Here is a 56160-nt window from a genome sequence, read left to right on the forward strand (position 1 = left end):
CTGATCACCATTCCGATGATCGCGCCGTCGCTGGCGGCGGGGGGCATGATGTCGTTCGCGTTGTCCCTGGATGATTTGGTGCTGGCGAGCTTCGTCTCGGGGCCAGGCTCCACGACCCTGCCGATGGAAGTGTTCTCGGCGGTGCGCCTGGGCGTGAAGCCCGAGATCAATGCCGTGGCCAGTCTGATTCTGCTGGCGGTGTCGCTGGTGACGTTCCTGGTCTGGTTCTTCAGCCGTCGAGCCGAAGAAATTCGCAAGCGTGCGATTCAGCAGGCCATCGAGGAAGCCGCCGCCGACTCCTGGAAGCAACCGGAAGTACGCCGGACGCAGGCGCCTGAAGCGGCTTAAACGCTGTGGATCAAAAGATCGCAGCCTGCGGCAGCTCCTACAGTGGAATGTGAATCCCGTAGGAGCTGCCGCAGGCTGCGATCTTTTGACTTTATGGCTCAGAATTTTGCAGCGAAAGCGTCAGCCTGACCGGCAAAAATCTACCGCGCCGGCAACAGTTTCAAGGTGCTGCGGGTATTGGCCGTCACTTCTTCGTCATTGAAGTTCGCCTGGTAGTAAACCCCTTCGATGAACGCCTCGGCCTGATCGTCATAGTGGCTGTCGAACGGTACGCCGCTCTGGCCGACCGGGTTGATGGTCAGGCTGTGGGCCGGGTCGGCGAAGTCGATCAGGCGCCGTGTCGACGGGCCGTAGGTCACGGGCCATGGCGCCGGGCCGATCTTGGCCGAGAGGTTATTCGGCACTTCGTGGGTGCCGGGCGCCGCGAACGGCCCGACGTTGAAGATCCGCTCCAGCGGCTTTTGCATCCCCAGCGGATGACCGTGGGTCAGGGTGTGCGCCTTGCCCCACTGCCATTGCGCAACGTCGGCGCCCAGGGTGGTCTTGAGGTGAGCCATGCTCGCTTGCCAGGCCACCTTGACCGTGTCGGCGCGGGTTTCCTTGCCCGGGGTGTTGCGGTTGTCCCACCAGGGTGAATCGGCGCAGGCCGCCAGGCGCGGCAGCGCGGCATCGATTACCCGGGTCGGGAGCAGCGTTTCGAAGAAGTCATTGCCCAGTTCATCGTGCAACGTCGCGTCGGCGAGGTTGAACAGGAACTGGTTGAACAGCGTGGCGCTGATGGAGTCCAGCGGGTAATCGCCGCTCCATTGCGCCAATTGCTCCACCCGTCTGAGCTCGGCCGGATCGCTCACCACTTCACGCAACACCGGCAACAACGGCGCGAGCAAACGCGGACCGTAAGCGGTAGTGGTGCCCAGTTGCAGTTTCTGGTTGGCCTCGTTGTCCCATTTCACATTCTTGTCGCTGAGCTGGCGATTGAGCTGCTGCCCGCGATCGGCGAGGTTGTAGTAACCGGGAATCTCCATGCCGGTGGGCGACACCGGTTGGAAGTTGGCCGAGACGATGTAGCCTCGCGCCGGGTTCTCTTCCTGCGGGTTGGCACTGAACGGGTAAAAACCTTCCTTGTCCGCCTGAGGGGTGCTGCCGTCGAGGATAAAACCGGGCTTCACCCCGGCCGGGCGTTTGGGCAACAGCGCCGAGGCCCACCAACCGATGTCGCCTTTGGCATTGGCGTAGACGATGTTCAGCCCCGGTGCCTGAACCTTGGCCGATGCGGCGCGGGCCTTGGTCAGGGTGTCGGCGCGGTTGAGCTGGTAGAAGCCGTCGAGGATCGGATTCGGGGTTTCGAGAAAGGCCCACCACATGGCCACCGGCGTCTTGCCGGCGGCGGTGCCGAGCGCATCGTTGACGATCGGGCCGTGGGGCGACTGGCGCAGGGTCAGCGTGACCGCTGACTGGCCTTTCACCGCGATCTGTTGTTCGGTGTTGATCATGTCGACCCATTTACCGCGATACCAGACCTGGTTCGGGTTGTCCGGATTGACCTTCTCGGCGATCAGGTCCAGATCGTCGTTCTGGAACATTGTCAGGCTCCAGCCGAAGTCCAGGTTGTGGCCGAGGAATGCAAACGGCACCAGCGCCTGATGGTAACCATAAAGCTCGAAGCCCGGCGCCGACAGGTGCGCTTCGTACCACACCGACGGCACCGAGAAGCGAATGTGCGGGTCACCGGCCAGCAGCGGCTTGCCGCTTTTGCTGTGGTTGCCGGAAATCACCCAGGCATTGCTGCCTTCGAATTGCGGCAGGCCATTGTCGGCCAGAGCCTGCTCGCTCAGGCGGGCGAGGGCGTTCAGGTCCTTCCAGTCATGGGTGGTGAGGGCGGGAGCAGGGTTGGCGCGCCCTTTGGCCAGTACGCCTTGGGGCTGCCAGTCGAGATCGAAGATAGTCAGGTACTCGGCGCCCAGCTGGTCACGCACATAAGTCAGCAAGGGTTCGGTGCGAAATGCCGCGGCGAAGCTGTAGGCCATGTAACCGGCGATGCTGATGCTATCTTCGGCGGTGAAAGGGCGCTTGGGGATCCCCAGCACGTCGAACTCTACCGGCGCAGCGTGGCTGCCCTGATATTGATTGATGCCGTCCAGATAGGCTTGCAGGGCCTTCCATGCAGGCGACTGACGATCCAGCGCGGCCACGTAGCTTTCGGCCCGTTCGCGAATGCGCAGGCTGCGAAACAGTTTGTCGGTGTCGAGCAGTTTCGGGCCGAGGACTTCGGCCAACTCGCCACGGGCCAGGCGCCGCATGGCTTCCATCTGGAACAGTCGGTCCTGGGCGTGCACGTAGCCGAGGGCGCGGTAGAGGTCGGTTTCGTTTTCGGCACGGATATGCGGCACGCCGCGCTCGTCGTAGCGCACGGTCACCGAGCCTTGCAGGTGCTGCAACGCCACCTGGCCCTGACGCGTCGGTTGCTTGCTGTACACATACCAGCCACCCCCGGCGACGAGCATGACGATCAGCAAGGCAAGTGCGGTCAGGACGCGTTTCATGGTGACTCCTTGTTCTTTCGGGATTGCCGCCCGTGTGGGCTGCAAACGTGTAGCACAGGCCTCCTGTGCCGGGCATCGCGGTCCTGGAAAAGTCAGTAATGGCCTTACTTCATCTGCGCCGGCCATGGGCAGTAGCAACCCACCGCCAGCGTGTGGGTGGCGTTCACCGCCCGGCCTTCGTTCAGCGCTTGCAGGATGGGCTCAATAAAACTGTTGCTCGAATTGCAGGTCAGGCCTTCGCTGTACGGACCGAAATACGCCAGCTTGCCAGTGCGGTCCCAGATCGCTACCGCCGGGCTGGCGGGGACCTGTTCGGAGCCAGGCAGGACAGTGATGGTTTTAAGGCGGCTCAAGGTGGCGGGCAGTTGGCCGTGGCTGCCGGGTTTTTGTACCGTATAGAACTCGACGCCCTGCGGTACATATTGCTCAACCAGTTCAGTCAGGTGTTGTTGGTTGCCGACGTTGCACGGGCAGGCCGGGTCCCAGAAGTGCACCAGGCGAATGGCGCCGGGGCCGGCGAGTTCGTCCGGCAGGCGCAACGGGTCGCCGGAGAACACGGCGGTGTGCGAGCTGAAGGCTCGCAGGTAGCGTCCCTGGAACCAGTCGTAAGCGGCCCACAGCACGCCGGCGCACACAAGGGCGAGCAGGCTGGCAAGCAGTGTGGTGCGGTAGGCCGGGCGCATGGGTTTCAATCCTCGAAGGTCGGCTAGCTTGCCATGCTTGCCGCGACAGATGAATATCGCAGGCCCATAAAGTCCGTTTCGCGCTCTGGAATGCCCCATGCCTGCCACTTTCGACCCCGATCATCTGCGTGCCAGCCTGCGGCCATTGGCCGAGTGGCAGCCGCTGTCGACGGAGGCCATGGCCTATCAGCGTTTTTATGGGCTGGATTTTCCACAACGGACCCTGCGCAGTGGTCTGGGGCGGTTCGAGGTCGATGGCTATGAAGTGGTCAGCCAGCTTTGGTGGTCCGAGCGGGCGAAGGCGACGCTGTTTTTATTTCACGGCTTCTACGATCACACCGGGCTCTACCGGCATGTGATCGAGTGGGCGCTGGACCAGGGTTTTGCGGTCATCGCCTGTGACCTGCCGGGGCATGGCCTGTCCAGCGGCGAACGGGCGAGCATCAAGGACTTCGCCGAGTACCAGAGCACGCTGCAAGGGCTGCTGGCCGAGGCACAGTCGTTGGGTCTTCCGCAACCCTGGCACTTGTGCGGGCAAAGCACCGGCGGGGCGATCGTGATCGACCATGTGCTTAATCAGGGCGCGAGCAGCCCGGCTCAGGGGCAGGTGATTCTGTTGTCGCCACTGGTGCGACCGCGAGCCTGGGGCTGGTCGCGGCTCAGTTATTACTTGCTCAAGCCATTCGTCAAAGGCATCGCCCGGCGCTTCAGCGAGAACTCCAACGATCCTGACTTCCTCGCATTCCTGCAGGCCGATCCGCTGCAACCGCTGCGCCTGCCGACAGCCTGGGTCGGTGCGCTGGGACGGTGGATCAAGCGTATCGAAGCCGCACCGAACAGCCCGCGACGGCCGCTGATCGTGCAGGGCCAGGCGGACATGACCGTGGATTGGCAGCATAACCTTGAGGTGTTGCGGGGCAAGTTCGATCGGCCCCAGGTGCTGATGCTGCCTGGGGCGCGGCATCATCTGGCGAATGAGTCATTGGGATTGCGGCAGGAGTATTTCGGGTTTTTGAGCAAACGGATCAAGGGGCGGAATTTTTAGCGGTAGCCAGGGCCCCATCGGGCTTGCCCCGCGATGGCGATCTGGCTGACGCCAACAATTACTGGGTCAGGCTCGACGTGCTTTGCCCCACCGCCAACCCCGCCCGAATCGCCGCCAGTGCCGCCTGGTAATAAGCCTTGCCCTCAGTGGACTCGGCGAACGTGGCGAACTCTTCCAGCTCTTCATCCGACAGGTCGCGATAAACATACAGCAGCGTGTTGTTCAGGTCGGCGCCGATCTGTTCCATCAAACGCTGGCGCTGACCGTTCAACATGCCTTGAGCCTGACCGCCGCCGAGCAGGCCGGGGATCATCGAACTCAGACTGTCGGCGGCCACGCCCGCGATCGCCAGGCTGACTTCAGCGCCGGCCTCGCGGGCGGGCAGGGCCTGGGCCAGGTGGCCGATGATCAGCTGACGGGTATCGCTGGCCTGCATTTTCGGCAAGCCCTTGGCGTTTTTCGCCAATTGATCGCGACGGGTCGCCAGCAGCTCGGCGGCGACGATTTTCTTGCCCAGCGGCGATTGAAAGAAGGTCAGTGCAGGTTTCGGGTCGGCGAGCTTCTTGCGCAGTTGCGCTTGGGCACGCTGGTCCATGGCCTTGGGGGCGAAACGCTGATTGCTGTTGTTGACCAAGGCCTGAAACACCGCTGGTGGCAGGCTATTCTGGTAACGCTGCTGAGCGGCCGAGAGTGCATCGTTGAAATGCGCGCGTTGTTCTGGCCAACCGGCGACCTTGTACAACTGGTCGTGGCCGTCCGCCCAGGCGGGCAAAACGCAGAACATCAACAGTGAGAAAAGCAAGCGACGCATAGGTACTCCTGTCAGCAGGCGACTATTCTCCGTGCGGCATTCGTACTTGTCGAGAATTCGTATCAGGTTGAGTGCCTTATCCGACCAATCCTCCGCTGCATGGCTCTGTCGGATTTGTGGGCACAGGAATACTATGCGCGCCATGCACATACCCTCTGATCACCCGCTGCTGTTACGTATCGTCGACGACCTGGCCGCACGCGGCTGGTCGCGGCAGAATATTTTCCTGCCTCTGGATCTGACCCGGGCACTGGCGGCCGAGTGCCGCAAACGTGCCGCCGAGGGTGAGCTCGCCCCGGCCGCCGTGGGGCGCGGGCCGTTTTCGGAAATCCGCGAGGGTATTCGCGGTGACCATATCCAGTGGCTTGAACCCGGTCAGGCCGAGGCCTGCGACCGCTACCTGGGGTTGATGGACAGCCTGCGCGAGGCGATGAATCGCGGTTTGTTCCTGGGCCTGGAAGACTTCGAAAGTCATTTCGCCCTGTATCCGCCCGGCGCTTTCTACCTCAAGCATGTTGACCGTTTCCGCGACGACGATCGGCGCATGGTTTCGGCGGTGATCTACCTCAATGACGCCTGGCTGCCCGAGCATGGCGGTCAGTTGCGCATGTACCTGGACGAAGGCGTCGAGCATGATGTGGTGCCTACCGGCGGATGCCTGGTGGTGTTCCTGTCGGGCGAGGTGCCCCACGAAGTCCTCCCCGCGACCCGAGAGCGCCTGTCGTTGACGGGCTGGTTCCGCCGTCGTGGCAACGAGCCGTTCTGATGATGCAAAAGATGCTGGTAAGCCGCTGTTTGCTGGGGCACAGGGTCCGTTACGACGGCGGGGCCAGCGGGCCGTTCGATCTGTTGGAGCAGTGGATTGCAGAAGGTCGGGTGGTGCCGTTGTGCCCGGAAGTCGCTGGCGGGTTGCCGACGCCAAGGGCAGCTGCGGAGATTCCTGGCGGGCAGGGCGGTGAGGTGCTTGATGGCCTTGCATCGGTCATCACCACCGAGGGCGAGGACGTCAGTGCCGAGTTTCTGTCGGGGGCTTGGCAGGCGCTGGAACTGGTGCGGCAGCACGGTATCCGGATTGCCGTACTCAAGGCCAACAGCCCGTCCTGCGGGAATCTGCTGACCTATGACGGGACGTTCGGTGGCGTGAAGGTCAGCGGCGAAGGTGTGACGGCGGCGTTGCTCAAGCGCCATGGCGTGCAAGTCTTCAGCGAGCTGGAGTTGCCGCAAGCGGCACAGGCTCTGACCATGCTCGACTAACAATCCACGACGAACCCTGTAGGAGCGGGCTTGCCCGCGAAGACGGCGGCACAGTCAGCATTGATGTCACCTGACACACCGCTTTCGCGAGCAAGCTCGCTCCTACAGGGTTGAATTTCACTCAGGATGTTTCAGCAGCTCACCCGTACCCGCCCCGAACCACTTCTGCTCCAGCGCCTCCAGCCGGCCATCGGCCTTGATCCGCTGCAAGGCGTTTTCCAGGCTGGCGTGAAACGCCGGGTTACCCTTCTGAAACGGTATCGCCAGGCTCACAGCCGGGGCGGCTTTCGGCTTTTCCTCCGTCAGTGACTGCACCAACAGGATGGAGCGCGGTTGCTCGTCTTTCTGCGCGAGCAATTGCGCTTGGGCGTGCATGTAAGGTTCGCTGAAGTCGAAACGATCCTTCAGGTCCGAAGTCAGTGCGATGTGATTGATGGCAACGTCGTATTTGCCGCTTTCGACGCCGGTCAACAGATCGCCGGAGTCGGTGACAACGAAGTCGGCCCGCACATCCAGCTCATTGGCCAGTAATTGACCCAACTCGACCTCGAACCCGGTCAGTTTGCCGTCATCCTTGAAATTGAAAGGCGGTGTATTAGCCTCAAGAGCAATGCGCAGTTCGCCGCGGTCGTTTACATCGTCAATCAGTTCGGCATGGGCCAAAGGGCTCAAAAGGGGTAGCAGGCAGATCAGGCCAGGCAAAAAGCGCATGGTCACTCCTTTGAATTCATTTTATCGCGACGCGCAGTTCAGGCTCGCTTTGCTATGGTTGTCGAGAGCCTTCGACAACGAATGGCCGTTAAGTTGTCACGGCCAAGCGAATTTTACGGAAAAACTGGAGAAGAGAATGAAAACCTTTATGTCACGAGCAGGATTGGTTGGGCTGTTGCTGAGCGCATCGATGCTGGCAACCGCTGCCACACCCGCTCCCAAAGGCGCCGAAGTGTTCATCGTATCTCCCGAGGATGGAGCCACAGTCGCGCAAACTTTCACTGTGAAATTCGGCGTCAAGGAAATCGCGCTGGCACCAGCGGGCGATGTCACCAAAAACACGGGGCATCATCACCTGCTGATCGATGTCGACAAACTGCCAGCAGCCGATGCGCCGATCCCGATGGATGCCAACCACATGCACTTCGGCAAAGCGCAGACCCAGGCTGAAATCAAACTGGCTCCGGGCAAGCACACCTTGCAGCTCGAACTGGGCGACAAAGGGCACATGCCGTTCGATCCGCCGATCGTTTCGAAGAAAATCACCGTGACAGTGGAATAAAAAACGGGAGCCCTTGGGGCTCCCGTTTTTTATTGCGGCAAGTTTCAAGCGGCAAGCTTCAAGTAGAAGCCAAAGCTGACTCAACTTGCCGCTTGTAGCTTGTCGCTCGAAGCTGCTGTTAAAACAACACGCGGCAACGAATGGTGCCGTTGATGTGCTGCAGCTTCTCTTGCGCCATTTCCGAGTATTCGGCATCGACGTCGATAACCACGTAGCCGACTTTCTCGTTGGTCTGCAGGAACTGACCGGAAATGTTGATGCCGCTTTCGGCGAAGACTTTGTTGATCTCGCTCATCACACCCGGAATGTTCTCGTGGATGTGCAGCAGGCGGTGCTTGCCAGGGTGAGCCGGCAGGGCCACTTCCGGGAAGTTCACGGACGATACCGACGTACCGTTGTCGCTGTACTTGACCAGTTTTTCCGCTACTTCCAGACCGATGTTGGCCTGGGCTTCAGCGGTGGAGCCACCGATGTGCGGGGTCAGGATCACGTTGTCCAGGCCACGCAGCGGGCTTTCGAACTCTTCGTCGTTGGAGCGCGGCTCCACCGGGAATACGTCGATGGCGGCGCCGATCAGGTGCTTGTCCTTGATCGCGTCCGCCAGTGCGTCCAGTTCGACCACGGTGCCGCGAGCGGCGTTGATCAGGATGCCGCCCTTCTTGATGGCGCGAATTTCCTTCTCGCCGATCATCCACTGGGTGGCAGCGGTTTCCGGAACGTGCAGGGTGACGATGTCGGACATGCCCAGCAGTTCGTGCAGGTTGCCGACCTGGGTGGCGTTACCCAGTGGCAGTTTGGTCACGGTGTCGTAGAAGTACACCTGCATGCCCAGGCCTTCAGCCAGGACCGACAATTGAGTGCCGATCGAGCCGTAACCGACGATGCCCAGCTTCTTGCCCCGGATTTCGAAGGAGTTGGCCGCGCTTTTGATCCAGCCGCCGCGGTGGCAGGAAGCGTTCTTCTCAGGGATGCCGCGCAGCAACAGAATCGCCTCGGCCAATACCAGCTCGGCCACGGAGCGGGTGTTGGAGTACGGTGCGTTGAATACCGCGATGCCGCGTTCACGAGCCGCGTTGAGATCAACCTGGTTGGTACCGATGCAGAAACAGCCGACAGCCACCAGTTTCTTCGCGTGATCGAAGATCTCTTCGGTCAGTTGAGTACGGGAGCGAATGCCGATGAAGTGAGCATCGGCGATCTTTTCCTTGAGCTGGGCTTCCGGCAGAGAACCTGTGAGGTACTCGATGCTGGTGTAGCCCGCCGCCTTGAGGACGTCGACAGCCGATTGGTGGACGCCTTCGAGAAGAAGGAACTTGATCTTGCTCTTGTCGAGAGATGTCTTGCTCATCTGCGTAAACCTGTATCCCGGAGAAAATTGGCAGGGAAGTAGCCAGCAGACGCTGACCCGAACGGCATGACAGCCGTCGCCGCGGAACAGGCGTTGGGCACTATTGCGCGGGGTCGGTATGCTAGCATACGTGCCCCGCTAACACTCATCCCTGCGACGTGAAGCGTACTCAGGATGACCATGAATTGTTCGAGAGTTCTGTCGATGACCAATCCTGCCCTGATTGATGAGCTGAAGACCCTGGTTGAGCCCGGCAAGGTACTGACCGACGCCGACTCCCTGAATGCTTATGGCAAGGATTGGACCAAGCATTTTGCCCCGGCCCCGACCGCCATTGTGTTCCCCAAGACCACCGAGCAGGTCCAGGCCATTGTCCGTTGGGCCAATGAGCACAAGGTTGCGCTGGTGCCGTCCGGCGGCCGTACCGGGCTTTCTGCTGCAGCGGTGGCGGCCAATGGCGAAGTGGTCGTGTCCTTCGACTACATGAACCAGATCCTCGACGTGAACCTCACCGACCGCACCGCTGTTTGTCAGCCGGGTGTGGTTACCGAGCAATTGCAGAACACGGCCGAAGAACACGGCTTGTACTATCCAGTGGACTTCGCGTCGGCAGGCTCAAGCCAGATTGGCGGCAATATCGGCACCAATGCCGGCGGGATCAAGGTGATTCGCTACGGCATGACCCGTAACTGGGTGGCCGGCATGAAAGTCGTCACCGGCAAGGGCGATCTGCTGGAACTGAACAAAGACCTGATCAAGAACGCCACCGGCTACGACCTGCGCCAGCTGTTCATCGGGGCTGAAGGCACCCTCGGTTTTGTGGTCGAGGCCACCATGCGCCTGGACCGTGCGCCGAAAAACCTCACCGCGATGGTGCTCGGTACCGCCGATTTCGATTCGATCATGCCGGTATTGCACGCGTTCCAGAGCAAACTTGACCTGACCGCGTTCGAATTTTTCTCCGATAAAGCCCTGGCCAAGGTCATGGCGCGTGGCGATGTGCCGGCGCCCTTCGAATCCGACTGCCCGTTCTATGCGTTGCTGGAATTCGAAGCGACCACCGAGGAAGTGGCCAACCACGCCCTGGAAACCTTCGAGCATTGCGTGGAGCAGGGCTGGGTGCTGGACGGCGTGATGAGCCAGAGCGAAACCCAGTTGCAGAATCTCTGGAAGCTGCGCGAGTACATCTCCGAAACCATCTCCCACTGGACACCGTACAAAAATGACATTTCGGTCACCGTGTCGAAAGTCCCGGGGTTCCTGAAGGAAATCGATGCGATCGTCGGTGAACATTACCCGGACTTCGAAATTGTCTGGTTCGGCCACATCGGCGACGGTAATCTGCACTTGAACATCCTCAAGCCGGATAACCTGAGCAAGGACGAGTTCTTCGCCAAATGTGCCACCGTCAACAAGTGGGTGTTCGAAACCGTCGAGAAGTACAACGGTTCGATTTCCGCCGAGCATGGCGTGGGCATGACCAAACGTGATTACTTGACCTACAGCCGCTCGCCGGTTGAGATCGAGTACATGAAAGCTGTAAAAGCGGTGTTCGACCCGAACGGAATCATGAACCCGGGCAAGATTTTTGCTGTTTGACTTTTGAATTTAAGCGCTACGAACCAGGAGTCGGTCCATGAGCTATCAGCACCAGTATGTCGATGGTACGCGTATCCACTTCCCGCTGGGGAAAGTGGTGTGCATCGGCCGCAACTACGCCGAACACGCCAAGGAACTGGACAATCCGGTGCCCACCGAGCCTCTGCTGTTCATCAAACCGGGCAGTTGTGTGGTGCCGCTGGAAGGCGGTTTCAGCATTCCCACCGAGCGTGGTTCGGTGCATTACGAAGCGGAAATCGCGGTGTTGATCGGCAAGCCGTTGTCGACCAAACCGAGTCGTGAAGAAGTGCTGGATGCCATCTCCGGTATCGCTCCAGCGCTGGATCTGACTCTGCGCGACAAACAGGCCGAGCTGAAAGCCAAGGGCCTGCCGTGGGAAATCGCCAAGTGCTTCGACGGTGCGGCAGTGATTGCGCCGTTCGTGGCTGACAGTACTTTCGCCGATCTGACCGACATCGGCATCCGCCTGACCATCAATGGCGAAGTCCGCCAGGATGGCAACAGCAAGGACATGCTCAATCCGATCGTGCCGATGATCCAGTACATGGCTGGTTGCTTCTCGCTGCAGGCCGGTGACGTGATCCTCACCGGCACGCCGGTGGGCGTTGGCCCGCTGAATGTCGGTGACGAACTGGTGCTTGAGTTGCCGGGCGTCAGCCGTTTTACCGGTAGCGTTCGCTAATTCAGCGCAAGGCGCTGGCTTTGTAGGAGCTGGCTTGCCAGCGAAGGCGATCTATTGCCAACATCATCGTTGAATGTGATGGCCTCTTCGCTGGCAAGCTCCTACAGGATTGTGTTCCTGTCCCAAAGAAGCAGGGCTTTCCAGCCATTTCCCGTTTTTTTCACATTATTTCCGGATAATTCCGGGGCTTCTGGCGTCTGAGCCAGTCCCAATGTGCTATTACCCATAGCCTGAATTTCTGGAACGCATCCCTGCATGGCCACCCAACCGCTGTCCAACCTGAAAACTGCCCGCCGTTCGCGCTTTGTCATGCGTTGGTATTCCTGGCTTTTGCTGGTGGCCGTCGCTGTGTATGGCCTCGTGCATGCGATGCATTGGGATGACCGTGGTGTGCTCTGGGTGAAGGAGCGCTTCGAAAGCCCGGCCGAACGTCAGGAGAGTATCTGGCTGCCGGATTACCGGGCGGTGATCGACGCCAAGCTGCTGCCGGGCATGGAGAAGGACGAAGCGTCGGACGTGTCTTACGACCCGCAGACCAAAACCCTGTTTGCGGTGATGGGCAAAAACCCGTTCCTGGTCGAGCTGACGTTGCAGGGCGATGTGTTGCGCAAGATGCCGCTGGTGGGTTGGAGCAACCCGGAAGGGGTGACGGTGATGGGCAACGGTTTACTGGCAATTACCGATGAGCGTGAACATCTGCTCTCTATCGTCAAGGTCGATGCCGATACTCGCGAGCTGAACATCGCCAATTTCCCGAAGTACGACCTCGGCCCGTCGAAAGACCAGAATAAAGCCTTCGAAGCCATCGTCTGGAATGCCCGCAACCAGCAACTGTTGCTGGGCGAAGAACGTCCACCGGCGCTGTTCAGCTGGAAAAGCGACGGCAGCCAAATCCTCAAGGGCGACAAGCAAAAACTGTCCAGCGACGAACTGGATATCCGCAACCTGTCAGCCCTGGCCATCGATCCGCGCACCGGCCACACGCTGGTGCTGTCCGCCGACTCCCACTTGTTGCTGGAGTTGGACGAGAAAGGCGAGCAGGTCAGTTTCATGACCTTGCTCGGTGGTTTCAACGGCCTGAAGAAAACCATTCCCCGTGCCGAAGGCGTGACCATGGACGAGGCCGGCACCCTGTACATGGTGAGCGAGCCGAACCTGTTCTACCGCTTTGAAAAACGGTAGGGTTCGGTAATTGTGAGAGAAGGCCACGGGCCATTAAGCTTGAATTCATGCAGCCGTGGTATTTCATCCGCCCGTCCTGTTTCCGAGCTTGCCTGAATGCGCCGACTTGTTCGCCCCAAACCCCTGCTGCTGATGCTGTCGGTCATTGCGCTGATCGTGCTGGTTGCCGTCGGCCAGTACCTGCGCCTGTTCGAGCGCACCTGGTTCAATGTACAGGCGCTATGGCAGCCGGTGAATGCCCAATCCATTGGTCTGGATCAGTATCAGGTCGCCATTGAAGCGCGAGTCATCGACGGTCTGGACGACGATGTTTCAGCGCTGACCTTCGATCCCGTGCGCAAAAGCCTGTTCACGGTCACCAATCAAAACGCCGAGCTGATCGAGCTGTCCCTGGAAGGCAAAGTCCTGCGGCGTGTGGCGCTGGTGGGGTTCGGCGACCCGGAGGCGGTGGAGTTCATCAGCGCCGACACTTATGTGATCACCGACGAGCGCGAGCAACGGCTGATCAAGATTCATCTGGAGACGGACACGATATTCCTTGATGCCGCGGACGCCGAACAGATGACCCTCGGTGTGCACATGAGCGGCAACAAGGGTTTCGAAGGGTTGGCCTATGACTCGGTGGGCAAGCGCTTGTTCGTCGCCAAGGAGCGCGATCCGATGCTGATCTACGAAGTGCAGGGCTTTCCCCATTACAACCCGGAGAAATCCTACGCGGTACACGTGGTGAACAACCCCAAGCGCGATGCCGGGATGTTCGTGCGAGACCTGTCGAGCCTGCAATACGACGAGCGCAGCGGCCATTTGCTGGCGCTGTCCGATGAGTCGCGACTGATTCTTGAGCTGGACGTGGATGGGCGACCGCTGAGCACCCTGTCACTGAGCAAGGGCCGTCAGGGGTTGCACAAGACGGTGCCGCAAGCGGAAGGCATTGCGATGGACGACGATGGCACCCTGTACCTCGTCAGCGAGCCGAACCTGTTCTACGTCTTCAAAAAACCGCCGCAACCCTGAAGCACAACGGGTTCCCCTGTGTAGGAGCTGGCTTGCCAGCGAAGAGGCCATGACATTCAACATCTATGTTGACTGTTATACCGCTTTCGCTGGCAAGCCAGCTCCTACACGGGTTTGCGTTTGGCTTACAGGCTGCGCAGGGTCTTCACGCCTTCGCTCGTGCCCAGCAGCAGCAAGTCGGCCGGGCGAGCCGCGAACAAACCGTTGGTGACCACACCGACGATGGCGTTGATCTGTGCTTCCAGCTCCACCGGGTTGGTGATCTGCATGTTGTGCACGTCGAGGATGATGTTGCCGTTGTCGGTCAGCACGCCTTCACGGTAAACCGGGTCGCCGCCGAGCTTCACCAGTTCGCGGGCCACGTGGCTGCGGGCCATCGGGATCACTTCCACTGGCAACGGGAACGCACCAAGGACTGGCACCAGTTTGCTGGCATCGGCGATGCAGATGAAGGTCTTGGCCACGGCTGCCACGATCTTCTCGCGGGTCAGGGCCGCGCCGCCGCCCTTGATCAGGTGCAGGTGCTCGTCGCTTTCATCGGCGCCGTCGACGTAGAACTCCAGATTGCTGACGGTATTGAGCTCGTACACCGCAATGCCGTGGCCCTTGAGGCGTGCAGCGGTGGCTTCGGAGCTGGCCACTGCGCCGTCAAATGCGCCTTTGTGCTTGGCCAGGGCGTCGATGAAGCAGTTGGCGGTGGAGCCGGTGCCGACCCCGACGATGCTCTTGTCGTCGAGTTTCGGGAGGATGAAGTCGACCGCGGCCTGAGCCACTGCCTGTTTGAGTTGATCCTGGGTCATGCGGGCTCCGAGGTGCCGAAGAGAGGGGACGAAAGGCCGGCATTATAGGCCCGGGGGCGAGCAAGGTCATTGCCCGATTGGCAGGTCAAAAGATCGCACCTGTAAGAGCTGCCGAAGGCTGCGATCTTTTCTGCTGGACTTAAAACCACCTGTTTAGTGTGGTCGCCCGCCCGAAAGCCGGGTTAGACTCCTTGGCCCTGCCCAACCCGCTCAGTGATGCTCCGATGCTCGAACAGTACGTCAAAAAGATCCTCACCTCGCGCGTTTATGACGTTGCCGTAGAAACCCCATTGCAGACTGCCCGTCAGCTCTCCGAGCGACTGGGCAATGACATCTGGCTCAAGCGTGAAGACTTGCAGCCGGTGTTCTCGTTCAAGATTCGCGGCGCTTACAACAAGCTGACGCAGCTGAGCGATGAAGAGCGCGCGCGCGGCGTGGTCACCGCTTCGGCGGGCAACCACGCGCAAGGCCTGGCCCTGGCGGCCAAGGTATTGGGCGTGAAAGCGACCATCGTGATGCCCAAGACCACCCCGGAGATCAAGGTCGAAGGCGTGCGCTCGCGCGGCGGCAAAGTGGTGCTGCACGGGGATTCGTTTCCGGAAGCCCTGGCCTACTCGCTGAAATTGGTCGACGAAAAAGGCTACGTCTACATTCACCCCTACGACGATCCCCACACCATTGCCGGGCAGGGCACGGTGGCCATGGAGATTCTGCGCCAGCACCCGGGGCGTCTGGATGCGATCTTCGTACCGGTGGGCGGTGGCGGGCTGATCGCCGGGATCGCGGCATACGTGAAATACCTGCGCCCGGACATCAAGATCATCGGCGTCGAACCGGATGACTCCAACTGCCTGCAAGCCGCCATGGCGGCCGGCGAGCGCGTGGTGTTACCGACCGTGGGCCTGTTTGCCGATGGCGTCGCGGTGGCGCAGATCGGTCAGCACACCTTCGATATCTGCAAAGACTACGTTGATGAAGTGATCACCGTCAGCACCGATGAAATCTGTGCGGCGATCAAGGATATCTACGACGATACCCGCTCGATCACCGAGCCTGCTGGCGCCTTGGGCGTGGCCGGGATCAAGAAGTACGTCGAGCAACGCGGTGTCACCGGCCATACGTTTGTGGCCATCGATTCCGGCGCCAACGTCAACTTCGACCGTCTGCGCCACGTCGCCGAGCGTGCCGAATTGGGCGAGGGCCGCGAAGCCATCATCGCCGTGACCATCCCCGAGAAACCGGGCAGCTTCAAGGCATTCTGCGAAGCCATCGGCAAACGCCAGATCACCGAATTCAACTACCGCTACAACAATGGCAGCGAAGCGCACATCTTTGTCGGGGTGCAGACGCATCCGGAAAACGACCCGCGCAGTGCGCTGCTCGCCAGCCTCTCGGAACAGGGTTTCCCGGTGCTCGACCTGACCGACAACGAACTGGCCAAGTTGCACATCCGCCACATGGTCGGCGGGCGCGCGGCGCATGTGGTCGATGAAGTGGTGCTGCGTTTCGAATTCCCGGAGCGTCCGGGTGCGTTGTTCAACTTCCTCAACAAGCTCGGCGGACGCTGGAACATTTCGATGTTCCACTACCGCAACCACGGCGCGGCGGATGGCCGTGTGGTCGCGGGCCTGCAAGTGCCCCACGACGAGCGTCATCTGGTACCGGCGGCGCTGGAAGAAATTGGCTACCCGTACTGGGACGAAAGCGACAACCCGGCTTATCAGCTGTTTCTCGGCTGAGCGGCTACGCTGACGAGCAGGCCATAAGGAAATCGAACAATGGAAACGTTAACCGCCCTCAAAATCGCCCACAGCGTGGCGACGGTGTTGCTGTTGATCAGCGCGCTGGGGTTGGCGATCTGGGTCTGGCGCGCGCGCCGTAATGGTGATGCGACGGCTCATGCGCGTACCTTGCAACGGCCGCAGGTGTTCATCTGGCTGTTGATGGGTTTGGCCCTGCTGAGCATGCCGTTCACCGGCTGGTGGATGGTGCATCTGGTGGGCTGGCCGTTGGGGCAGACCTGGCTGCTGGCTTCCAGTGTGCTCTACACCGTGGCGGCGCTGGGGTGGTTCTGGCTGCTGGTGCGGCTCAATCGGCTGCGCAAGGCGCCTGCGGGGGGTAATGGGAAGTTTACGTTTGCCTTGGCATTGTTCAGCTTTGTCTGCTTTATCGCCATTGCGGGGTTGATGGGCGCCAAGCCGGTATAGCGCGGAATCTGTAGCAGCGGCCGAGGTACGAGGCTGCGATGGGCTGCGAAGCGGCCCCAAAGGGCAGTCCTGTGGACCGCAACGCAGCCCCGTACCTCGGCAGCTGCTACAGGCTTAATCAATCGCGCAGACTAATCACCGGCCAACCCCGCTTCTGGGCCTCGGCGCGCAAGTTAGGATCCGGATCGACCGCGATCGGATTCGTCACCTGCTCCAACAGCGCCAGGTCGTTCATCGAGTCGCTGTAAAAATAGCTGTCATCCAGGCTGTGGCCGGTCTCCGCCAACCAACGATTCAACCGGGTCACCTTGCCCTCACGGAAGCATGGGACATCGGTGCTGCGCCCGCTGTACCGGCCGTCGATCATTTCGCATTCGGTGGCGATCAGGGTTTCGACGCCTAAACGTGCAGCAATCGGCCCGGTCACAAAGCGGTTGGTGGCGGTGATGATCACCAGCTTGTCGCCAGCATCACGGTGTTTGGCCAACAGTTCAATGCCCTTGGGCAGCACGATCGGTTCGATGCAGTCGCGCATGTAATCCAGGTGCCATTGATCCAGCGTGGCCATTTCGGTGCGGCCGAGGACTTCCAGGCAGAAGTTCAGGTACGCATCGTTATCCAGCTTGCCGGCCAGATAATCCTGATAGAACTCGTCGTTGCGTGCCTTGTAGGCAACAGCGTCGAGGAAACCGCGTTCGCACAGATAATCGCCCCAGGCGTGGTCACTGTCGCCGCCCAGAAGCGTGTTGTCCAAGTCGAATAAAGCCAGCCGCATTGCAGTTACTCGCTGAAAAAGTCTGTAGAAAGGTGTTCAGAATACGGACTTTTCACAAGAGTGCACATAAGGTAGGTCGGCTCGTTGCTGCTTTCACAACCTTTGTGGAACAATGCGGCGACATGCGTTTGCGAGGTTGTTGCCGTGATCGACCCCGATGGTTTCCGCCCCAATGTCGGGATCATTCTGACGAATGATGCTGGCCAGGTGCTATGGGCTCGCCGAATCAATCAAGATGCCTGGCAGTTTCCACAGGGAGGGATCAACCCCCAGGAGACGCCGGAAGACGCCTTGTACCGCGAGTTGAACGAAGAAGTGGGCCTGGAGCGCGAAGATGTTGAAATTCTCGCCTGCACCCGGGGCTGGTTGCGTTATCGTTTGCCGCAACGTCTGGTCAGGACCCACAGCCAACCGCTGTGCATCGGCCAGAAACAGAAATGGTTTCTCCTGCGCCTGATCTCCAACGAGCAGCGGGTGCGGATGGATTTGACCGGTAAACCGGAATTCGATGGCTGGCGCTGGGTCAGCTATTGGTATCCGTTGGGCCAGGTGGTGACATTCAAGCGCGAGGTGTATCGACGCGCTCTCAAAGAGCTTGCCCCGCGCCTTTTAGCGCGCGACTGACGACGGAGTTCGACCCCGAGCCATGCTCAATACGCTGCGCAAGATCGTCCAGGAAGTTAACTCCGCCAAGGATCTCAAGGCGGCGTTGGGGATTATTGTATTGCGTGTCAAAGAGGCCATGGGCAGCCAGGTCTGCTCGGTCTACCTGCTTGATCCAGAGACCAACCGCTTCGTGCTGATGGCCACCGAGGGCTTGAACAAGCGCTCGATTGGCAAAGTCAGCATGGCACCCAACGAAGGTCTGGTCGGCCTGGTCGGCACGCGTGAAGAACCCCTGAACCTCGAAAATGCCGCGGATCACCCGCGCTACCGTTACTTCGCCGAGACCGGTGAAGAACGCTACGCCTCATTCCTCGGGGCGCCGATCATTCACCACCGCCGCGTTGTCGGCGTGTTGGTCATTCAGCAAAAGGAACGCCGCCAGTTCGATGAAGGTGAAGAAGCCTTCCTCGTGACCATGAGCGCGCAGCTCGCCGGCGTTATCGCCCACGCCGAGGCCACCGGTTCGATCCGTGGCCTGGGGCGTCAGGGCAAAGGTATCCAGGAAGCAAAGTTCGTCGGCGTACCGGGTTCGCCGGGCGCGGCGGTCGGTACCGCGGTCGTCATGCTGCCACCGGCCGATCTGGATGTGGTGCCGGATAAAACCATCACCGACATCGATGCAGAACTTGGGCTGTTCAAGACGGCCATCGAAGGCGTGCGCGCCGACATGCGTGCCTTGTCCGCCAAGCTGGCGACCCAGCTGCGGCCTGAAGAGCGGGCGCTGTTCGACGTTTACCTGATGATGCTCGACGATGCCTCGCTCGGCAGCGAAATCACCACGGTGATCAAGACCGGTCAGTGGGCCCAGGGCGCGTTGCGTCAGGTGGTCACCGAACACGTCAACCGTTTCGAATTGATGGACGATGCCTACCTGCGTGAGCGTGCCTCGGACGTCAAAGACCTCGGCCGGCGCTTGCTGGCTTATCTGCAGGAAGAGCGGCAGCAGACGCTGGTCTACCCCGACAACACCATTCTGGTCAGCGAAGAACTGACGCCGGCGATGCTCGGCGAGGTGCCGGAAGGCAAGCTGGCCGGCCTGGTCTCGGTACTCGGCTCCGGCAACTCCCACGTGGCGATCCTGGCGCGCGCCATGGGTATTCCGACGGTGATGGGCCTGGTCGACCTGCCGTACTCCAAGGTCGACGGCATCCAGATGATCGTCGACGGCTACCACGGTGAGGTCTACACCAACCCCAGTGACGTGCTGCGCAAGCAGTTCGCCGATGTGGTCGAGGAAGAGAAGCAACTGGCCCTCGGGCTGGATGCATTGCGGGATCTGCCGTGCGTAACGGTCGATGGTCACCGCATGCCATTGTGGGTCAACACCGGCCTGCTGGCGGACGTGGCGCGGGCTCAAAAGCGCGGTGCCGAAGGTGTGGGGCTGTACCGCACCGAAGTGCCGTTCATGATCAACCAGCGCTTCCCCAGCGAAAAGGAACAACTGGCGATTTACCGCGAGCAACTCGCCGCGTTCCACCCGCAACCGGTGACCATGCGCACCCTGGACATCGGCGGTGACAAGGCGCTGTCGTATTTCCCGATCAAGGAAGACAACCCGTTCCTCGGCTGGCGCGGCATTCGTGTGACCCTCGACCACCCGGAAATCTTCCTGGTGCAGACCCGTGCCATGCTCAAGGCCAGCGAAGGCCTGAACAACCTGCGCATACTGCTGCCGATGATTTCCGGCACCCATGAACTGGAAGAAGCCTTGCACCTGATCCATCGGGCCTGGGGCGAAGTCCGCGACGAAGGCACCGACGTGCCGATGCCGCCGGTTGGCGTGATGATCGAGATTCCGGCGGCGGTGTACCAGACCAAGGAACTGGCGCGGCAAGTGGACTTCCTGTCGGTCGGCTCCAACGACCTGACCCAGTACCTGCTGGCCGTGGACCGTAACAACCCGCGGGTGGCCGATCTCTACGACTACCTGCACCCGGCGGTGCTGCAAGCCTTGCAGAGCGTGGTGCGCGATGCCCATGCCGAAGGCAAGCCCGTGAGTATCTGCGGCGAAATGGCCGGTGACCCGGCGGCGGCGGTGCTGTTGATGGCGATGGGCTTCGACAGCTTGTCGATGAACGCCACCAACTTGCCGAAAGTGAAGTGGATGCTGCGTCAGATCAACTTGAGCAAGGCCAGGGAGTTGCTGGCGGAACTGATGACCATCGACAACCCGCAAGTTATCCACAGCTCGCTGCAACTGGCGCTGAAAAACCTTGGGTTGGCGCGGATGATCAATCCGGCTTCGGTCAAAACCCTCTAAAACGCTGAGGGCCTCTTCGCGGGCAAGCCTCGCTCCTACAGGAAATCATCACCGTCCTGTAGGAGCGAGGCTTGCCCGCGAAGGCGTCCGCAAACACACCACATATCTAAATCCTGATCTCTACCTCCCCCAAATGCCCTCCATACGGTCCAAAACTCCGCTCGACCATATGCCGCCCCCCATCCGCCTGAACGATCAACGCCGTACTCGCCCGCGTCCCATAAGCCTGGCTCTTGATAAACACACTTGATAACAACGTCTCGGTGGCCTGCCCCACGCCGGTGTCCGGCAACTCGGCAAGCGGCGCCGTCTGCGGATCGTTGAGCAGGGCCAGTAGCGCCTGCGGCTGTGGATCGTCCAACACTTCCTTCAGCGCTGCCTTGGCCTTGAGCACTTTTGGCCATGGTGTATCCAGCCCCGCGTTCGATAACCCATAAATGCCCGGTTTGAGCATGACCGCCTCAGCCTCCCGGGCATTGAAGTGCCATAGCTCATTGGCATTGCCGACCAACAGATTAAAACCGGCATATTCAGGCGAACGCCCGATAACGTCGTTTAAATAGCCCTCAATCGGCATGTCCCCGCCGAGAAATTGCGCCACCAGTTCGCCTCGCGACCTGGCGGCCGGTGGCTGAAGGGGATCACGGATGTTGGTCAGCGCGGCGAAGCGCCCGTTGGCGCCGACACCGAGCCATGTACCGCCAGCCTCAAGGTCGCGACCGGCGTACACGTGCGGGGCTTGCGGCCATTGCGCCAGAGGCAGGCTGGGCCGGGCATAAAATTCGTCGCGGTTGGCCGCCACGATCAATGGCTGGGCATGACCCGGCCGCCAGGCAAAAACAATCAGGCACATCAGGTGGTCCTTGTGTGTTTTTTGTTCACTCTACGCAGACATCGCTCATCGATCCATCGCCATCCGCAGTGGAGCCCAAGGCCATGCATCCGTTACCATGCCGCTCCTGTTTTGGGATGACTAGGGATGCGGACATGGAGTTTCTGCTTTATCTGGCGCTGGGCGCCTGTGCGGGCGTGCTGGCCGGGCTGTTCGGGGTAGGCGGCGGGATCATTATCGTCCCGGTACTGGTATTCAGTTTCACCTTGCAGGGCTTTGATGCGTCGATCCTGACGCACCTGGCGGTCGGCACCTCCCTGGCGACGATCATTTTTACCTCGGTCAATGCGGTTCGCGAGCATCATCGCCGCGGCGCCGTGCGTTGGCCGATTTTTGCCTGGATGACCCTCGGCATTCTGATCGGTGCCGGTTTCGGCGCGCTGACCGCCGAAGCGATCTCCGGGCCGAATTTGCAGAAGATCATTGGCGTATTCGCGCTGATCATCGCTGTTCAACTCGCTTTGGACTTCAAACCCAAGGCCAGCCGAACGGTGCCCGGTAAAGTCGGTCTGACCGTGGCCGGCAGTGTGATTGGCTGGGCTTCGGCGATTTTCGGGATTGGCGGCGGCTCGTTGACCGTGCCGTTCCTGACCTGGCGCAGCGTACCGATGCAGCAAGCGGTGGCCACATCATCGGCCTGTGGCCTGCCCATCGCCTTGGCCAGTGCATTAAGTTTCATGATTCTGGGCTGGCACGATCCACTGTTGCCGGCCCATAGTCTCGGTTTTGTGTATTTGCCGGCGCTGCTGGGGATCGCCCTGACCAGCATGGTCTTTGCCCGCCTCGGTGCGCGACTGGCCCACAGGCTGTCGCCGCGCTTGCTGAAAAGACTGTTTGCCGCTTTGCTATTTTGCGTCGGCTTGAGCTTCTTGCTCTGACGCGTAACGCAATCCTGGCTTAATCCTGGCGTGACAGCGTCGCCCGGGAATTTTGAAAGTTTCAACTCTAACGAGGAGTCGCAATGCTGCCTTACCCGCAGATCGACCCGGTGGCCCTGGCCATCGGTCCGCTGAAAATCCACTGGTACGGCCTGATGTACCTGGTTGGCATCGGCGGCGCGTGGCTGCTGGCGTCCCGTCGGCTGAACCGCTTCGACCCGACCTGGACCAAGGAGAAACTCTCCGACATGGTGTTCTGGATGTCGATGGGTGTCATCGTCGGCGGCCGCTTGGGTTATGTGCTGTTCTACGATCTGCACGCCTATTTGGCCAACCCGACGCTGATCTTCGAAGTGTGGAAGGGTGGCATGTCGTTCCACGGCGGGTTTATCGGTGTGATGCTGGCGGCGTTGTGGTTCGGCAGAAAGAACGGCAAGTCGTTTTTCCAGCTGATGGACTTCGTCGCGCCGATGGTGCCGATCGGTCTGGGTGCCGGGCGCATCGGTAACTTCATCAACGCTGAATTGTGGGGCAAGGCGACCGACGTGCCGTGGGCGATGGTCTTCCCGCCGTTCAGCGATCCGGCGCAGTTGGCGCGTCACCCGTCGCAGCTGTATCAGTTCGCGCTGGAAGGCGTGGCGCTGTTCGTCATCCTCTGGTTGTTTTCGCGTAAGCCACGGCCGACCATGGCGGTATCTGGGATGTTCGCCCTGTGCTACGGGATCTTCCGCTTCATCGTTGAGTTCGTCCGTGTACCGGATGCGCAACTTGGATATTTGGCGTGGAACTGGCTGACCATGGGTCAGGTACTCTGCCTGCCGATGATCATCGGTGGCCTAGTATTGATCTGGCTAGCGTATCATCGCGCCCCGGCGGCTCCGGTTACCAAAGACGCCGCGCTATAAATTCGAATCGCGAGGCTCTAGCCTCGTGTTCAAGGATGCATGACTCATGAAGCAATATCTCGACTTGGTCGACCACGTCATAAAGAACGGCACCAAACAGGCCAATCGCACCGGCGTAAACACCATCAGCTTTCCGGGCGCGATGCTGCGCTTCGATTTGCTGGAAGGTTTCCCGGCGATCACCACCCGCAAGATGGCCTTCAAGTCGGCCATCGGCGAGATGTGCGGTTTTCTGCGTGGGGTGAACAACGCCGCTGAGTTCCGTGCGCTGGGTTGCAAGGTCTGGGATCAGAACGCCAACGAAAACGCCCAATGGCTGGCCAACCCGTTCCGTCAGGGCGAAGACGACCTCGGCGAGATCTACGGCGTGCAATGGCGCAAATGGCCAGCATACAAGCAGATCAATACCAGTAATGAACCCGCTATCGACTTGGCATTGAGTCAGGGTTACCGGAAGATTGCCGAAGGTTTCGAGGCTGGTCAGGCCTACGTGGTGCTGTACAAGGCGATCGATCAGATCCGCCAGTGCGTCGACACCATCATCAAGGACCCGGGCAGCCGCCGCATCCTGTTCCACGGCTGGAACGTCGCCCAGCTCGACGAAATGGCCCTGCCGCCGTGCCACTTGCTCTACCAGTTCCACCCGAACGTCGAGACCAAAGAGATCTCTTTGACCCTCTATATCCGCTCCAACGACCTGGGCCTGGGCACGCCGTTCAACCTCACCGAAGGCGCCGCGCTGCTGAGCCTGATCGGTCGCCTGACCGGTTACACGCCGCGCTGGTTCACCTATTTCATCGGTGACGCCCACGTCTACGAAAACCACCTGGACATGCTCAACGAACAGCTCAAGCGCGAGCCGTTCCCGATGCCAAAACTGGTGATTAGCGACCGGGTGCCGGAGTTTGCCAAGACCGGTGTTTATCAGCCGGAGTGGCTGGAGCAGATCGAACCGAGTGATTTCTCCCTCGAAGGCTATGAGCACCACGCGCCGATGACGGCGCCGATGGCGGTTTAAGATTTAGCGCAATCTGATCATTCCCACGCTCCGCGTGGGAATGCCGCCACGGACGCTCCGCGTCCACTGTGACGCAGAGCGTCACGGGATTCATTCCCACGCAGAGCATGGGAACGATCATGGGCTACTAATGCCCGTGACTTCTCCCGACATGGGAATGCTCGACCTCCGTCGCTACAACCCCGCCACTCACTTCCAATCGCTGCAAAATCCCGCACTGATCGATATCCGGCCCTTCGCTGCAGCGTTGGCGCAGGTCAAGCAGTTGCGTCTGCAATGCCATCAAACCGTCGATTCGAGCCTTTACGTGGAGGATGTGTTCGTCGATCAAAGCATTGACGTTTTCGCATTGATCCTGCGGGCTGTCGCGCAAGGCCAGCAGGCTGCGGATTTCCTCCAGGGTCATGTCCAGGGTGCGGCAATTGCGGATGAAGGTCAGGCGCTCGGCGTGAGCCTGGGTGTAGACGCGGTAGTTGCCGTTGCTGCGGGCCGGTTCCGGCAGCAGGTTTTCGCGCTCGTAATAGCGGATGGTCTCCACGGCGCAGTCGGTGAGTTTCGCCAGTTCTCCTATTTTCATCGCGTCCGTCTCCAAAAGGGTGCTTGACCCTATAGTGGCTACAGGGTCTTTACTTGGCAACAGGCACCTTCATGGACGCAACCGATGAGCGATTCTCTTCACATCCACAAACCCGATACTGATCACAGCCACAAGCTGCAGCCTGTGCAGAAACACCAGCATGGCAGCCACGGAGACTCCTGCTGTTCCTCCAAAGCCGCGGCGCCTTCGCTGATCAAGTTGAGCGAGACACCAACCGCCAGCGCACGGCTGAGCAATTTTCGTATCGAGGCCATGGACTGCCCGACCGAGCAGACGCTGATCCAGAACAAACTCGGCAAGCTTGCGGGTGTGCAGCAACTGGAATTCAACCTGATCAACCGGGTGTTGGGCGTAACCCATGACCTGCCGGGCACCGCGCCGATCATCGACGCGATCCAGTCACTCGGCATGCACGCCGAGCCGTTGGAACAAGGCGTCGAAGCGCCAACGCCTGTGCCAGAGAAAAAACCTTGGTGGCCGTTGGCGCTGTCCGGCGTTGGTGCGCTGGCGGCTGAAGTTATCCACTTCACTAACGCTGCGCCCAATGGGGTGGTGGCGGTTATTGCGCTGATCTCAATCCTCAGCGGTGGCCTCGGCACCTACAAAAAGGGCTGGATCGCCCTGAAAAACCTCAACCTGAACATCAATGCACTGATGAGCATCGCGGTGACCGGTGCGGTCCTGATCGGCCAATGGCCGGAAGCGGCGATGGTGATGTTCCTGTTCACCGTGGCCGAGCTGATCGAAGCCAGGTCCCTGGACCGGGCGCGCAACGCCATCGGCGGGCTGATGCAGATGACGCCCGAGCAGGCCACGGTGCTGCAGGCCGACGGCCGTTGGCTCGCACAACCGGTGAAAAACATCGAACTGGGTGCGCGGGTGCGAGTGCGTCCCGGCGAGCGGATTGGTCTGGACGGCGAAGTGGTGTCCGGCAGCTCGACCATCGATCAGGCGCCGATCACCGGTGAGAGCCTGCCGGTGGAGAAATCCATCGGCGACAAGGTGTTCGCCGGCACCATCAACCAGTCTGGATCACTGGAATACGTCGTGTCTGCCGCCGCCGATCACTCGACCCTGGCGCGGATCATCCACGCCGTCGAACAAGCCCAAGGGGCGCGCGCGCCGACCCAGCGTTTCGTCGACAGCTTCTCGAAAATCTACACACCGGCGGTGTTCATCCTGGCCCTGGCCGTGGCGGTGATCCCGCCGCTGTTCATGGGCGCACTGTGGTTCGACTGGATCTACCGGGCGTTGGTGTTGCTGGTGGTCGCCTGCCCATGCGCCTTGGTGATTTCCACCCCGGTGACCATCGTCAGCGGCCTCGCGGCAGCGGCGCGCAAAGGGATTTTGGTCAAGGGCGGCGTCTATCTGGAGCACGGCCACAAACTCGATTACCTGGCCCTCGACAAGACCGGCACCCTCACCCATGGCAAACCGGTGCAGACCGACTATTTGTCCCTGGACCCGACCGCCGATGAAACAGCCCCGGCCATTGCGGCCGCACTGGCCGGTCGCTCGGATCATCCGGTGTCGCTGGCCATCGCCAACGCAGCTGTGGATAAACCGTTGACGCCGCTGGCGGTGGATAACTTCGAAGCCCTGGCGGGTCGTGGTGTACGCGGCGAGATCAACGGTGAGCTCTACCACTTGGGTAACCACCGGCTGGTGGAAGACTTGGGCCTGTGTTCTCCAGCGCTGGAGGAGCAGCTGTTTGCCTTGGAGAAACAGGGCAAATCGGTGGTGCTGCTACTCGACAAATCGGGACCCTTGGCTCTATTCGCCGTGGCAGACATCGTGAAAGCCTCCAGTCGCGAAGCGATCCAGCAATTGCATGAGCTGGGCGTCAAAACCCTGATGCTGACTGGCGACAACGTTCACACCGCCCAGGTCATCGCCGCCCACGTGGGCATCGATCAGGCCCAGGGCGATCTGTTGCCGACCGAAAAGCTGCAAGCCATCGAAACGTTGTATGCCCAGGGCCATCGGGTGGGGATGGTCGGCGACGGGATCAACGATGCCCCGGCGCTGGCCCGGGCCGAGATCGGTTTCGCCATGGCCGCCGCCGGCACCGATACCGCCATCGAAACCGCCGATGTCGCCCTGATGGACGATGATCTGCGCAAGATCCCGGCCTTCATCAACCTGTCGCGACAGACCTCGAACATCCTCAAACAGAACATTGCCCTGGCATTGGTCATCAAAGCGATCTTTCTTGGGGTAACCTTCGCCGGGATCGCCACCATGTGGATGGCGGTGTTCGCCGACATGGGCGTGAGCCTGTTGGTGGTGTTCAACGGTTTGCGCCTGTTGCGCAAATAGACGATGAGGGACGGGTGTGCTGAGGCGTTTAACGATCAATCACCGTTTCAGCCAACACCTCAACCTGCTCCTGCCGCTGCGCCTGATTCAACTTCGAATGGGGATTGAGCGACGACCATTGCGGATGCGCCCGCGCCTTGTTCAGTGCTTCCGGCAGTTTGCCTTCGCGCCAGGATTTGTCCTGCGGGGTGGCGACCTGAATGCTGTCCATCGCCGCGTGCCCGCGCTGGTTCAGGGCTTGCAGCAGTTGTCGCTGACGCAAGGCTAATAGCCGCAGCACGTTGTCGTCGACGGTCAGTTCTCGCTGGCCTTTGATCTTGCCCAGCAGGCGGTTGCCGTAACTGCGGGCGGTTTGCAGGGCGCCGCCGGCAATCGCCCCGGCCAGTGCCGCCGCGCCGAGGGTCAGGCCACCCACCAGCAAGTCGACCCCGGCCCCAGCCGCTGCGCCAGCCGCGATGCCACCGCCGACCCGCACACCGAGCTGTTTCAGGGTTTCGGGGTTGAACAGGTCATCGCCCCAGCGGCCATCGAGCAACGGCAGGTCACTGGCCGACGCGTCCTGTGGGCGGAAAGCGTAGAGTTTGAGCAAGGCGTCGACGCAGCGTTGTTCGCGCTGACGCACCGCTTTGCGCAGTTCGTTGATCGCGTGCTGTTCCTGTTCCACCTCGCTGACCACCCCACGGCGGCAAGCGGCGCAATCGATCAATAAATCGGCAATCAGTTGCGCTGCGCTCTGCTGGCGGGCCAGGCGTTGGGCCTGCTGATCGGCGATCAGGCGCTCAAGCTGTGCGCGGGAATTTTCCAGCAGCAGCGCGAGGCTTTCATAGAGTCGACGTTCGCCATCTTCCGGCGGTGCAACGCTGTCGAACCGCACCAAGGCATGCAAGCCCAATCGCGCCAGGGCTTCACGCCAATCCGGTTCGCGATGCTGGGCGCTGCTGACGAAATTCAGCACCGGCAGCAGTGGTTTGCCGCAACTGGCCAGCACTTCCAGTTCGTCGCGGTACTTGGCCAGCACCGGCTCCCGGGCGTCGATCACATAGAGGCCGGCGTCCGAGACGAGCAGCTGGCGCAACACTTTGGCTTCCTGTTCGAAACGCTGCCGGGCTTCGCTGCCCTCAAGGAATCGTGCCAGCCGTGCCGGGCCGTCGAGACGTTCGCCGGGCCGTTCCAGGCGTTCGAGGTAGTCGAGCAGGGCGATGGCGTCTTCCAGGCCCGGCGTGTCGAACAGATCGAGCAGTGGCTCGCCGTCTACCGATAATCGCGCGCCTTCGACGTGGCGTGTGGTGCTGGGGCGATGGGACACTTCACCGAAGCCGGCATCCCGGGTCAGCGTTCGCAGCAATGAGGTTTTGCCAACGTTGGTGTGGCCGACCACGGCGAGCTTCAAGGGCTGTTTCCCGACATCAGTCATGGCCTGTCTCCAGCCAGTTCAATGGCGCGCAATCGGCGAATGGCAGGTCCAGTTGTTGTAGCGCCACATGCCAGTCGCCCAGGCGTTCGGCATCCAGTGCCTGGCCGGGTGGCGCTTGCAGCAACCACACGCGGGTGGCGCTGGCGCTGCGAGCCAGTTCGGCAATCAGCGCCAGGCTGCCACGGTCTGGCGAACGTCGGGGATCGCAGGCAATGGCCAGACGGGCCGGGGGAAAGCGACTCAGCTGTTCAAGCAATTTGTGCCGGGATTCACGGCTGTCGAGGACGCCGGCGTTGTTGACGCTTTTGGGCAGCTGCGGTGGCCAGGGGCGTTGATCGTCCAGCTCGATGGCCACCAACAGTGCGCCATCGCTTTGCAGATCGCTGGAGCCGTTTTCAACCCGATGAAGTTGCGCGGGCGCGGTATCGCTGATGCCCAGACGTTCGCTGGTGGGCATCAGGCGTTCGCGCAGTTGGGCGTAGCCGGGCAGGTTCAAATCCAGGTGCAGGGCCGCTTGCCCGGTTTTCCAGCGCCACAGGCAGAGCAATGCGAGCAACAGGCGCGGTAAAACGCCGTATACCAGCAGCACGCCCACCAGCCACCCCGCCCAGGCCTGGCGAGCGCTTTCGATGTTCAGCGCGGCATCGCCGCTGGCGCGGATCATCTCCACACTGGGCACGCTGAAACCGAGCAAGGCCGGCAGGGCGCCGAGGGCTTGGGTCATGACGACAAAGGTGTCACCGCCGAGGATGGTGGTCTCCCAGACGAAGCCGTAGCGCCGGGTCGCCATCAGCGTCAGCACCATCACCAGGGCGCTGAGCATCGCCAGCAACCACAACCCGTTGACCCGCACGCCCAGCGCCCAACGATTGAGTTTCTGCCGTTGCAGCAACAGCAGCAGGGCCGGCGCCAGTTGCGCGGCGTTGGCATCGCGGGCGAGTTTTTCACTCAGCCACAGCCACAAGCGCCCGAGGGCGGCACCCTGTTCGCCGGCGAACACCAGGCCCAGGGCCCAGCTCAGCAGCAGAATCAGGTTCAACCCGAGCAGGCTGCCCAACGCCCAGAACACATTGACCGGGGTCTGGCCGTCGCCCAACGCGGCAAACGCCAGGCCGGCGCCGCTGATGACCGCCAGCACGGCCAACACGATCAGCGCCAGACGCGCGCCTTGCAGCCAATGTTTGAGGGCATGTGTCTGTCCGTCACGCTCGGCCAGCCACCGGGCGCGGCATTGAATACGCGTCGGCAGATCGCCGCCGGCGCTACGGGCGATACGGTTGGCTTCCTGATCATCCAGGGGGCCGGCGTGTTCTTCGCGCAGGCGGATGGTTTCGCTCAGCCAGAGGTTTTGCAGGGGCGTCAGTTCAGTCACGCGGCATCCCGTCGCTTAATTGAACGGTGAGCATAACCGCTGTGACGCTTATCGGGGTAAGGGAGGCTCTGGTATCCTCGCCGGCATGACTAAATCACTCCCCCTCAGCCTGATCGCAGCCCTCGGTGAAAACCGTGTGATCGGCGTCGACAACAGCATGCCCTGGCACTTGCCGGGGGATTTCAAGTACTTCAAGGCCACCACCCTCGGCAAACCGATCATCATGGGTCGCAAGACCTGGGATTCCCTCGGTCGTCCGCTGCCGGGCCGGTTGAACATCGTGGTTAGCCGTCAGGCGGGTCTGCAACTGGAGGGCGCGGAAGTTTATCCGTCGCTGGAAGCCGCGGTGGTTCGCGCCGAAGAATGGGCGCGGGAACAAGGCGTCGATGAGGTGATGCTGATTGGTGGCGCGCAGTTGTATGCGCAAGGTCTGGAGCAGGCCGATCGGTTGTACCTGACCCGCGTAGCGCTGAGCCCGGAAGGGGATGCGTGGTTTCCGGAGTTTGACGTGAACCAGTGGAAGCTGGTGTCGAATGTTCCGAATCCGGCGGAGGGTGACAAGCCGGCGTATAGCTTCGAGGTGTGGGAGCGCACATAGATCGTTCCCACGCGGGAGCGTGGGAACGATCGGTACGGGTTAAGCCTGAGCCAACGCCCCATGCTCATCGGCATCCAGCAACGCTTTATCCGTCTGCTGCATGATCTGGCTGGTGATCGCCCCAGCGGTGATCGAGCCACTGACGTTCAGCGCCGTACGACCCATGTCGATCAGCGGTTCAACGGAAATCAGCAACGCCACCAGTGACACCGGCAAGCCCATGGCCGGCAGCACGATCAACGCGGCGAAGGTCGCTCCACCACCGACCCCGGCCACACCGGCCGAACTCAGCGTGACAATCGCCACCAGCGTCGCGATCCACAGCGGGTCCAGCGGGTTGATGCCCACGGTCGGCGCCACCATCACCGCCAACATTGCCGGGTACAGACCGGCACAACCGTTCTGGCCAATGGTCGCGCCGAACGAGGCGGCGAAACTGGCGATGGACTGTGGAATACCCAAACGGCTGGTTTGCGCTTCGATGCTCAGCGGAATGGTGGCGGCGCTGGAGCGGCTGGTGAAGGCAAACGTCAGCACTGGCCAGATCTTGCGGAAAAACCTTAGCGGGTTGATTCCGGCCGCCGACACCAGCAGGCCATGCACCACAAACATCAAGCCCAGGCCGATATAGGACACCACCACGAAACTGCCGAGCTTGATGATGTCTTGCAGGTTGGAGCCGGCGACCACTTTGGTCATCAGCGCCAATACGCCGTACGGGGTCAGCTTCATTACCAGACGTACCAGACGCATCACCCAGGCTTGCAGGGTGTCGATGGCGTTGATCACTTTCTGACCTTTCTCGACATCATCCTTGAGCAGTTGCAGCGCCGCGACCCCAAGAAATGCCGCGAAGATCACCACGCTGATGATCGATGTCGGTTTGGCGCGAGCGAGGTCGGCGAACGGATTCTGCGGGATGAACGACAACAGCAGTTGCGGCACATTCAGATCGGCAACCTTGCCCGCGTAGTCGGTCTGGATGGTTTGCAGGCGAGCCATTTCCTGGGTGCCGGCGACCAGGCCTTCGGCGGTGAGGCCAAACAGATTGGTCAGACCGATGCCGATCAGCGCCGCGATGGCGGTGGTGAACAGTAGCGTGCCGATGGTCAGGAAGCTGATCTTGCCCAGCGACGAAGCATTGTGCAGGCGCGCAACGGCGCTGAGGATCGAGGCGAACACCAGCGGGATCACGATCATTTGCAGCAATTGCACATAACCGTTGCCCACCAGATCGAACCAGCCGATCGAGGCTTTCAGCACCGGATTGCCCGCACCATAAATCGTGTGCAGGGCGGCACCGAATACCACGCCCAATACCAGCGCCAGCAGCACCTTCTTGGCCAGGCTCCAGGTGGTGTGACGGGTTTGCGCCAGGCCAATGAGCAAGGCGAGGAACACCAGCAGATTGAGGATCAGCGGCAGATTCATAGAAGCTCCATAGACTTGTGCCAGCCACCTTCGTGTGTGACTGCGAACCGGTAAGCCTAACAGCTTGATATGTAATGAATTAATATCAAAAACAGCAGTTGGCTGTCGTTTTTGGAATAAGCCGGTGACGCTATGGAGAATGCCGCTGGCGGAATCAGGATGTAAGCGGTCGCGGGCAGGCGAGGACTGTCACACAGATTTGTTAGCGTCGATCTCTTTCAATCAGGGAGAAACGCAGATGAAGTTCGCACCGAAAATGCTGGCTGCCGTACTTGGATTGAGTTTGGGCCTTGGCCTTGCCGGCCAGGCGTTCGCTACTGACCTGAAGCACTGGCCAGCCGATCAGGCCAAGGCGCTGGACGCGATGATCGCGGCCAATGCCAACAAGGGTAACTTCGCGGTGTTTGACATGGACAACACCAGTTACCGCTACGACCTCGAAGAGTCGTTGCTGCCGTTCATGGAGAACAAGGGCCTGATCACTCGCGAGAGCCTCGACCCCTCCCTGAAACTGATGCCTTTCAAGGACACTGCCGACCACAAGGAAAGCCTGTTCAGCTACTACTATCGCCTCTGCGAAATCGACGACATGGTTTGCTATCCATGGGTCGCCCAAGTGTTTTCCGGTTTCACGCTTCAGGAACTCAAGGGCAACGTCGATGAGTTGATGGCGTCTGGCAAACCGGTGCCGAGCACTTATTACGATGGCGACGTGGTCAAGACCATCGACGTCAACCCGCCGAAAATCTTCACCGGTCAGAAAGAGCTCTACAACAAGCTGATGGAGAACGGCATCGAGGTCTATGTGATGACCGCCGCTTCCGAAGAGCTGGTGCGCATGGTCGCCTCCGATCCGAAGTACGGCTACAACGTCAAACCGCAGAACGTGATTGGCGTGTCCCTGCTGCTCAAGGACCGCAAGACCGGCGAATTGACCACCGCGCGCAAGCAAGTCACCGCCGGCAAGTATGACGAGAAGGCTAACCTGGGCCTTGAAGTGACCCCGTACCTGTGGACCCCGGCCACCTGGATGGCCGGCAAGCAGGCGGCCATCCTGACCTACATCGATCAGTGGAAGAAACCGGTCCTGGTGGGCGGCGATACCCCGAGCAGTGACGGTTACATGCTGTTCCACGGCGTCGATGTGTCCAAGGGCGGCATCCACTTGTGGGTCAACCGCAAAGACAAGTACATGACCCAGATTAACGGCATGATGGCCAAGAACGCCGCGGCCCAGGCCAAAGAAGGGTTACCGGTGACGGCGGACAAGAATTGGGTGATCGTGAAGCCGGAAGAGATTCAATAAATGCTGTGATGATTGATCGTTCCCACGCTCTGCGTGGGAATGCAGCCCGTGACGCTCCGCGTCACTGGACGCAGAGCGTCCCTTGAGGCATTCCCACGCGGGAGCGTGGGAACGATCACCGCAAACAAAAATGCCCCGCATTGAGCGGGGCATTTTTTTGCGACTGACGTTTACAGCCCGTCGAGCATCGCCTTGTTACGCACCGCACCCTTATCGGCGCTGGTGGCCAACAGGGCATAGGCTTTCAGAGCGGTGGTCACTTTACGTGGACGTTTTTCCACCGGTTTCCAGCCTTTCTTGTCCTGCTCGACCCGGCGCGCGGCCAGTTCTTCGTCGCTGATCAACAGGTTGATCGAGCGGTTCGGAATGTCGATCAGTACCTTGTCGCCATCCTGCACCAGACCGATCGCGCCGCCGGCAGCGGCTTCTGGCGAAGCGTGACCGATGGACAGGCCCGAAGTGCCGCCGGAGAAACGGCCGTCGGTGAGCAGGGCGCAGGCTTTGCCCAGGCCTTTGGATTTCAGGTAAGAGGTCGGGTAGAGCATTTCCTGCATGCCCGGGCCGCCTTTCGGGCCTTCGTAACGAATGATCACGATGTCGCCGGCCTTCACTTCGTCGGCGAGAATGCCGCGTACGGCGCTGTCCTGGCTTTCGAAGATCTTCGCGTTGCCTTCGAAGACGTGGATCGACTCGTCGACGCCGGCGGTTTTCACCACGCAACCGTCCAGCGCGATGTTGCCGTACAGAACGGCCAGGCCGCCTTCTTTCGAATAAGCGTGTTCGACGCTGCGGATGCAGCCGTTTTCACGGTCGTCGTCCAGAGTCGGCCAGCGGGTCGACTGGCTGAACGCGGTTTGCGTCGGGATGCCCGCAGGACCGGCCTTGAAGAAGTGATGCACCGCTTCATCGTTGGTCTGGGTGATGTCCCACTTGGCGATGGCTTCTTCCATGCTGCGGCTGTGTACGGTCGGCAGGTCGGTGTGCAACAGGCCGCCACGGGCCAGGGAACCGAGAATGCTGAAGATCCCGCCGGCACGGTGCACGTCTTCCATGTGGTACTTCTGGATGTTCGGCGCGACTTTGCACAGTTGCGGTACATGGCGGGAGAGGCGGTCGATGTCGCGCAGGTCGAAATCGATCTCGGCTTCCTGGGCCGCGGCCAGCAAGTGCAGGATGGTGTTGGTGGAACCGCCCATGGCGATGTCCAGGGTCATGGCGTTTTCGAACGCCTTGAAGTTGGCGATGTTTCGCGGCAACACCGACTCATCGTTCTCGCCGTAGTAACGCTTGCACAGCTCGACGATGGTGCGGCCGGCCTGCAGGAACAGCTGTTCGCGATCGCTGTGGGTGGCCAGGGTCGAACCGTTGCCCGGCAAGGCGAGGCCGAGGGCTTCGGTCAGGCAGTTCATCGAGTTGGCGGTGAACATGCCGGAGCAGGAGCCGCACGTCGGGCAGGCGCTTCGCTCGTACTCGGCGACCTTCTCGTCAGAGGCGCTGGAGTCTGCGGCGATCACCATGGCGTCGACCAGGTCGAGACCGTGGCTGGCCAGTTTGGTCTTGCCGGCTTCCATCGGGCCGCCAGACACGAAGATCACCGGGATGTTCAGGCGCAGGGCGGCCATCAGCATGCCAGGGGTGATCTTGTCGCAGTTGGAGATGCAGACGATGGCGTCGGCGCAGTGGGCGTTGACCATGTACTCGACGGAGTCGGCGATGATCTCGCGGCTCGGCAGCGAATAGAGCATGCCGTCGTGGCCCATGGCGATGCCGTCATCCACGGCGATGGTGTTGAATTCTTTGGCGACGCCGCCGGCCCGTTCGATTTCGCGAGCGACCAGTTGCCCCAGATCCTTGAGGTGCACATGGCCCGGTACGAACTGGGTAAAGGAGTTGGCAATGGCGATGATCGGCTTCTTGAAGTCGTCATCTTTCATCCCCGTGGCGCGCCACAGTGCGCGAGCACCGGCCATGTTGCGGCCGTGGGTGGATGTTTTCGAGCGGTAATCAGGCATGGAGCACTCCGGGCGGCTAATCAGGTATCAAAAGGGAAGTGAGCTTCTATTGACGTCTGGAACACTCAGAAATGGCCGTGTGTCCGGAAGTTGCCGATAACTTTGCGGGATCGCCGCGCGCTTCAGCTTGAGCTCATAAACCCGCCGGGGGATGACTGGCGATGAATCTCGCGATTCTACACCGCTGGCGTCAGGAGGGAATGCCGGAAAGTGTTGATCCAGCGCTGACGAGGCGTGCGGGATGACGACCGGCAGGATTATTCGACGCTTGGGCGGGCTCTCGGGCTTTTGGCTCGGCTATGGATACGACCGCTGAGCACCAACGCCACGCTGCTCAAAATGATGAAGCTGTATCCAAGGGTGGATTGCAGGTTGGCCGGGCTCAAGCTGACGAGCGCACTGATCAACCCGCCGCAGATGAAGATCACGGTGCTGCCGGCCGACGCCGAGGTGCCTGCATTTTCGGGGAACAGGCTCATGGCTTTGGACGTGGCGGCCGGTCGGGCGATGGTGGTGCCGGCGGTGCAGATGAGCATCGGCACCAGGACGGTGATCGGGGACAGCGTAAAGCGGCTTGAGAGGTAAAGCATGATCAGGCCGGACAGCAGGATCAGACTCAATCCGCTGATGACTTGATGAGCGGGGCTTATGCGTTTACCCAACAGCGTCGCAACCGTGCCGCCGACAATGTAGGCGCCGCCATAGACCAGCAGGATCAGCGAGAAGTCATAGGCCGATAGCTGGAGTTGATCCATGAAAATCAGCGGCGAAATCACGATGAAGGAAAAATGGCAGGCGAAAGCAAAGGCTGAAATCAGCCAGTAGGACAGAAAGTCGACGTCGCACAAGACCCGGCGGTAGGGCCGGAAGATATTCGATAGCGCTCCGGTCGCCGCGGGGCGAGTGTTATCGAGAAAAAAACAGGCCTTGAGCAGCACGACCCCAGCCAGTGCGTTAAACACCCAGAAGCTGCCCTGCCAGCCCAGCGTGGCTTGCAGGAACGTGCCGGCCAACGGTGAGACCGAGATGAAAACGCCGGTGGCAGTCACCATCAGGATTCGCAACCGGTTACGTTCCTCACCCTCGAACAGATCTTGAACCAGTGCCTGTGACAGCACGAAGCACCCGCAGCCGAGCGCCTGGATGACACGAAACAGCAGGAAATAGAGATAGTCCGTGGTCAGTGTGCAGCCCATTGCACCCAGCATCGAAACGGTTATTCCGGCGAGCAACAGTCCTTTGCGCCCGATCACATCCGACAGCGGCCCGATCAGCAGTTGAGAGGCCGCTATACCGACGGCAAACAGACTGATCGAGAGCGCAATATCGGCGGGCGTGCCGCGAAAGTGCTCGGCGAGCGCAGGAAACGAGGGAAGCAGGACATCCAGCGGGAACACGCCAAGCAGCACCATTGCCAGCAACAGGCTGACGGCTCCCCGACGCTGTTTGACGGTCACCGCGGATTGTCCTTCAGTCATCGATGAGTCCTGCCTTTATGAACAGTTGCCGGTTGTAAGGCGGGGCAAAGAAGCCGGCCTTTGTCATAGCCTGTAGCGTCGCGCCCGCACCGGATCGCGCCCGTAAAAGGGTGGCCTGGGGGCGGGTCAGTCCGCTGAGAATCTCCGTGACGGCGGTATCGCCGACACCCGCGCCGAGCAGGCTTTCGCGCATCCATCGTTCGTCTGCCTCGAAGAATATGCGGATGATGTCCAGCAGCAGTTTGGCGGCGTACGTGCGTTGACGGTTGTTCAACGTCAGCCACAGGTAATGGAACACTTCAGAGAAATAGCGACTGTGGCGCGCCTCATCCGCGAGATGGTCCCTGAGCATTGCCCGGACGCTGGAAACCAGGTCGTCACGGCAGACGTCGAGCAGTTCCTTGGCAATGATCGTCTCTGACACGAACCCGACGAGAAACCAGGCCAGCGCTTTGTGTTCTTCAGGCGCGTGGTTGAGCAGGGTGTTCAATCGCGTGATGCGGTGGGGCATGACAGGGCGCAGGCTGATCCCGTAGACCCCGGCAACCTGCTCGGCAAGGGTATTGGAGAACAGGGCGTGATACCCCTCGTCGGTATAAAGCTGAAGCGCGGCGGTTTTCATTCGTGAGGGAATGTGGACCTTCAGTTCTCCGTGGATGATGGTTTCCACGCAGCGGTTGACGATGCGGTGCTCAAGCAAGGTGGTGTAGTCGAGGAAGTACACCAGATGATTGGCCGACAGCCGATGGATGACAGTTTGACCTGCCGCTTCGATGGCCGGGTGAGTCAGGTAAGCCAGGAAGCCCGGAGGAAACCAGTGGCGTGTTTTCAGCTGCTGTTCCAGGTCTGGCGGTAATAGATAGTCGTGTTCGCTGGTGCGCACCGAGGCGCGGGTATTCCAGTCGCCGAGGGTGAAACGATGAGCCCAGGAAACAGGGGGGGCTGAAGGGGCAATGATGAGATCGGTCATTGTTGCTGCTCCCGACTGCCCAGGAGATCCTTCAGTTCCTTGCACATCACTTGTCCGTCGCTGTAGCCGCAGCCGACAAAAAACAACGGTTGCTCTGCGCTGTCTTCAAGCCCCAGCAAGACCTCGACCTGATCATCGGCCAGCGCCCCTGTCAGCCAGGTGTTCAGCCCCAGTGCAGTGGCCACCAGCTGGAATGTCTGGGAAATATGTCCCGCTTCCACGAAGGTCATTCGGTAGGCTCGCGAGTGTTCATATTTCCACCAAAGCTTGTCGAATCGACTGGTGATGAACAGGCCCACGGGAAGGTTGTTGATGAAGTGCTGCCCACATAGCAACTGCCCCAGCGGCGAGTCAGGTGCCGGGTTGACGAAGCTCAGTGCGTGGTCGGTGGGATGGTAGGCGTAGAGTCCGGGTTTCAGGCCGCTGACGTTGTGTACATGAAGAAAGCCTTCGCAGGCATTCAGCCCGCCACCGGATGGGCTGCTGCGCCGGGCATCGAGACCTTCGACAAGGGAGTCGTCGACGTCATTCTCGCGCTCGTGCAAATAACCCAGAGACAGGTAAAGCAGTGTGCCGACATCTTCCAGTGAGACGGCCGCATCCGTGAAGGTGCGGCAGGTTTTTCGGCCGATCAGGACGTTGGCAAGCGTACCTTCCGGCAGGCAGGACGGTTTCGACAGGGCAATCAGCTCCCGTGCCTGGCGCTCAATGAGCCTGTTGGCCGGCGCGGGTGCGGCCAGTACTTCGGTGCAATGGTCCAGATACTGTCTCGACCATTCATGAATATCCTGAGGGGCATGTTCGCAGGGAATGTTTTTGGTGCCGATATGGAATATTTTCGACAACTCATCCCAACCCCATTCAATAGTGTCCTGTGTGGAAGTTGTCAATATTCCGCTGTTTAGAAGTTGAGTGTCTATTCTATGGTTGCTGTTATACAGTTTGGGGTCGCTGATAAGTTGTGTGAGTCGGGTTGAATATTCAAGATTAAGTTCGAATTGTTTGTGGTTTTTGTAATCCCAGACTATTTGGCCTGGCGTGCGCGGAAGTATGAATAAATACGGATTTATCTGCATGATGGGCGGTTCGCTCTGGACGGGACCATAGAAAACGCTGGGTAGCCGGCACTCCCCAGCGTTTCATTTACTTAGCGGACTTTCGGCGCAACCAGAAAAGCCAGGTTGGCGATTTTGTTAGCTTCCAGAGTAATTGCTTTCATGTTGTTGACTCCTTGTCATTTGATAGTGAGTGTCACTTCGAGGTGACAACTCAATCATAGGCTGTAATGGGGCCTTATCAAGGGGGTATTAAGTAGGAAAGTTCCAGTAATTTTGTCGGAGCGATCTGGGGGTTGGAGTAAGTTTGTAAGTTATATTCTTTAAAATAAAAGATGCAGGGAAACGTCCTGCAAGTCTGTAGGACCGCAAAAGTAAGACGCTGGGGTTGAAGAGTCGATGTTGCGAGGTAAGAACGGCTGACGGAGAGCCTGTTGGCTCCCCGTCACACCGGTGTACTCAGCTGTTTGGCAGCAGACGGCAGGTGATGCTCTTGATGTAGCGGGTTTCGGCGATGGCCGGGTGAACCGGGTGGTCCGGGCCCTGACCGCCACGTTCCAGCATCTGGATGTTACGGTCCAGGTGACGGGCGCTGGTCAGCAGGATGTTCTGCAGATCGTCTTCGGGCAGGTGCATCGAGCACGAAGCGCTGACCAGGATACCGTCCTTGCTGAGCAGGCGCATGGCTTGCTCGTTCAGGCGACGGTAGGCGCCTTCACCGTTTTTCATGTCTTTCTTGCGTTTGATGAACGCAGGCGGGTCGGCGACGATCACGTCGAAGCGTTCTTCGCTGGCCTTCAGCTCTTTCAGGGCTTCGAACACGTCGCCTTCGATGCAGGTCATCTTGTCGGCGAAACCGTTCAGCGCGGCGTTGCGTTCCACGCCATCGAGGGCGAAGGCCGAAGCATCGACACAGAACACTTCACTGGCGCCAAACGCGGCTGCTTGCACGCCCCAGCCGCCGATGTAACTGTACAGGTCCAGTACGCGCTTGCCTTTGGCATAAGGTGCCAGACGTGCGCGGTTCATGCGGTGGTCATAGAACCAGCCGGTTTTCTGGCCCTGAATGACCGGCGCTTCGAACTTCACGCCGTTCTCTTCCAGCGCCACCCACTCCGGCACCAGGCCGAACACGGTTTCTACGTAACGGTTGAGGCCTTCGGCGTCACGGGCTGCGGAGTCGTTCTTGAACAGGATGCCGCTTGGCTTGAGCACTTGGGTCAGGGCCGCGATCACGTCATCTTTATGGGCTTCCATGGTCGCCGAGGCGATCTGCACCACCAGAATGTCGCCGAACCGGTCGACCACAAGGCCTGGCAGCAGGTCGGAGTCGCCGTAGACCAGGCGATAGAACGGCTTGTCGAACAGGCGCTCGCGCAGGGACAGGGCGACGTTCAGGCGATGCACCAGCAGCGACTTGTCCAGCGGCAACTTGATGTCGCGCGACAGCAGGCGGGCGCAGATCAGGTTGTTCGGGCTCATGGCAACAATGCCCAGCGGCTTGCCACCGGCGGCTTCGAGGATCGCCTGGTCGCCGGCTTTGAAACCGTGCAAAGGAGTCGCCGCTACATCGATTTCGTTGCTGTAGACCCACAGGTGACCGTTGCGCAGGCGTCGGTCGGCGTTGGCTTTGAGGCGCAGGCTAGGCAGGGACATGACGTCGCTCCGGAAAAAAGAGCGGGAGTATAACGCGTTGAGGAAGTGGCGGGTTTGGCGGTCGATGAAACGCAGATGAAGGTAGGTCTTGATTGTGTGTCGGATCGATCTTTTTAAGGGTTAGAATCCCCGCCTGACCCGGAGTGCGTACTTATGTCCCAAGAGCTGACGAGCGAACAGATCCAGCAATCCCTGCAAGGTATCAGCGTGCCGCCCCAGCCGCAGATCATGGTGGATCTGCAGATGGAGCAGTACATGCCCGATCCGGACCTGGAAGTGATCGCCAAGCTGATCTCCCAGGATCCAGGCCTTTCCGGGGCCTTGCTGAAAATCGTCAACTCGCCGTATTACGGCTTGAGCAACAAGATCACCGCGATCCAGCGGGCAGTGAACCTGTTGGGCAGTCGCTCGATCATCAACCTGATTAACGCACAGTCGATCAAGGGCGAGTTGAACGATGACGCCATCGTCACCCTCAACCGTTTCTGGGACACGGCGCAGGACGTGGCGATGACATGCTTGACTCTGGCCAAGCGCGTCGGTGTCCAGGCTGGCGACGAAGCCTATGCGCTGGGGCTGTTCCACGATTGCGGCATCCCGTTGATGCTCAAGAAATTCCCCGACTACATGAAAGTGCTGGAACAGGCCTATGCCAACGCCAGCGCTGAATGCCGTGTGGTGGACACCGAGAACAAGCAGTACAACACCAACCACGCCGTAGTCGGGTATTACACCGCCAAGTCCTGGCGCCTGCCGGAACACGTCACCCAGGCCATTGCCAACCATCACAATGCCCTGGCCATTTTCAGCGATGAATCGTGCCGCAATACGCCGCTGAAAAATCTGCTGGCAATCCTGAAGATGGCCGAGCACATTTGCGCCTCCTATCGGGTGCTGGGCAACCAGTCCGAAGACAACGAATGGAACACTGTCGGGCATCTGGTGCTCGATTACATCGGTTTGTCGGAATACGATTTCGAAACCCAGAAACAAGAGATTCGCGACCTCGCCACGCGTTGAGTGTCGAACTCGCCTGATTCGAGAGCCCCATGCCTGAACTGCCGGAAGTCGAAACCACCCGTCGCGGGATTGCACCGCACCTGGAAGGCCAGCGCGTCAGTCGGGTGATCGTGCGTGAGCGCCGTCTGCGCTGGCCGATTCCCGAAGACCTGGATGTGCGGCTGTCCGGCCAGCGCATCGTGCTGGTGGAGCGGCGGGCCAAATACCTGCTGATCAATGCCGAAGTCGGCACGTTGATCAGCCATTTGGGCATGTCGGGGAATCTGCGGCTGGTGGAAGCCGGCTTGCCGGCGGCCAAGCATGAGCATGTCGACATCGAGCTGGAATCGGGCCTGGCCCTGCGTTACACCGACCCGCGCCGGTTCGGGGCGATGCTTTGGAGTCTCGACCCGCTGCACCACGAACTGCTGGTACGCCTGGGGCCGGAGCCGTTGACCGATCTGTTCGACGGCGAGCGTCTGTTCCAGCTGTCCCGTGGGCGGTCCATGGCGGTCAAGCCGTTCATCATGGATAACGCGGTGGTGGTCGGCGTCGGCAATATCTACGCGACCGAAGCGCTGTTTGCTGCCGGCATCGACCCGCGTCGTGAAGCCAAAAGCATTTCCCGGGCGCGCTATTTGAAGCTGGCGATCGAGATCAAGCGCATTCTGGCCCTCGCCATCGAGCGCGGGGGCACCACGTTGCGGGACTTTATCGGCGGCGACGGTCAGCCGGGTTACTTCCAGCAGGAGCTGTTCGTGTACGGCCGTGGCGGTGAGCACTGTAAGGTCTGTGGCACGGGGCTGCGGGAAGTCAAACTGGGGCAGCGCGCCAGCGTCTTTTGTCCGCGCTGTCAGAGGTGATATCGACTACGGTCTATAGTCAGTGTTCTCACTGCCAAGCCGAAGGACCGTGCCATGAATCTGTTTCGAACCCTGGTCGTCACGCTGCTGCTGAGCGTCGGTGCGCCCGCGCTGGCAACTGAGAACGGCAGCGGCGACCCGCGTTACACCATCCAGAACCCACCGGCCTACGCCATGCTGGGCGATCTGTTGATTGCCCGACCGTTGCTGGTGGCGGCGACGGTGATCGGTGCCGGGGCGTTTGTGGTGTCGTTGCCGTTCACCGCGCTGGGTGGCGGTATTGGCGATGCAGGGCAGGCGCTGGTGGTCGACCCGGCGAAAGCGGCATTTGTGCGGTGTCTGGGGTGTATCGGGGAAGGGTTTGAGCAGCGGGAGTGAGGCATAAAAAAGATCGTCCGAACGCGGCCCGAACCTTCGGCAGCTCCTACAGGGAATCGAAATAATCTGTAGGAGCTGCCCAAGGTTCGGACCGCGTTCGGACGATCTTTTCAGGCCCTCAAGCCTTGCCGGTAATCTTCCGGTATTTCTCCATCAACTGTTCTTCCGTCTCCGGATGGGCCTCGTCCAGTGGGATGCAATCCACCGGGCAGACCTGCTGGCACTGCGGTTCGTCGTAGTGGCCGACACATTGCGTGCACAGGTTCGGGTCGATCACGTAGATCTCTTCGCCCTGGGAGATGGCGGCGTTCGGGCACTCAGGTTCGCAGACGTCGCAGTTGATGCAATCGTCGGTGATGATCAGGGACATGCTAACTCCAGCCGGGGCGGCAGGCCCTGGCGCAATAAACCAATGCGCATAATTGTGCCGCATTGGCGCTGTAGGAGCCAGCTTGCTGGCGAAGGCGGTGTATCAGATGCACTGCGTTGCATTGATCGCCAGCAAGCCGGCTTCTCCAGTTTACTTCTTAAATCGAAGGGTCAGGGCGTCGGCCACCACCGGGTGGACGAATTTGGTGATATCGCCGCCCAGGGCTGCGATTTCACGGACCAGCGTCGAGGAAATGAACGAATAACGCTCGGACGGGGTAAGAAACAGGCTTTCCACATCCGGTGCCAGTTGGCGGTTCATGTTGGCCAGCTGGAATTCGTATTCAAAGTCCGACACTGCGCGCAAACCACGCAGGAACACGTTGGCGTTCTGCTCTTTGGCGAAATGCGCAAGCAGCGTCGAGAAGCCGACGACTTCAACGTTCGGCAAATGCTTGGTGACCTCGCGGGCCAGCTCCACACGTTGTTCCAGGGGAAACAGCGGGTTTTTCTTCGGGCTGGCGGCGACGGCGATGATCACATGATCGAACAGGCGCGAGGCGCGTTCGACCAGATCGCCATGGCCCTTGGTAATAGGGTCGAAGGTACCTGGGTACAACACTCGGTTCATCGCGTCGTCCTGGCGGGAGTCCGTTGGGGAGTCGGATGGTATCGCAGCCTTCCCGGTCGGCCAAGTCGCCTGTTGGGTAAGAAAGCACTATAGACGATAGGAATATTCCGCGTTTTCATGGGTTTTTCAAACGCTCGGCCAGTGAAGTCGCCAGTTGTGCCGTCAGTCCGTAGACCGACAATTGTGGGTTTGCACCAATGCTGGTGGGGAATAGCGAGCCGTCGTGAATCGACAGATTGTGCAGTTGGTGATGGCGGCCGAGGCTGTCGGTTACGGCGTTTTTCGGGTCTTCACCCATGGTGCAACCGCCCATCACATGGGCGCTGCCCAGGCGCGTGCGATACAACTCAAGGCTCAGGCCATCAATCAGTGTGCGAGCTTCGGCGAGGGTTTTTACGTAATGAGCGTCGGCATGCATCGGCATCACGGCGTTGGCGCCACCGGCGAACTGGATCTCGGCCATGCTATGGAACGCCCGGCGCAACCCATCCCAAGCGTACGGTGAAACCTGATAATTGAGCACCGGGGTGCCATCACCGCGCAATTCGACGCTACCACCGGGGCTGTCCGGGTGAAAACCGTCCCGCAGCAACGCCAGCATGGCGTGGGTATGCGGCAGGTTTTCCATGTGTCGGGCGTTTTCCGTGCCGAAGCCGCCGAGCAAGGTGCTGGCCAGCGCCGGGTGCAGGGGTGGAACCTCCAGTTTGTAGGACATCTTGCCGGTGGCGCCGTCCTGCCACTGGAAATGGTCGGAATAAATCGACTGCGGCGCGCCGTAGAACGGGTTGATCACCTCGTCGAACAGCCCGGCGGACATGTTCACCAAGTGCAGAAAGGTCCGTTTACCCAACCGTTCGTGGGGATCCGGCGCCTCGGAACGCAACAGCAGCGCCGGGCTGTTGATCCCACCGCCGGCCAGCACGTAATGCCGGGCCTTGACCGTAATCGTGCGTCCGGTGGGCGCCACGCAACGCTCGTCCATCGCCACACAGTGCAGGCCTGTGACCTTGTCGTCCTTGATCGACAGTCTTTCGGCGCGGGCCAGATAGAGCAGCTCGCCACCTTTTTCCAGGGTCGCCGGAATGGTCGTGACCAGCATCGACTGCTTGGCGTTGGTCGGGCAGCCCATGCCGCAGTAACCGATGTTCCAGCAGCCACGCACGTTGCGCGGGATCACATGCCAGGCGTAGCCGAGTTTTTCGCAGCCTTTGCGGATGACGTCGTTGTTGGCATTGGGCGGCACCCTCCATGGGGCGACGCCCAGGCGTTGTTCCATCTTCTCGAACCAGGGCGCCATCTCGGCCGGCGTGTGGCCTTTGACGTCGTGCTCTTTGGCCCAGTGTTCCAGCGTCGGATCCGGGGTGCGAAAGCTTGAGGTCCAGTTGATCAGTGTGGTACCGCCCACCGCCCGGCCCTGGAGGATGGTGATCGCACCATCCTTGCTCATGCGCCCGATGCCTTCCTGATAGAGGCTGGTGTAGGCCTGGTCTTCGAGCATCTTGAAGTCGCTGCTGGTCTTGAGCGGGCCTTCTTCGATCAGCAATACCTTGTAGCCGGCGGCGCTGAGGATTTCGGCGGTGGTCCCGCCGCCGGCGCCGCTGCCGATGATCGCCACGTCCGCTTCGAGGGTCAGGTCCTGGGCCAATTGCGAACCGTTATAGGTTTTCCAGCCACGGGCCAGGCCTTCGCGAAATGGATCGGGTACGGGCATCGTCAGGTTCTCTTGTTGTTATGTTTTGGGTGCGATGGTGAGGCGACTCGGTTTCAAACCGTAGGCGGCCCCGGATACCCGCAATGCACCCACGATTCTGCCCGGCTGTACCACGCCATCATCACCATTTGCAGCAACGAGCTATGGCCCATGCGCAGCAAGCTCAGCGAGCTGTTTTCCCAACGGTCGAGAAAGTGTCGGATCTCTTCGTCGCTCGCGTTTTCCCAGCTGCCCCAGATCCCGGTCAGTGGGCCGCGGGTGATGCTCACCCCCAGCACATCGAACAATTGGCGGGTCAGCTTGAGCATTTCCGGAGACAGGTGATTGAGTCCGTTATCCAGGCATTGCAGGGTCCCGGCGACGGCGGCCGGCATGTTCTCGACGGCCACGGCACCGTCGAGCATCACCGGGATCAGTGCCCGCAGAAACAGCAAGTCACCGCTGCGCAGAATCGCGAAACCATTGGCCGGAAAGCTCGACGAGCATCCGCTGAGGCTCGCGCCTAATCCGGCCGTGGCCAGAAAGGCGCTGGCGCCCAGGCTGAATTTCAGCAGGCCGCGCCGTGACAGCGCGGGTGTGTCGGACAGGCTTGGGCTCATTATTGTTATTACCCGGCGGTGACGATCGTTAGCGGATAAACAGCTTCTGGATCAATTTCTGAATGGATTTGCCATATGGCGGGTAGATCAGTCTCGCCGCGTTGAAGCGTTGTTTGATCAGCACGCCCTTGGCCTTGCTGAAGGTCAGGAAACCCTCGTGACCGTGGTAGTGGCCCATGCCCGAGGCACCGATGCCGCCGAATGGCATGTCGTCCTGGGCAACGTGCAGCAAGGTGTCATTGAGGCAGACGCCGCCGGAATGGGTTTCGTGGAGAACGCGGTGTTGCTCGCGCTTGTCGTAGCCGAAGTAATACAGCGCCAGCGGACGAGGCCGTCGGTTGATGTAGGCAAACGCTTCATCGAGGTCCTTGTACGGCACAATCGGCAATACCGGGCCGAAGATTTCGTCCTGCATCACCGTCATGTCATCGTTGACGTTGAGCAGCAGGCTATGACCCATGCGCCGGCCCTGGCCCTGATCGAACAGCGGAATCAGCAGCGCACCCTTGCTGGTAGCGTCGCTGAGGTAGCCGTTGAGCCGCGCCAGTTGTCGGTCATTGATGATGGCTGTGTAGTCCGGATTGTCGGCCAGGGTCGGATAAAACCCGCGAACGGCCTTGCGATAGGCTTCGACGAAAGAGCCGATGCGGTCTTCCGGTACCAGCGCGTAGTCCGGGGCGACACAGGTTTGCCCGGCGTTGAGGGTCTTGCCGAAAGCGATGCGTTCGGCGGCGTCCTTGAGCGGTACATCGCGGGACACAATGGCCGGGGACTTGCCGCCCAGTTCGAGGGTCACCGGGGTCAGGTTCTCGGCGGCGGCGCGCATCACGTGTTTGCCGATGCTGGTAGCGCCAGTGAACAGTAAGTGATCGAAACGCAGCCGGGAGAACGCCACGCCGATATCGGCTTCGCCCAGCACCACGCAAACCAGGTCCTGTGGGAATATCCGCCCCAGCAACTCCTTGAGCAGCAAACCGGTGGCGGGTGTGGATTCGCTGAGTTTGAGCATCACCCGGTTGCCCGCCGACAAGGCCCCCACCAGCGGGCCGATGGCCAGATATAACGGGTAGTTCCACGGCACGATCACCCCGACCACGCCCAATGGCTGATAAACGACTTTGGCCGACGCCGGCTGAAAGGCGATTCCGACTTTGCGTCGTGAGGCTTTCATCCAGCCTTTGAGGTGCTGGCTGGCGTAGTGAATGCCGTGCAGGCTGGGCATCAATTCGGCGAGCAGGGTTTCATCGGCGCTGCGGTGGCTGAAGTCCTGGCCGATGGCGTCGATCAGGGCTTGGCGCTCATTGCTCAGCATATCCCGCAACACCTTGAGCCATTGCTGGCGTTGAGCCGCGGGCGGCATCGGGTTGGCTGCATACGCCGCGCGTTGAGCATCGAACAGGGTTTGGAGCTCGTCCAGAGGCTGCTGCAGGTTCTTCAGGTAGGCAATGTCAGCAGGCATGGTCGGCTCCGGATTTATTGTAATGAGGGACTTTTTAGAGTCGATGCTCTAAAAAGTCAAATGACATCCTGACGCAGCTTTGTTTTATCCACCCACGGATAGGTCGTAAGATGCCCCTCATCGCACTCTGAATTAAAGCTCAAGCCATGGCCCCTCGGATCAAAACCAGCGAGCGCATCGTGCAGAACAGCCTGGAGCTGTTCAATCAGCAGGGCGAGCGCAGCATCAGCACCAACCACATTGCTGCCCACATGGAGATTTCTCCGGGCAATCTGTACTACCACTTCCCCAACAAGCAGGCGATCATCGCTGTGTTGTTCAGTGAGTACGAAAGCCTGGTGGACAGCTTTCTGCGCCCGCCCCAAGGTAGGGCCGCAACGGTCGAAGACAAGCGCTTCTACCTCAAGGAATTGCTCGCTGCCATGTGGCGCTACCGGTTTTTGCATCGCGACCTCGAGCACTTGCTCGACAGCGATCCAGAGCTTGCCGCCCGTTACCGGCGCTTTTCCCAGCGCTGCCTGATCCAGGGCACCGCGATTTACGAAGGGTTCGTCGCGGCGGGCATCCTGAACATGGATAAGGTTCAGATCGAATCCCTGACCCTCAACGCCTGGATCATCCTCACGTCCTGGGTGCGTTTTCTGTGCACCACGCGGGAAAACTCGAACCACCTGAGCGAACAGGCCATTAAACGAGGCGTGTATCAGGTGCTGGTGCTGGAGGCCGGGTTCGTCACCGATCAATCGCGCGATGCGGTGAACGCGTTGTTCGACGAGTTTTACGTGCCGTTGGCCCAGGCCCTGGAAGAAGTGCATTAGGATTCAAGACCGACAACATCACAGGAGCCCGTTATGCCCATTGCGCAACTGATCAGCCCGCAAGCGTTGGACCTGAAAAAGGAGACGCCGGGGCTGGTGATTCTGGATTGCCGTTTTGCCCTCGAAGACCCGGATTATGGTCAGCGCAGCTATGCCCAAGGGCATATTGCCGGGTCGAGCTTTGCCGATCTCGAGCGTGATTTGAGCGGGCCAGTGGTCAAGGGGGTTACCGGGCGGCATCCGTTGCCTGAACCCGCCGATTTGATCGAACGTCTGCAAGCCTGGGGCATCAATGCCGACAGCGAAGTGGTTTTGTACGATGACGGCCCCGGCGCCTACGCGGCGCGAGCCTGGTGGTTGCTGGCCTGGCTGGGCAAGCGTGACGGCGTGTTCATTCTCGATGGTGGGCTGAAAGCCTGGCACGCCACCGGATTGCCCCTGAGTCTTGATCCGCCGTCGATCACCCGTGGCACCTTCACCGGGACGCCGGATGCTTCGCTGGTGCTCAGCGCCAAACAGCTCCAGCGGCGTCTCGGCCAGCCCGCGTTGACCTTGCTCGATGCCCGCGCCTTGCCGCGCTTCAAGGGCGAAATGGAGCCGATCGACCCGATTGCCGGGCACATCCCCGGCGCCCAATGTGCCGCGTTCACCGACAACCTGGGCAGCGACGGGCGTTTCCTGCCGGCCGATCAGCTCAAGCAGCGGTTTGCCGCGAAGCTCGGTAGCCGTTCGCCGACCGAACTGGTCGCCTATTGCGGATCTGGTGTGACGGCCTGCCACAACCTGTTCGCCCTGTGCCTGGCGGGTTATCCGTTGGGGTCGTTGTATGCCGGGTCATGGAGCGAGTGGATCAACGATCCCGCGCGCGGCGTCGCCATCGGCGAATGAAGGCTGCGATCTTTTAGCGGCACGCGGTTATTCCAGCCGCGCACTGCGATACGCCCCCGGTCCTACGCCGTAAACCTGCTTGAATTGCCGACTCAGATGGCTCTGGTCGGCAAAACCCAGTTGTGTCGCCACTTCCAGCGGCAGGCAGCCGCTCTGTAACAGTGCCCGTGCCCGAGCGATGCGCTGTTGCATCAACCAGGCGTGCGGCGGCATGCCGGTGGCGCGGCGGAACACCCGGGAGAAGTGGAAGGGGGACAGGTTCACCGTCGCCGCCAGTTCCTCCAGCGAGGGGGGCGCCGCCAATTGGGATTGCAGCCGTTCCTTGGCCAGGGTCACCGCCCGGTGTTCGTTGCCGGGCTTGCCGGCGATCGGGACGGCGGCGTGGCGTTGCAACAACGACAGCATCATTTCCCGCCAGACCGTTTGCTGCTGCAGCGCCGTGGACGGACTTTCCAACAGCCGATGCAGTTGGCAGAACCCTCTCACCAGATCCGGGTCGCGATACAACGTGGCGCCAAACGCCGGCAGGGTGTCGCTCGGCAGTTCTAGCTCGTCCAGCAGCGAAAGAATCTGACCCGTGTCGGGATAAAATGCCCGGTACAACCAACCGTCTTCCGAACCTTTGTGGCCGGTGTGCAATTCGTCCGGGTTGATCAGCACCAGCGTACCGCTGCCTGCCAGGTGTTCGGCGCCGCGATAGCGATAACGCTGGGCGCCGGCCATGATCATGCCGATCACATAGCCGTCATGCACATGGGGGGCGAAGCGATGTTCGATGTAACGCGCGGACAATAACTCGACCCCGGCCAGCGGCGCCGTTTGCCAGAAGTGGATCGACTCGCCCTGATCCAGGTCCACGGTTTACTTGCGCCCCGTGGTGGCCAGCCATTGGGGAATGCGCCGTTCCAGGTAGTAACCCGGTTGCCTGAACGAACCCTCGACGAAGCCGACATGCCCGCCCTTGGCCTGCAACTCGAATTGAGTGCTGGTGGACAATTCGTCGGCTTGCGGCAGGCTGTGCGCAAACACAAACGGGTCGTCAGCTGCCTGGATAATCAGGGTCGGGGTGCGAATCTCTCCTAGGAAATAACGACTCGAAGCGCGGCGATAGTAATCCGCGGCATCGGCGAAACCATTCAATGGGGCGGTGACCCGGCCATCGAAGTCCCAGAAGGTGCGCAAATTCTCCAGCGAGCCCAGCGCCGCCAACGCCGCCAGGCCATCCTCATGCCCGTCATGCTGGAACTTGCGCTGCTTGTTTTTGATGTAGGCGACCATCTCGCGCATGAAATGCGCTTGATAGAATTTGGAGAAACCCTGGCTGATGCGATCGGCGCAGTGATCGAGGCGAAAGGGCACCGACACTGCCACGGCGCCTAGCACCCCGCTGTTGCTGCCGGTTTCGCCCAAATGCTTGAGCAACACATTACCGCCCATGGAATAACCGACCGCATACAGCGGCGCGAGAGGGCGTTGGGTGCGCAGGTGTTTGATGGTTTCCGCCAAATCTTCACTGGCGCCGGAATGGTAACTGCGCGGTAACAGATTGGGCTCGCCGGAGCAACCTCGCCAGTTCAGCGCGACGCTGGCCCAGCCATGGGTGCTCAGCGCCTTCTGCATGCCGGCCACGTAAGGCGAATTCGACGAGCCGGTCAGGCCGTGCAATACCAGCACCAACGGCGCATTCGCGCTGTGGGGGCCGTGCCAGTCCAGGTCAAGGAAATCGCCATCTTCAAGCCACAATCGCTCGCGCTCACGCTCGATATGTGTGGTTTTGCGCCATAGCGGTCCCCACAAGGTTTGTAAGTGCGGATTGCCCAGACCGTAAGCGGGCGTGAAGGCGGGGGTGAAACGTTCTGGCAGATGGGACACGATTGCTCTCGATGCTGCGGTGCGTCCCGCAGCGTTAGCTGACGGAGCTTCGCACCGTTTTCTCAGGCCGGACTAGCCGGCGATCCCTGCCATACGTTGCCACAACGCGTAATACACCCGTCCGGATTTCTGCTCCCGATGCAGGCGCCAGTTTCCCGGCAAGCCAAGTATCGACGGTGCTGTTTCGCTTTCAGTGTAGACCCACGCATCGTCGGCTAGCCAATGACGCTCCTCGAGCAGAGTGCAAACGACTGGCAACAGGTTCTGATTGAACGGCGGGTCGAGGAATACCAGGTCGAACGCCGTGGCCGGTTGGGTTTCCAGATAGCGCAAGGCGTCGGCAGTCTGTACCTGACCGTTGGTGCAGCGCAGGGTGCCCAGATGTTCTTTCAGGCTGGACACCGCGATGTTGCTGGCGTCCAGCGCCTGACCCATGGCAGCGCCACGGGACAGGGCTTCCAGAAACAGCGCGCCGCTGCCGGCGAACGGATCGAGCACCTTGGCCCCGGCAACGTAAGGCGCGAGCCAGTTGAACAGGGTTTCACGCACCCGGTCCGGAGTCGGGCGCAGGCCCGGAGCATCAGGGAAGCTCAGCTTTCGGCTGCGCCATTCGCCGCCGATGATGCGCAGTTGGTTCACACCGTTATGCACGTTGTGGACAGGTTTTTTAGGGCGCGATGGATTGGCCATTAATGCTCCGGAACCCCGAGCGGTTGCTCGGCGGGTTTGTCAGTAGGGGCCGGTAACGGCTTTTGTGGCACGGTCGGGCCAGCGCTGACGATGACCAGTTTGTCCGTGCTCAGGTGTTTGTTCAGAGCGGCTTTGACTTGCTCGACGGTCAGGTTCTGGGACTGCTGCATGAAGTCTTCCAGGTAGCTCAACGGCAAGTTGTAGAAACCCATGGCGCCGAGCTGACCGACGATGTCGGCGTTGCTGGCAGTGGACAGCGGAAAGCTGCCGGCCAGTTCGCGCTTGGCATCGTCGAGTTCTTTCTCGGTGGGGCCGGTCTTAAGGTAGTCGGCGAGCACATCCTGCACCAGTTTCAGGGTGCCTTCGCTCATTTCGGCGCGGGTTTGCAGATTGATCATGAACGGGCCGCGAGCCTGCATCGGGCTGAACCCTGAATACACGCCGTAAGCCAGGCCACGCTTCTCGCGCACTTCGCTCATCAGCCGGGTGCCGAAGCCTCCGCCGCCGAGAATCTGATTGCCCATGGACAGCGCCGCGTAATCCGGGTCGTCACGGTCGATGCCCAGTTGCGCGATCATCAGGTTGGTCTGTTTGGACGGAAACTCGATATGACCGATGCCGGGCTTGGGGTCGGTCGGCTGTTCGACTTTCGCCAGGGCCGGGCCTTTGGGCAGGTCGGCGGACACCTGTGCGGCAACCGCCTCGGCTTCGGTGCGCGACAGGTCGCCCACCAGCGCAATCACCACGTTGCCGGCGGCGTAGGCTTTCTGATGGAAGGCCCGCAACTGCGCCAGGGTGATGGGTGGAATGCTCTTCGCCGTGCCGTCGCTTGCATGCGCGTAGGGGTGATCGCCGTACAAGCGATTCATCAGCTCGATGCTGGCGAGTTTGCCGGGGTTCTGTTTCTGATATTCGAAGCCGGCCAGCATCTGATTCTTGATGCGCGCGAACGAGTCGGCGGGGAAGGTCGGCTTGCCGACGACTTCAGCGAACAGCTTCAACGCCGGCTCGCGTTTGTCCACGGCACTCAGGCTGCGCAAGGAGGTAAGCGCCATGTCTTTGTACGCGCCGTTACTGAAGTCGGCGCCCAATCCTTCGAAGCCCTGAGCGATGGCGCCGACATCCTTGCCGGCCACCCCTTCGTTGAGCATGGCGTTGGTCAGCAGTGCCAGGCCGGGTGCATTGCCGTCCTGACTGCTGCCGGCGGCGAAGATCAGGCGCAGGTCGAACATCGGCAGCTCGCGGGCTTCGACGAACAGTACCTTGGCGCCTTCGGCGGTGTTCCACGTCTGCACGTTCAGCGAGCGATGACCTGGGGCCTTGCCGTCGAGTTCCGCCAGCGATTGCAGTTTCTGGCTGGCCTTGGCCTTGTCGAGAGCTTCGCTGGCGTTGGACTCGTCGGGTTTTGACAAATAGAAGGCGGCAGACCCGATCAGTGCGGCGGCGATCAGGCCGATCAGGGCCAGACGCGATGTTTTGCGCTTACTCATGGGTCGTCTCCTGTGGCAATACATGGGCGACGCTCAGACGTGCGCGGGTGAAATACAGCGTGGCGGCTTTCTGGATGTCTTGAGGGGTCACGCTTTCCAGGTCGGCGAGTTCGGTGTCCATCAGTTTCCAGGACAGGCCGACGGTTTCCAGTTGGCCGATGGCGGTGGCCTGGCTGGTGATCGAGTCACGCTCAAAGACCAGACCTGCAATGACCTGTGCTCGCACGCGCTCCAGCTCTTCAGTGGACGGCGCGGTGGTTTTCAGCTGTTCGAGCAGTTTCCACAGACCGGCTTCAGCTTGGGCCATGGTTTTCTTCTTCTGGGTGTTCGGCGTGGCCGATAACGTGAACAGACTGTCGCCACGGGTGTAGGCGTCGTAGCTCGATGAGCCGCCAGACACCAGCTCTTCGCCGCGCTCCAGTTGCGTCGGGATGCGGCCGCTGTAGCCGCCGTCGAGCAAGGCCGAAATCAAGCGCAGGGCGTTCACCGAGCGTTTGTCTGCGGCGGTGGCGATGCTCGGCACGTTGAAGGCCAGCATCAGGCTCGGCAATTGGGTTTGCACATGCAGGGTGATCTTGCGTTCGCCAGGTTCGGCCAGTTCCAGCGGAATTTTCGCCGGTGGCACATCGCGCTTGGCGATCGGGCCGAAATAACGCTGGGCCAGGGTTTTGACTTCGTCCGGGGTCACGTCACCGACCACCACCAGCGTGGCGTTGTTCGGCACATACCAGGACTGATACCAGTGGCGCAGCTCTTCGACCTTCATGCGGTCGAGGTCCGCCATCCAGCCGATGGTCGGCGTGTGGTAGCCGCTGGCGGGGTAAGCCATGGCCATGAAACGCTCGTAAGCCTTGGACATCGGCTTGTCGTCGGTGCGCAGGCGACGTTCTTCTTTGATCACCTCGATCTCGCGGGTGAACTCGTCGACCGGCAGGCGCAGGTTGGCCATGCGGTCGGCTTCCAGTTCAAAGGCCACGCCCAGACGGTCGCGGGCCAGCACCTGGTAATACGCGGTGAAGTCGTCGCTGGTAAAGGCGTTCTCTTCTGCACCGAGGTCGCGCAGGATCAGTGAGGCTTCGCCGGGGCCGACTTTCTCGCTGCCCTTGAACATCATGTGTTCCAGCGCGTGGGACAGCCCGGTCTGGCCCGGGGTCTCGTAGCTGGAGCCGACCTTGTACCAGACCTGGGAAACGACGACCGGCGCACGATGGTCTTCGCGCACGACGACCTTCAGACCGTTGTCCAAGGTGAATTCGTGGGTCGGTTGTGGATCGGCAGCCAGGGCCGAGAGGGGCAGACAAACTGTGCTGAGCAGCAGGCCTGCAGCGCGGCGGGCTAGAGCATTCATTCGTTTTTAAACCTGTTGGGCTGCCCGCTTGGTCTTAGCGTCGGCGGGCGAGAGGGTGCTAGGATACTGATCCGTTTTAGCGGCGGCCACGCCTATCAGGCCTTTGTGTTTGATCAGGCTGTATAGGTTTGCGACGGAAGGCATGTGTTTAGCAGCTAAACTCTGCTTTTTCGCCGATTTTGCCGATCTAGTCCTTCGTGAAATCGATTCTTTGAGATGCCGTTGGCACCTCGACAAAATGTTGCGCGTGAACAAGCTGGATGAATCGCAGTCTGTTCAGCATCGAATTATTTATTTGCCGAGGCGCCTTTTGGCGCGTCGCCACCGTGAGATAGCCGTCCTCCATGTTTGGTTCCAACGACGACAAGAAGACCCCAGCTGCGGCTGGCGAGAAGAAAAGCCTGTTCGGATGGCTGCGCAAAAAGCCGCAGGAACCCGTTGTCGAACAGCCACAACCACTTCCTGAGCCAGCACCAGCGCCGGTTATAGAGCAAAAACCTGCGCCGATTGCCGAGCCGGTGCTCCAACCTGTGACCGAGCTTGCACCTGAAACCGAAATCGCGGCCCCATTGCCGGTGACACCCGTTGCCGCGCCGTGGCTGACATTGCCGGTAGCGGAAGAGCCGGTGGCACTGGTCGAAGATGAGCAGGCGCCGCACATTACGCCACCGATTCCGGCCCCGACTGCTTATGCGCCTGAGCCGGTTCGGGCGCCAGTGGTTGAACCGGCGGCCGTTGCGCCCGTGTTCGTAGCCGAACCTGCACCGGTTGTTCCAGAGCCTGTAGTACCAACATTTGTTGCTCCAGTTGCTCCAGTTGCTCAAGCGCCTGCACCTGCACCCGTCATCACTCCTGTTGCCGCCACACCGGTTGCGCCCGTCGAAACTCCAGTCGAGCCTGTGCGTACCGAAGAGACCAAAGCCGGTTTCTTCGCCCGTCTCAAGCAAGGCCTGTCCAAGACCAGCGCCAGCATTGGCGAGGGCATGGCCAGTCTGTTCCTCGGCAAGAAAATCATTGACGACGAGCTGCTCGAAGACATCGAAACCCGTCTGCTGACGGCCGATGTCGGCGTCGAAGCGACGTCGGTGATCATTCAGCGTCTGACTCAGAAAGTCGCCCGCAAGGAACTGGCCGATGCCAATGCCCTGTACAAATCCCTGCAGGCCGAACTGGCAGCGATGCTCAAGCCGGTCGAACAGCCGCTGAAAATCACCTCGCAGAACAAGCCGTTCGTGATTCTGGTGGTGGGCGTCAATGGCGCCGGCAAAACCACCACCATCGGCAAAATGGCGAAGAAGCTGCAACTGGAGGGCAAGAAAGTCATGCTCGCCGCCGGTGACACCTTCCGCGCCGCGGCGGTCGAGCAATTGCAGGTCTGGGGTGAGCGCAACAAGATCCCGGTCATCGCCCAGCACACCGGCGCCGACTCGGCTTCGGTGATCTTCGACGCCGTGCAGGCCGCCAAGGCCCGGGGCATCGACGTGCTGATCGCCGACACCGCCGGTCGCCTGCACACCAAAGACAATTTGATGGAAGAGCTGAAGAAGGTTCGCCGGGTGATTGGCAAGCTCGACGCCGACGCGCCTCATGAGGTGCTGTTGGTGCTCGACGCCGGTACCGGCCAGAACGCCA

General features: G+C 60.6%; 51 protein-coding genes and 1 pseudogene (1 of these 52 only partly in view). 25 read left to right on the plus strand and 27 right to left on the minus strand.

From position 1 onward, the window contains the following. Positions 1–348 (plus strand): annotated as a pseudogene (locus HCU66_RS11930) (putrescine ABC transporter permease PotI); the annotation flags it as partial. A gap of 140 nt (positions 349–488) precedes the next feature. Here HCU66_RS11930 and HCU66_RS11935 read toward each other — a convergent pair. Both HCU66_RS11935 and HCU66_RS11940 read right to left on the minus strand, forming a co-directional pair. Beyond that, a complete protein-coding gene (locus tag HCU66_RS11935) occupies positions 489–2891 on the minus strand; it encodes a penicillin acylase family protein (protein WP_205888681.1) in 2403 nt (800 codons plus the stop codon). A gap of 104 nt (positions 2892–2995) precedes the next feature. Next, on the minus strand, positions 2996–3574 hold the full coding sequence (locus tag HCU66_RS11940) for a DUF6436 domain-containing protein (RefSeq protein WP_205888682.1): 579 nt from the start codon (positions 3572–3574) through the stop codon (positions 2996–2998). A 97-nt stretch (positions 3575–3671) separates the two neighbouring features. On the opposite strand from HCU66_RS11940, the gene bipL reads away from it, so the two are divergent. Next, on the plus strand, positions 3672–4619 hold the full coding sequence (gene bipL / locus HCU66_RS11945) for a phospholipase BipL (protein ID WP_205888683.1): 948 nt from the start codon (positions 3672–3674) through the stop codon (positions 4617–4619). Between the two features lie 58 nt (positions 4620–4677). Here the strand turns inward: bipL and HCU66_RS11950 are convergent, their stop codons facing one another. After that, positions 4678–5430 (minus strand): DUF2059 domain-containing protein, encoded by a 753-nt coding sequence (locus HCU66_RS11950; protein ID WP_205888684.1) that lies wholly within the window; start codon positions 5428–5430, stop codon positions 4678–4680. 133 nt (positions 5431–5563) lie between these two features. Here HCU66_RS11950 and HCU66_RS11955 point away from each other — a divergent pair, with 133 nt between their 5' ends. Beyond that, the gene (locus tag HCU66_RS11955) at positions 5564–6196 is read left to right on the plus strand and encodes a 2OG-Fe(II) oxygenase (protein WP_205888685.1); all 633 of its coding nucleotides are present in this window, start codon (positions 5564–5566) and stop codon (positions 6194–6196) included. A gap of 2 nt (positions 6197–6198) precedes the next feature. After that, the gene (locus HCU66_RS11960) at positions 6199–6684 is read left to right on the plus strand and encodes a 2-thiouracil desulfurase family protein (RefSeq protein ID WP_205888783.1); all 486 of its coding nucleotides are present in this window, start codon (positions 6199–6201) and stop codon (positions 6682–6684) included. A gap of 117 nt (positions 6685–6801) precedes the next feature. Here the strand turns inward: HCU66_RS11960 and HCU66_RS11965 are convergent, their stop codons facing one another. Next, positions 6802–7395 (minus strand): transporter substrate-binding domain-containing protein, encoded by a 594-nt coding sequence (locus tag HCU66_RS11965; protein WP_205888686.1) that lies wholly within the window; start codon positions 7393–7395, stop codon positions 6802–6804. Positions 7396–7531: 136 nt separating this feature from the next. Here HCU66_RS11965 and HCU66_RS11970 point away from each other — a divergent pair, with 136 nt between their 5' ends. Continuing rightward, positions 7532–7957, plus strand: a complete 426-nt coding sequence (locus HCU66_RS11970) for a DUF4399 domain-containing protein (RefSeq protein ID WP_205888784.1) — start codon at positions 7532–7534, stop codon at positions 7955–7957. Positions 7958–8075: 118 nt separating this feature from the next. Here HCU66_RS11970 and serA read toward each other — a convergent pair whose 3' ends face one another. Then, positions 8076–9305 (minus strand): phosphoglycerate dehydrogenase, encoded by a 1230-nt coding sequence (serA, locus tag HCU66_RS11975; RefSeq protein WP_205888687.1) that lies wholly within the window; start codon positions 9303–9305, stop codon positions 8076–8078. 204 nt (positions 9306–9509) lie between these two features. On the opposite strand from serA, the gene HCU66_RS11980 reads away from it, so the two are divergent. The 4 genes from HCU66_RS11980 (at position 9510) to HCU66_RS11995 (ending at position 13803) form a co-directional block, all read left to right on the plus strand. Next, on the plus strand, positions 9510–10904 hold the full coding sequence (locus tag HCU66_RS11980) for an FAD-binding oxidoreductase (RefSeq protein ID WP_205888688.1): 1395 nt from the start codon (positions 9510–9512) through the stop codon (positions 10902–10904). 37 nt (positions 10905–10941) lie between these two features. Then, a complete protein-coding gene (locus HCU66_RS11985) occupies positions 10942–11607 on the plus strand; it encodes a fumarylacetoacetate hydrolase family protein (RefSeq protein ID WP_205888689.1) in 666 nt (221 codons plus the stop codon). Between the two features lie 255 nt (positions 11608–11862). Continuing rightward, on the plus strand, positions 11863–12789 hold the full coding sequence (locus HCU66_RS11990; RefSeq protein WP_205888690.1) for an SdiA-regulated domain-containing protein: 927 nt from the start codon (positions 11863–11865) through the stop codon (positions 12787–12789). 96 nt (positions 12790–12885) lie between these two features. Next, the gene (locus HCU66_RS11995; RefSeq protein ID WP_205888691.1) at positions 12886–13803 is read left to right on the plus strand and encodes an SdiA-regulated domain-containing protein; all 918 of its coding nucleotides are present in this window, start codon (positions 12886–12888) and stop codon (positions 13801–13803) included. Between the two features lie 125 nt (positions 13804–13928). Here HCU66_RS11995 and rpiA read toward each other — a convergent pair whose 3' ends face one another. Continuing rightward, positions 13929–14603, minus strand: a complete 675-nt coding sequence (gene rpiA / locus HCU66_RS12000; protein ID WP_205888692.1) for a ribose-5-phosphate isomerase RpiA — start codon at positions 14601–14603, stop codon at positions 13929–13931. A 224-nt stretch (positions 14604–14827) separates the two neighbouring features. On the opposite strand from rpiA, the gene ilvA reads away from it, so the two are divergent. Together ilvA and HCU66_RS12010 are read left to right on the plus strand one after the other, a co-directional pair. Further along, the gene (ilvA, locus tag HCU66_RS12005; protein WP_205888785.1) at positions 14828–16342 is read left to right on the plus strand and encodes a threonine ammonia-lyase, biosynthetic; all 1515 of its coding nucleotides are present in this window, start codon (positions 14828–14830) and stop codon (positions 16340–16342) included. A gap of 39 nt (positions 16343–16381) precedes the next feature. Then, positions 16382–16810, plus strand: coding sequence for a DUF2269 domain-containing protein (locus HCU66_RS12010; protein ID WP_205888693.1), 429 nt, complete (start codon positions 16382–16384; stop codon positions 16808–16810). Between the two features lie 118 nt (positions 16811–16928). Here HCU66_RS12010 and HCU66_RS12015 read toward each other — a convergent pair whose 3' ends face one another. Beyond that, positions 16929–17585 carry a histidinol-phosphatase gene (locus HCU66_RS12015; protein WP_205888694.1) on the minus strand — a complete coding sequence of 219 codons (657 nt, stop codon included), beginning with the start codon at positions 17583–17585 and terminating at the stop codon, positions 16929–16931. Positions 17586–17729: 144 nt separating this feature from the next. Between HCU66_RS12015 and HCU66_RS12020 the strand changes: the two genes are divergently transcribed. Both HCU66_RS12020 and ptsP read left to right on the plus strand, forming a co-directional pair. Further along, positions 17730–18209 carry an RNA pyrophosphohydrolase gene (locus tag HCU66_RS12020; protein WP_007897732.1) on the plus strand — a complete coding sequence of 160 codons (480 nt, stop codon included), beginning with the start codon at positions 17730–17732 and terminating at the stop codon, positions 18207–18209. 22 nt (positions 18210–18231) lie between these two features. After that, a complete protein-coding gene (ptsP, locus tag HCU66_RS12025) occupies positions 18232–20511 on the plus strand; it encodes a phosphoenolpyruvate--protein phosphotransferase (RefSeq protein WP_205888695.1) in 2280 nt (759 codons plus the stop codon). Positions 20512–20617: 106 nt separating this feature from the next. Here ptsP and HCU66_RS12030 read toward each other — a convergent pair whose 3' ends face one another. Further along, positions 20618–21364, minus strand: a complete 747-nt coding sequence (locus HCU66_RS12030) for an NRDE family protein (RefSeq protein ID WP_205888696.1) — start codon at positions 21362–21364, stop codon at positions 20618–20620. A 134-nt stretch (positions 21365–21498) separates the two neighbouring features. Here HCU66_RS12030 and HCU66_RS12035 point away from each other — a divergent pair, with 134 nt between their 5' ends. The 3 genes from HCU66_RS12035 (at position 21499) to HCU66_RS12045 (ending at position 24204) form a co-directional block, all read left to right on the plus strand. Further along, a complete protein-coding gene (locus HCU66_RS12035; RefSeq protein WP_007897738.1) occupies positions 21499–22281 on the plus strand; it encodes a sulfite exporter TauE/SafE family protein in 783 nt (260 codons plus the stop codon). Positions 22282–22364: 83 nt separating this feature from the next. Further along, positions 22365–23186, plus strand: a complete 822-nt coding sequence (lgt, locus tag HCU66_RS12040; protein WP_205888697.1) for a prolipoprotein diacylglyceryl transferase — start codon at positions 22365–22367, stop codon at positions 23184–23186. 46 nt (positions 23187–23232) lie between these two features. Further along, positions 23233–24204, plus strand: a complete 972-nt coding sequence (locus HCU66_RS12045; RefSeq protein WP_205888698.1) for a thymidylate synthase — start codon at positions 23233–23235, stop codon at positions 24202–24204. Positions 24205–24331: 127 nt separating this feature from the next. On the opposite strand, the gene cadR is transcribed toward HCU66_RS12045, so the two are convergent. Then, positions 24332–24781, minus strand: coding sequence for a Cd(II)/Pb(II)-responsive transcriptional regulator (cadR, locus tag HCU66_RS12050; protein WP_205888699.1), 450 nt, complete (start codon positions 24779–24781; stop codon positions 24332–24334). 84 nt (positions 24782–24865) lie between these two features. Here cadR and HCU66_RS12055 point away from each other — a divergent pair, with 84 nt between their 5' ends. Beyond that, positions 24866–27121 carry a heavy metal translocating P-type ATPase gene (locus HCU66_RS12055; RefSeq protein ID WP_205888700.1) on the plus strand — a complete coding sequence of 752 codons (2256 nt, stop codon included), beginning with the start codon at positions 24866–24868 and terminating at the stop codon, positions 27119–27121. Positions 27122–27149: 28 nt separating this feature from the next. Here the strand turns inward: HCU66_RS12055 and HCU66_RS12060 are convergent, their stop codons facing one another. Together HCU66_RS12060 and HCU66_RS12065 are read right to left on the minus strand one after the other, a co-directional pair. Beyond that, positions 27150–28535, minus strand: a complete 1386-nt coding sequence (locus tag HCU66_RS12060; protein ID WP_205888701.1) for a GTPase/DUF3482 domain-containing protein — start codon at positions 28533–28535, stop codon at positions 27150–27152. Then, positions 28528–29907: a DUF2868 domain-containing protein gene (locus tag HCU66_RS12065; RefSeq protein ID WP_205888702.1), complete on the minus strand. Its 1380-nt coding sequence runs from the start codon at positions 29905–29907 to the stop codon at positions 28528–28530. Before HCU66_RS12065 ends, HCU66_RS12060 begins: the two co-directional genes overlap by 8 nt. 85 nt (positions 29908–29992) lie before the next feature. On the opposite strand from HCU66_RS12065, the gene HCU66_RS12070 reads away from it, so the two are divergent. Then, positions 29993–30505, plus strand: coding sequence for a dihydrofolate reductase (locus HCU66_RS12070; RefSeq protein ID WP_205888703.1), 513 nt, complete (start codon positions 29993–29995; stop codon positions 30503–30505). 39 nt (positions 30506–30544) lie between these two features. On the opposite strand, the gene HCU66_RS12075 is transcribed toward HCU66_RS12070, so the two are convergent. Beyond that, positions 30545–31936, minus strand: coding sequence for an L-cystine transporter (locus tag HCU66_RS12075; RefSeq protein WP_205888704.1), 1392 nt, complete (start codon positions 31934–31936; stop codon positions 30545–30547). A 238-nt stretch (positions 31937–32174) separates the two neighbouring features. On the opposite strand from HCU66_RS12075, the gene HCU66_RS12080 reads away from it, so the two are divergent. Beyond that, the gene (locus tag HCU66_RS12080; RefSeq protein WP_205888705.1) at positions 32175–33242 is read left to right on the plus strand and encodes an HAD family hydrolase; all 1068 of its coding nucleotides are present in this window, start codon (positions 32175–32177) and stop codon (positions 33240–33242) included. A gap of 170 nt (positions 33243–33412) precedes the next feature. On the opposite strand, the gene ilvD is transcribed toward HCU66_RS12080, so the two are convergent. The 5 genes from ilvD to HCU66_RS12105 form a co-directional block, all read right to left on the minus strand. Continuing rightward, positions 33413–35254 (minus strand): dihydroxy-acid dehydratase, encoded by a 1842-nt coding sequence (gene ilvD, locus HCU66_RS12085; RefSeq protein ID WP_205888706.1) that lies wholly within the window; start codon positions 35252–35254, stop codon positions 33413–33415. Positions 35255–35511: 257 nt separating this feature from the next. Beyond that, entirely contained in the window at positions 35512–36732 is a 1221-nt protein-coding gene (locus HCU66_RS12090) for an MFS transporter (protein WP_205888707.1), read from the minus strand. Continuing rightward, positions 36725–37702, minus strand: a complete 978-nt coding sequence (locus HCU66_RS12095) for a diiron oxygenase (RefSeq protein ID WP_205888708.1) — start codon at positions 37700–37702, stop codon at positions 36725–36727. The genes HCU66_RS12090 and HCU66_RS12095 overlap by 8 nt, the downstream gene beginning before the upstream one ends. Continuing rightward, complete coding sequence (locus HCU66_RS12100; protein WP_205888709.1) at positions 37699–38778, minus strand: SagB family peptide dehydrogenase; 1080 nt, start codon at positions 38776–38778, stop codon at positions 37699–37701. The genes HCU66_RS12095 and HCU66_RS12100 overlap by 4 nt, the downstream gene beginning before the upstream one ends. Positions 38779–39216: 438 nt before the next feature. Then, positions 39217–40413, minus strand: coding sequence for a class I SAM-dependent rRNA methyltransferase (locus HCU66_RS12105; protein ID WP_205888710.1), 1197 nt, complete (start codon positions 40411–40413; stop codon positions 39217–39219). 207 nt (positions 40414–40620) lie between these two features. Here HCU66_RS12105 and HCU66_RS12110 point away from each other — a divergent pair, with 207 nt between their 5' ends. The 3 genes from HCU66_RS12110 to HCU66_RS12120 are packed head-to-tail and all read left to right on the plus strand — an operon-like array spanning position 40621 to position 42653. Continuing rightward, positions 40621–41433 (plus strand): HDOD domain-containing protein, encoded by an 813-nt coding sequence (locus HCU66_RS12110; protein ID WP_205888786.1) that lies wholly within the window; start codon positions 40621–40623, stop codon positions 41431–41433. Between the two features lie 29 nt (positions 41434–41462). Continuing rightward, on the plus strand, positions 41463–42275 hold the full coding sequence (gene mutM / locus HCU66_RS12115; protein ID WP_205888711.1) for a bifunctional DNA-formamidopyrimidine glycosylase/DNA-(apurinic or apyrimidinic site) lyase: 813 nt from the start codon (positions 41463–41465) through the stop codon (positions 42273–42275). Positions 42276–42329: 54 nt separating this feature from the next. After that, a complete protein-coding gene (locus tag HCU66_RS12120) occupies positions 42330–42653 on the plus strand; it encodes a multidrug transporter (protein WP_205888712.1) in 324 nt (107 codons plus the stop codon). A 118-nt stretch (positions 42654–42771) separates the two neighbouring features. On the opposite strand, the gene HCU66_RS12125 is transcribed toward HCU66_RS12120, so the two are convergent. The 5 genes from HCU66_RS12125 to HCU66_RS12145 form a co-directional block, all read right to left on the minus strand. Then, positions 42772–43023, minus strand: a complete 252-nt coding sequence (locus HCU66_RS12125) for a YfhL family 4Fe-4S dicluster ferredoxin (protein ID WP_003195146.1) — start codon at positions 43021–43023, stop codon at positions 42772–42774. A gap of 150 nt (positions 43024–43173) precedes the next feature. After that, on the minus strand, positions 43174–43653 hold the full coding sequence (gene coaD / locus HCU66_RS12130) for a pantetheine-phosphate adenylyltransferase (RefSeq protein ID WP_008019993.1): 480 nt from the start codon (positions 43651–43653) through the stop codon (positions 43174–43176). Between the two features lie 115 nt (positions 43654–43768). Further along, positions 43769–45364 carry a GMC family oxidoreductase gene (locus HCU66_RS12135; protein ID WP_205888713.1) on the minus strand — a complete coding sequence of 532 codons (1596 nt, stop codon included), beginning with the start codon at positions 45362–45364 and terminating at the stop codon, positions 43769–43771. A gap of 53 nt (positions 45365–45417) precedes the next feature. Then, positions 45418–45963 carry a twin-arginine translocation pathway signal protein gene (locus HCU66_RS12140; protein ID WP_205888714.1) on the minus strand — a complete coding sequence of 182 codons (546 nt, stop codon included), beginning with the start codon at positions 45961–45963 and terminating at the stop codon, positions 45418–45420. A gap of 28 nt (positions 45964–45991) precedes the next feature. Beyond that, positions 45992–47422, minus strand: a complete 1431-nt coding sequence (locus HCU66_RS12145; protein WP_205888715.1) for a coniferyl aldehyde dehydrogenase — start codon at positions 47420–47422, stop codon at positions 45992–45994. A gap of 146 nt (positions 47423–47568) precedes the next feature. Here HCU66_RS12145 and HCU66_RS12150 point away from each other — a divergent pair, with 146 nt between their 5' ends. Together HCU66_RS12150 and HCU66_RS12155 are read left to right on the plus strand one after the other, a co-directional pair. Continuing rightward, positions 47569–48240, plus strand: a complete 672-nt coding sequence (locus HCU66_RS12150) for a TetR/AcrR family transcriptional regulator (RefSeq protein WP_018928685.1) — start codon at positions 47569–47571, stop codon at positions 48238–48240. A gap of 33 nt (positions 48241–48273) precedes the next feature. Then, on the plus strand, positions 48274–49128 hold the full coding sequence (locus HCU66_RS12155) for a sulfurtransferase (protein WP_205888716.1): 855 nt from the start codon (positions 48274–48276) through the stop codon (positions 49126–49128). Positions 49129–49155: 27 nt separating this feature from the next. On the opposite strand, the gene HCU66_RS12160 is transcribed toward HCU66_RS12155, so the two are convergent. The 5 genes from HCU66_RS12160 to HCU66_RS12180 form a co-directional block, all read right to left on the minus strand. Continuing rightward, positions 49156–49986: an AraC family ligand binding domain-containing protein gene (locus HCU66_RS12160; RefSeq protein WP_205888717.1), complete on the minus strand. Its 831-nt coding sequence runs from the start codon at positions 49984–49986 to the stop codon at positions 49156–49158. Between the two features lie 3 nt (positions 49987–49989). After that, a complete protein-coding gene (locus HCU66_RS12165; RefSeq protein ID WP_205888718.1) occupies positions 49990–51000 on the minus strand; it encodes a hydrolase in 1011 nt (336 codons plus the stop codon). Positions 51001–51072: 72 nt separating this feature from the next. Continuing rightward, entirely contained in the window at positions 51073–51690 is a 618-nt protein-coding gene (rsmD, locus tag HCU66_RS12170) for a 16S rRNA (guanine(966)-N(2))-methyltransferase RsmD (RefSeq protein WP_205888719.1), read from the minus strand. Beyond that, complete coding sequence (locus HCU66_RS12175) at positions 51690–53180, minus strand: M16 family metallopeptidase (protein WP_205888720.1); 1491 nt, start codon at positions 53178–53180, stop codon at positions 51690–51692. The genes rsmD and HCU66_RS12175 overlap by 1 nt, the downstream gene beginning before the upstream one ends. Continuing rightward, entirely contained in the window at positions 53173–54528 is a 1356-nt protein-coding gene (locus tag HCU66_RS12180) for a M16 family metallopeptidase (RefSeq protein ID WP_205888721.1), read from the minus strand. The genes HCU66_RS12175 and HCU66_RS12180 overlap by 8 nt, the downstream gene beginning before the upstream one ends. A 344-nt stretch (positions 54529–54872) precedes the next feature. Between HCU66_RS12180 and ftsY the strand changes: the two genes are divergently transcribed. Next, positions 54873–56160, plus strand: partial view of a signal recognition particle-docking protein FtsY gene (gene ftsY, locus HCU66_RS12185; RefSeq protein ID WP_205888722.1) — the 5' portion only. 218 nt of this gene lie beyond the right edge of the window; the window shows 1288 of its 1506 coding nt (coding positions 1–1288); it begins with the start codon at positions 54873–54875; the stop codon falls past the right edge of the window.

It is taken from the genome of Pseudomonas frederiksbergensis, from assembly GCF_017114915.1.
Taxonomy (GTDB): domain Bacteria; phylum Pseudomonadota; class Gammaproteobacteria; order Pseudomonadales; family Pseudomonadaceae; genus Aquipseudomonas; species Aquipseudomonas frederiksbergensis_I.

Excerpts from the sequence above, each read along its gene's own strand:
- HCU66_RS11970 (WP_205888784.1), top strand. The coding sequence starts at position 7,532 with ATGAAAACCTTTATGTCACGAGCAGGATTGGTTGGGCTGTTGCTGAGC.
- HCU66_RS11990 (WP_205888690.1), top strand. The coding sequence starts at position 11,863 with ATGGCCACCCAACCGCTGTCCAACCTGAAAACTGCCCGCCGTTCGCGC.
- serA (WP_205888687.1), bottom strand. The coding sequence starts at position 9,305 with ATGAGCAAGACATCTCTCGACAAGAGCAAGATCAAGTTCCTTCTTCTC.
- HCU66_RS11950 (WP_205888684.1), bottom strand. The coding sequence starts at position 5,430 with ATGCGTCGCTTGCTTTTCTCACTGTTGATGTTCTGCGTTTTGCCCGCC.
- HCU66_RS12145 (WP_205888715.1), bottom strand. The coding sequence starts at position 47,422 with ATGCCTGCTGACATTGCCTACCTGAAGAACCTGCAGCAGCCTCTGGAC.
- HCU66_RS11940 (WP_205888682.1), bottom strand. The coding sequence starts at position 3,574 with ATGCGCCCGGCCTACCGCACCACACTGCTTGCCAGCCTGCTCGCCCTT.
- HCU66_RS12030 (WP_205888696.1), bottom strand. The coding sequence starts at position 21,364 with ATGTGCCTGATTGTTTTTGCCTGGCGGCCGGGTCATGCCCAGCCATTG.
- HCU66_RS12055 (WP_205888700.1), top strand. The coding sequence starts at position 24,866 with ATGAGCGATTCTCTTCACATCCACAAACCCGATACTGATCACAGCCAC.
- HCU66_RS12095 (WP_205888708.1), bottom strand. The coding sequence starts at position 37,702 with ATGACCGATCTCATCATTGCCCCTTCAGCCCCCCCTGTTTCCTGGGCT.
- rpiA (WP_205888692.1), bottom strand. The coding sequence starts at position 14,603 with ATGACCCAGGATCAACTCAAACAGGCAGTGGCTCAGGCCGCGGTCGAC.
- cadR (WP_205888699.1), bottom strand. The coding sequence starts at position 24,781 with ATGAAAATAGGAGAACTGGCGAAACTCACCGACTGCGCCGTGGAGACC.
- HCU66_RS12060 (WP_205888701.1), bottom strand. The coding sequence starts at position 28,535 with ATGACTGATGTCGGGAAACAGCCCTTGAAGCTCGCCGTGGTCGGCCAC.
- HCU66_RS11995 (WP_205888691.1), top strand. The coding sequence starts at position 12,886 with ATGCGCCGACTTGTTCGCCCCAAACCCCTGCTGCTGATGCTGTCGGTC.
- HCU66_RS12120 (WP_205888712.1), top strand. The coding sequence starts at position 42,330 with ATGAATCTGTTTCGAACCCTGGTCGTCACGCTGCTGCTGAGCGTCGGT.
- bipL (WP_205888683.1), top strand. The coding sequence starts at position 3,672 with ATGCCTGCCACTTTCGACCCCGATCATCTGCGTGCCAGCCTGCGGCCA.
- mutM (WP_205888711.1), top strand. The coding sequence starts at position 41,463 with ATGCCTGAACTGCCGGAAGTCGAAACCACCCGTCGCGGGATTGCACCG.
- ilvD (WP_205888706.1), bottom strand. The coding sequence starts at position 35,254 with ATGCCTGATTACCGCTCGAAAACATCCACCCACGGCCGCAACATGGCC.
- HCU66_RS11985 (WP_205888689.1), top strand. The coding sequence starts at position 10,942 with ATGAGCTATCAGCACCAGTATGTCGATGGTACGCGTATCCACTTCCCG.
- HCU66_RS12035 (WP_007897738.1), top strand. The coding sequence starts at position 21,499 with ATGGAGTTTCTGCTTTATCTGGCGCTGGGCGCCTGTGCGGGCGTGCTG.
- HCU66_RS12070 (WP_205888703.1), top strand. The coding sequence starts at position 29,993 with ATGACTAAATCACTCCCCCTCAGCCTGATCGCAGCCCTCGGTGAAAAC.
- HCU66_RS12135 (WP_205888713.1), bottom strand. The coding sequence starts at position 45,364 with ATGCCCGTACCCGATCCATTTCGCGAAGGCCTGGCCCGTGGCTGGAAA.
- HCU66_RS12180 (WP_205888721.1), bottom strand. The coding sequence starts at position 54,528 with ATGAATGCTCTAGCCCGCCGCGCTGCAGGCCTGCTGCTCAGCACAGTT.
- HCU66_RS12080 (WP_205888705.1), top strand. The coding sequence starts at position 32,175 with ATGAAGTTCGCACCGAAAATGCTGGCTGCCGTACTTGGATTGAGTTTG.
- HCU66_RS12125 (WP_003195146.1), bottom strand. The coding sequence starts at position 43,023 with ATGTCCCTGATCATCACCGACGATTGCATCAACTGCGACGTCTGCGAA.
- HCU66_RS12175 (WP_205888720.1), bottom strand. The coding sequence starts at position 53,180 with ATGAGTAAGCGCAAAACATCGCGTCTGGCCCTGATCGGCCTGATCGCC.
- coaD (WP_008019993.1), bottom strand. The coding sequence starts at position 43,653 with ATGAACCGAGTGTTGTACCCAGGTACCTTCGACCCTATTACCAAGGGC.
- HCU66_RS11980 (WP_205888688.1), top strand. The coding sequence starts at position 9,510 with ATGACCAATCCTGCCCTGATTGATGAGCTGAAGACCCTGGTTGAGCCC.
- ptsP (WP_205888695.1), top strand. The coding sequence starts at position 18,232 with ATGCTCAATACGCTGCGCAAGATCGTCCAGGAAGTTAACTCCGCCAAG.
- HCU66_RS12045 (WP_205888698.1), top strand. The coding sequence starts at position 23,233 with ATGAAGCAATATCTCGACTTGGTCGACCACGTCATAAAGAACGGCACC.
- HCU66_RS12015 (WP_205888694.1), bottom strand. The coding sequence starts at position 17,585 with ATGCGGCTGGCTTTATTCGACTTGGACAACACGCTTCTGGGCGGCGAC.
- HCU66_RS11935 (WP_205888681.1), bottom strand. The coding sequence starts at position 2,891 with ATGAAACGCGTCCTGACCGCACTTGCCTTGCTGATCGTCATGCTCGTC.
- HCU66_RS11965 (WP_205888686.1), bottom strand. The coding sequence starts at position 7,395 with ATGCGCTTTTTGCCTGGCCTGATCTGCCTGCTACCCCTTTTGAGCCCT.
- rsmD (WP_205888719.1), bottom strand. The coding sequence starts at position 51,690 with ATGGCCAATCCATCGCGCCCTAAAAAACCTGTCCACAACGTGCATAAC.
- HCU66_RS12075 (WP_205888704.1), bottom strand. The coding sequence starts at position 31,936 with ATGAATCTGCCGCTGATCCTCAATCTGCTGGTGTTCCTCGCCTTGCTC.
- HCU66_RS11955 (WP_205888685.1), top strand. The coding sequence starts at position 5,564 with ATGCGCGCCATGCACATACCCTCTGATCACCCGCTGCTGTTACGTATC.
- lgt (WP_205888697.1), top strand. The coding sequence starts at position 22,365 with ATGCTGCCTTACCCGCAGATCGACCCGGTGGCCCTGGCCATCGGTCCG.
- HCU66_RS12090 (WP_205888707.1), bottom strand. The coding sequence starts at position 36,732 with ATGACTGAAGGACAATCCGCGGTGACCGTCAAACAGCGTCGGGGAGCC.
- ilvA (WP_205888785.1), top strand. The coding sequence starts at position 14,828 with ATGCTCGAACAGTACGTCAAAAAGATCCTCACCTCGCGCGTTTATGAC.
- HCU66_RS12100 (WP_205888709.1), bottom strand. The coding sequence starts at position 38,778 with ATGCAGATAAATCCGTATTTATTCATACTTCCGCGCACGCCAGGCCAA.
- HCU66_RS12155 (WP_205888716.1), top strand. The coding sequence starts at position 48,274 with ATGCCCATTGCGCAACTGATCAGCCCGCAAGCGTTGGACCTGAAAAAG.
- HCU66_RS12150 (WP_018928685.1), top strand. The coding sequence starts at position 47,569 with ATGGCCCCTCGGATCAAAACCAGCGAGCGCATCGTGCAGAACAGCCTG.
- HCU66_RS11960 (WP_205888783.1), top strand. The coding sequence starts at position 6,199 with ATGCAAAAGATGCTGGTAAGCCGCTGTTTGCTGGGGCACAGGGTCCGT.
- HCU66_RS12140 (WP_205888714.1), bottom strand. The coding sequence starts at position 45,963 with ATGAGCCCAAGCCTGTCCGACACACCCGCGCTGTCACGGCGCGGCCTG.
- HCU66_RS12105 (WP_205888710.1), bottom strand. The coding sequence starts at position 40,413 with ATGTCCCTGCCTAGCCTGCGCCTCAAAGCCAACGCCGACCGACGCCTG.
- HCU66_RS12010 (WP_205888693.1), top strand. The coding sequence starts at position 16,382 with ATGGAAACGTTAACCGCCCTCAAAATCGCCCACAGCGTGGCGACGGTG.